The following is a 57,671-nucleotide window of genomic DNA, read 5'->3' on the forward strand; positions in this document are numbered from 1 at the left end:
GCTAATGCTTGTGTGGCTTGCTGGGCTTCGGTGAGGGTGGAATAGAAGTTTTTTATCTCATTACCTAGAAAAGTTGGCCAGTTTTGCCATTCGTCAGCATAGACTTCATCCGGGTTACTCGGTAAGCGTGGGTCTTCACGGTAGCGCTGTTTATATTGGATCCTTGTTGATATGGCTAATGCTTGTGTGGCTTGCTGGGCTTCGGTGAGGGTGGAATAAAACTTATTACTTGTGTTCAGAAATGTTGGCCAGTTTTGCCATTCGTCAGCATAGACCTCACTCGGGTTACTCGGTAAGCGTGGGTCTTCACGGTAGCGCTGTTGGTATTGGCTACTTGATGATATGGCTAATGCTTGTGTGGCTTGCTGGGCTTCGGTGAGGGTGGAATAAAACTTATTACTTGTGTTCAGAAATGTTGGCCAGTTTTGCCATTCGTTAGCATAGACGTCATTCGGGAGACTCGGTAAGCGTGAGTCCTCACGGTAGCGCTGTTGGTATTGGCTCATTGTTGATATGGCTAATGCTTGTGTGGCTTGCTGGGCCTCGGTGAGGGTGGAATAAAACTTATTACTTGTGTTCAGAAATGTTGGCCAGTTTTGCCATTCGTCAGCATAGACTTCATTCGGGTGACTCGGTAAGCGTGGGTCTTCACGGTAGCGCTGTTGGTATTGACTCCTTGTTGGTATGGCTAATGCTTGTGTGGCTTGCTGGGCTTCGGTGAGGATAGGGTAAAATTTTTTCTTCATAATCCTAGCTCTCTTGCTTTTTCTCTGATGTCTTTATTTTCAGGCCTCAAATAAACTAAACAACTGAAAGGGCTTTTATGGTGCATGGCTTTTTGTATCTCTAATTGATTGAAACCTGCTTGGTTTAATCTATAGCCATAAGAATGCCTGTGGGAATGTGGGCTAGTGCCGAGGTGTTTACCTGTATCAAGCCCGATTCGTGCTACTGCTCGGATGTGCTTTTGAATAAAGTTCTTTTTTGATTCAGGTTTGCCTACCGAGTTGCTAAAAAGATATGGATGATCCCCATCAACTCTTACAGCTAGGTATTGCTGCAATAACCAAGTGAACTCAGCTGCTTTATCGGATGGAAATAACATCACATCAAATGAGAGATTTTGATTAGTGAGTAAGGGCTGTTTCCACCCAGAATAAAGCCTGTGAGATCGCTTGTACTCATTGCGTGGTTTTTGACGAAAGCGACTGTTTAAATACTCCCTGCGAGTTGAGAACCCTTGCTCAGGACTCGCTCCGTCACTAGGGTGAAAAATAGAAACCATCGCGACCCCTCTTTTGGTGTCGATGGCAATGTCACTTGTATAAATATGAAAACATTCAGATAACCTTAATCCGCCATAGTGCATAAGCATTACAATTAGCAGACTTCCGAAATCCATTTCACCGGTTCGATTGTTGGGAAAACCATACTGTAAGAATCGTTCGAAATGTTCTTTGGGGAAGCGGTGAACTGATTCAATCGAAATAAGATGATTCATGGGGCCTTGAATGTTACGCACCATTGAGAACTGATGTTTTGATGGGCGACTAAGATGGTTTAAGAAGCAATTTGACTGACGTTTATAGTAAGCGCACCAGCGCATTCTCTCTTCTGCCTTAGTCGCTTTTCTTAATGGATTTAGCTTAGGAAGTTCATGACCATAAAGTTGGTCTAGATAGTCACAATAGAAATTGATGTGACCAAGTAGGACATTGACATCTTCCACCTTTCGCGGGGACCAATACAAATTTGAGGGGTCATTGTGTGAATCATCTATTGAGCCAAAACAGAGAACATCAACAAACGAACGCAACAGTTCAGTTGCTGATGTGAATGTGCTGATATGAGCATTCATAAACTTAAGCAGTTGCTCAACTGCGAACACATTTCGCTCATGCCAAGATTGAGACTTTTGGCGTTTAGTGTAGAGAAACCTTAAATGTGAGACCAAGACTCCTTTTTCTGTAAAAAGAGCAGGCAAATTGGCTGTAGGTGCAGCTTGATTGGCTTTATAGGTTACATATCGTTTTAGAACATAGGGCATAACTTACTTCCTAGAGTCTAATACTATAAGTTATATAGTTAGTGTAACTAACATATACTCATTAGAGTAAAAAAAATTGATCTAGGACATAAACTAACTTACTTTCAAGTATTTAGTATGCTTACTGGTGTGGTACTAATATACTTTTAATAAACGTTTATTAAGGCAAATTGATCGCCGAGTTCGCTATTTACGCAAGTTATTGCCAGAACTCAAAATCGTTTATTACGCACCGGAGCAAGAAGGCAAAGTGTTTTTTGGCGCAACGGTTGAAATTGAAAACGACGCCGGTGACATTAAAACCTTTAAAATTGTCGGCCCAGAAGAAATTTACGACGAACGTAAAGACTACATCTCCATCGACTCGCCCATGGCCCGCGCGTTACTCAAAAAACAAGTCGACGATGAAGCGGTAGTGAGCACACCTCAAGGCGATAAAACCTGGTACATCAATAAGATTAGTTACAAACTAGAACAGAAATAACTTATCCAAGGAAAACGGAATCAAAGGCGTTAGTTGCTATGGTTTTGTTCCGTCAAAAAGAAGTATTGAACAGTTAAACTTTGCTGCTAGCACTGGGCGTGGTGACTCCAACACCACAAAGATATTGTTCCCTGATAGATTCAGCTTTGAAGAGCCATATTGACTCATGAACCATCAATATTAGGAGCCATTTTGACTATAGCAAAATTGATTATGTGCGAGGTTGATGACGGTAAACAAGAGGCTTTTTCACAAAGTCAGAGTGCCTGGAGTCAACTGTCGACGTGTAACGGTTTTGTTGGACAAGCAGGTGGATGGGAAGCATCGTCAAGCACAGCCATTATTTTAGGTTTTTGGGAATCTCAGTTTCACGTGAGTGAATTCATGAGAACTATCCACGATGATATTTATTTAAGTAATAAACAACAATCCACTTATCGTCATTGTTCAGTTAATTACTTCGAACTAGTTTCAACCATATCTGACTTACAGATTAATTTTTCAGGTGCTGGAGTATTAAGAATCGCTTACTGCTCAAGAGTACTGGACATTGATAGGTTTAATCGAGATCAACAACTTATCTGGAACCCTCAACTGTCAACGCAACTCGGATGTTTAGGCGGTCACGTTTGGCGCCATGTTAAACACCATGACTGTTACTTAGTGGTAACGCATTGGGAATCACCAGAAGCTCATGAAATATACGCAAACAATGTATTGCCAAAATTACGAGAGATAGCCCGCCCATCGGAGTACATCGAACAACTATTAGGTAAGGTTGTTGTTCTCGATACAAAGTGGAACGTCACACCCAATAACGGTTGATCACCTCAGGTGACATTCCACCTAACCAGTTTAAACCAGCATGATCATATTGTAGTTTCTTCCTTAAAAAACATTATCAATTCTTGCAGTTTTGCTAACGCGCTAGTGGACATAAACGTTTTAGAAAAACCATTGTTTCAATTGACTTTTTATAAAAAATTATCCTGACCCACTAAATTTACTTGTGAGCCGTAATCCAGCTCTGCTCTTTGGTTTTTTGGCTATGGCCACTAACGTCGTGGCGCTTCACCCACACCAGACCAAGAGGAAACCAGCGGCTGTTCCCTCTTAGAACTCCCAGCCGCCCCGCAACATTTTCGCGATTTACAAAGCAACAGCTGCGAAAAGGTCGCCATGTTGATTGATCCAACTTTTAATTTCGCTTGTAGTCTGCTTCGGCCTTATTCGAAAATGCTAACGCTTCCGATGGTACATCCTGTACCGCGAAAGCTAGCCTGACGTCCTGTCAGGCTCACGCATTCTTTTATAAAGAGTCTTCAACGGCCACAAGTTCAGAGTTGAATTTATCCATTTTCAAGCAAGGTATTTGACGCATTTATGGACAAAAGTGCGTTAGATTCCTAACTCTAGTTCGTGAGTTTCGGATTAAAATTTCTATGGGTAACGTCCAAAGCACGCGCCAAATACCGGAGCTTTGTTTTTGTGAGAGCATTTTTCGGCACGAAAACGAAGTGAAGAGTATTTGGTCGCAGTGACTTTGTTTGTTAACTTTATAGTAGCTCTCGAGAAAAATTTATTACATTTTCACCAAACTGAGTAATTGCTTGCTTCTTGAGAGGGTTTAGCAGCAGCCGAACCTCAATGAGGTCATTTCCAACATCAGCAACCTCATCTTCATCTGCAGAGGTTTCGCAGATGGCAGTCATCTTGGCTTCCATTTCTGTCAGAGCCTCAAGAATAATTTTGGCTTCAGAAGCGGTTAAATCGAGTTGAATACTACTCATGCAAATTTGCCTTCTTTTTTGAACACCCGAGTGGCAATCAATGCCATTTCTTCAAGTAATCCTTTGTATTTATCAACAGGCATATTACACGCCGGTGAAATACAATAGTGATGGGGTTTATCCTGAACCATCTTTAAACCAACCGGAGGCCTAGTGTTAGGAGCGAATCGCCACACCCAGCCTGTCATTGGCGATTCGTTGATCCCAACCTTATCAAAGACGCTAATGCCTTTACCGTTTGCGATAATAACCTTAATACCGTTAATTTCGATTATATCTACGTCTCTAGCGCGTACATTGGCAAGCTTTGGACTTGTGGAATTACCTAGTCGGAAGAGCTCTTCAGGGAGGATGTAAAATTCCATTGGAAACATGATGATGTCCTTTTCATGATTAAGAGTTAACGTTTTAGTATTTATGAGTTGCGCTGTTTGCGACGCATAAATCGCTTGTTGGACTTGGCCGAAGCCACATCCAAGTTAACGGGTAACTTTTTTCTTAACGTAAGATGCTATAGGAATTCGCTTTTTAACGGTAGTGGTATTTTGTACAATTTTTTGGCTAATTGCCTGTTCTGATTACACCTTTTAAGGTGGGTTTTGTTAGCTTTCATCTTTTTCGATTGTACTTTTACCTGATGTACCTTGCTAACTCACTTTACTGCACAAGCGAGTTAGTTTTCTTGATTTTAAAATGTTCAAATTCAACTCTGAACTTGAGGCCGTTGAAGAAAATGACGTGAGCCCAGACATGGATGTCTGGCTAGCTTTGGAGGGGAAGGGACGCCCCATCTGAAGCGTTAGCATTTTCGAATAAGGCCGAAGAACACTCAGACGAAGTTAAAAGCTGGATCAGACCACGTCGCAAAATTATCGCTTTTCAGATAACTTTGATGTGGCGGCTGGGAGATCCAAGAGGGAACAGCCGTTGGTTTCCTCTTGGTCTGGTGTGGGTGAAGCGCCACGACGTTAGTGGCCGCAGGCCATAAGCAAAAACAAAACAAACACCTGGATCCCGGCTCATAAGCATTACCGGGAAGACGAATAATGAAGTTGAAGTGAACCAGAGTAACATTTATCCAACTCTGGAGTCAGCGAAGCGCCACGACATTAGTGGCAGTAGGCCATAACAAGTCTGCTTTGCTTAACATCCTTTATTGTTTACCGTTACGCTCAATGCCCATTGCTCTCGAAAGTTTTTCTGAATACGTGAATGGATAAAAAGGGTTATCGCCATCGCTATAAAACCGCCAAGACTTGCCAGGGCCATATCTTTATGTGCATCCCAAACATCTCCCTGTGTGCCTAAATACGCCATTCCTAGCTCGCCACCAAATGTCTCGGCGGCGCCCCACTCAATCAATTCATATAGCATCGATGTTGCCATAATAAGATTTAAAGGCGTTAAATAGCTCCAAAAGCCTTTCAAACCAGCAATTCGACAATACAAATCCCTAACCGGGTATGCCAATAAAAGACCGTATGCCAAATGAATCAATCTATCAAAATTATTCCTGGTCCAGCCCATATATTCATTAAGGCTAAAGTTAAAATACGACGTTAAAAATGCATCATAGGGAACATTGGAATAAGTATAATATGAACCTATTTCATGCAAGCTCATAAAGGCAAATATCAAACTATAAGAGAGTCGCGATAATGGGCATTTCTTATACGTAAAAAAAATGAAGATGGCAGATAAGACAACTAATACATTCTCAAGCGCCCAATCGGCTCGGTCATGAGGCGATATAGAAATAACTAGGAATTCAATGCCAAAGATAACTGAAAGGATTAGAAAGTATCGTTTATGTTCCATAATATTTTTAGCCATTCTGAATTAACGGTAATCTTACTAGGGAGTCAAAAGTCTGCTGTAGATCCCTCACCCATACCCTTTGGGACTCAACGCCGTGCAATCTCTCACTAACGCGAGGGCTACTGAAAAATAATAAACTCATTCTTTTAAATGCTGCATATAAAATAACGGATTTTGCTTATATTGATGGATTGATCAACCCATAAATAGGCTAATAATGAAGATAATACGTTTTATCTTCAACAATAACCCCATGAACAACATACCACCTATTTATCTAACTAGCCCTGCTATATATATCATGTTTCGATTAACGCAAAAAACACTAACGCATTTTGTGCTTCCAAGAGCGATTTACGCTTAAACAGGACTGAAAGTATTATGTTTTCCAGCATATTGGTTGATTCGGGATGCAAATAGATACAATGATCAAACAGTAAAAAAATAGACCCAGGTTGTTAAACATGGGTCTATTTACAGGGTATTTACACGTTATCTAAAGCAGTTAATTACTTCGCTAGCGCCTCGCTGACTCAGCTAAACGATCTATCTAAATTATCTACCTAATTACCTAGCTAAATTACCTAGCTAAATTGCGCAATACATAATGCAAGATGCCGCCATGTTGGTAATAACTAAACTCATTAGGGGTATCAATGCGGATTTTAGCTTCAAACGAATGTTGCTTACCCGCTTTGTCGGTCACTGATACATTAACGGTTTTCTGTTCGGCGCTTACCGCTGGAATGCTAAATTGCTCTTCACCTGTGAGGTTTAGCGATTGTGCGCTGTCATCAGGCATAAACTGCAGTGGCAAGATACCCATTCCAACCAAATTAGAACGGTGAATTCGCTCATAACTTTGCGCTATAACCGCTTTTACCCCCAACAGTGCAGGCCCTTTTGCCGCCCAGTCCCGCGAGCTGCCAGTGCCATATTCTTTACCTGCCAACACAATACAAGGCGTACCTTGTTGTTGATACTGCATAGCGGCATCAAATACAGTCATCGGCTCACCGTTAGGCATTAAACGTGTCCAACAGCCTTCGGTCCCCGGTGCCAGCAGATTTTTTAGCCTTACATTGGCAAAGGTGCCGCGCATCATTACTTCATGGTTGCCACGGCGTGAACCGTAAGAGTTAAAGTCTTTAATGGCGACTCCAGCTTGCTGTAAATAATCTCCGGCAGGGCTGTCTGGTGCAATAGATCCCGCAGGTGAAATATGGTCGGTAGTGACCGAATCACCTAACTTAAGTAAACAACGGGCATTGTCGATAGCCATAATTTTCGGTACTTCAGCACTGATCCCATCAAAGAATGGCGGCTGTTTAACATAGGTGGAATCTGGCCAGTTATATTTTTGGCTCTGCACCACTTCAAGCCCTTGCCAGTCTGCGTCGCCGCTGTATACATCGGCATAGCGGGAAACAAACATCTCGCTTTGTACCGCGCTGGCCATGACCTGTTGGATTTCCTGATTATCTGGCCAGATATCTTTTAAATAAACCGCATTACCATCAACATCTTCGCCAAGTGCTTCTGTGACCATATCGGCTTTCATATTACCGGCCAATGCATACGCCACCACCAGCGGCGGCGATGCTAAGTAATTGGCTTGTACTTCTGGATGGATGCGGCCATCAAAGTTACGGTTGCCCGATAACACCGAACACACCTTCAATCTGCCCTGTTGTATCGCTTCACTAACGGGCTGAGGCAATGGACCAGAATTACCAATACAGGTGGTACAACCGTAGCCAACCAACTGAAAACCTAGCGCATCTAAATCGACATTAAGACCCGATTTTATTAAATAATCCGTCACTACCTGTGAGCCAGGTGCAAAGCTGGTTTTCACCCAAGGTTTAACCTGTAAGCCTTTTTTACGCGCATTTCGGGCCAATAATCCGGCTGCGATTAACACCGATGGATTAGAGGTATTAGTACAACTGGTTATCGCCGCTATCACCACCGCGCCGGCTTCCAGCACAAAGTCTTTATCTCGATAACGACAAGCAACACCAGTACTACCATCGGCGACGGGTACTTGCACCGATGGACCACCCTCGCTTGCCAACTCGTCTTTACCTTCGGCGTCGATGTGGCTCACAGGGATTTGACTATCCAACCATTGGCGGAAACTGACTCCAGCTTGCTCAAGTGCAATTCTGTCTTGTGGTCTTTTGGGGCCAGCGATAGAAGGCACAATACTGCCTAAATCCAGTTGTAAGCTGGCGTGATAACAGGCTTTGTTGTCGGATGCGCTGGCCCACATGCCCATCTGTTTAAGATACGCTTTGATCAACGCGATACGCTCTGGATCACGACCGGTAAGCTTGAGGTAATCTAACGTTTGTTGGTCAATCGGGAAAATGCCACAAGTCGCACCGTATTCTGGCGCCATATTGGCAATGGTTGCCCTATCGGCCAAGGTTAATTGATCAACACCGGCACCAAAAAATTCTACAAACTTACCTACCACGCCAAATGAGCGCAGCTGTTCGGTTACCGTTAACACTAGATCAGTCGCGGTAACTCCTGGGGGCAATTTACCGACAAACTCAAATCCGACAATTTCGGGTAACAACATGGTCACGGGTTGGCCTAACATCGCGGCCTCAGCCTCAATGCCGCCCACGCCCCAACCCAATACCCCCAAACCGTTGATCATGGTGGTGTGAGAATCTGTTCCCACTAAGGTGTCGGGATACAATAGGTTATCGTCATCCTCTTTGACAAAGACCACTCTCGCCAAATATTCCAGATTGATTTGATGCACGATACCGCGACCTGGCGGTACCACTTTAAAGTTGTCGAAGGCTTGCTGACCCCAACGCAAAAACTGATATCGTTCGCGGTTTCGTTGAATCTCAATGGCAGTATTTTTTTGCAGCGCTCCTGTTTCGGCAAATACATCGACCATCACGGAGTGGTCAATCACCAGCTCCACCGGGTTCAGTGGATTAATCGCGTCGGCATTGCCGCCCAATGTCACGATAGCATCACGCATTGCGGCTAAATCGACAACTGAAGGTACGCCGGTAAAATCTTGTAGAATGACTCGAGAAGGAACAAAGGCAATTTCGGTTTCTGACCAGTTATCCAGATCCCAGCGGGCCAAGGTTTCAATATCCTTCGGCTGGACAAATTCCGAATTTTCATAACGCAGTAGATTTTCTAATAATATTTTTGCCGCAAAGGGTAAGCGGGTTAAATCGTAGTGTTCAGCTAATCGATCAAAGCTGTAATACCGGAAAGTTTTTCCATTACTTTCAAGCTGTTTCAATAATTGCATAGAATGGTTCATTACTGATCTCCCTATAAACGTTTATTGGCACTTCCTGCTAAGCTTAGTGAACACACTAACATATCCAAATCAAAAATCGAGTCGAAAACCTTATGAGTAAGATGCGTATAGAATATGACAGTATGGGAAAAGTACAGGTGCCAGATGATGTTTATTATCAGGCGCAAACTCAACGCGCACGAGATAACTTTCAGTTTTCTGAGCGGCGCTTTCCGACGCCAGCGATACTCGCCCTACTCGACATAAAATCAGCTGCTGCACAAGCTAATAGCCAACTCGGTTTATTAGATAGCGCCATGGCCAAAGCAATTCAACAAGCGATTATCGCCGCTAAGAAGCTTGATTTTTCGCAGCATTTTCCGATTAATTTGTTCCAAACAGGCTCTGGTACCAGTTCTAATATGAATGTTAATGAAGTCATTGCCAGCCTCGCCAGCGATATTTTGCAGGCAAAGGTTCACCCCAATGATCATGTCAATATGGGGCAAAGCAGTAACGATGTGGTGCCTGCCTCTATTCATATTAGTACGGTTAGGCAATTAAAGGGCTTATTGTATCCGGCCATTAAGGGCTTGAATGACAGATTAGCGTTTTTGGCCGATGAGTATTCAAATACAGTCAAAACTGGTCGCACCCATTTAATGGACGCCATGCCGATTACGCTTGGCCAAGAACTGCAATGTTGGCAACAACAGCTAAACAGTGCTCAAGCTCGAATTCAGCAAGTTGAGCTGAGCCTGCATCAATTGCCATTGGGCGGCACAGCGGTTGGCACTGGCGTTAATTGTGACCCCAATTTTGCCAAACTTGCATGTGATGATTTACAACAGCAAGATAAAATCCCTTGGCAGGCGGCGGTAATGCCTGCGTTGTATATGAGTAGCCAAGATCACACCTTAGCCATGGCTTCTGCGCTCAAAGGGTTAGCGGTTACGTTATTGAAAATCGCCAATGATTTACGTTGGATGAACTCTGGCCCTGTAGCAGGGTTACAAGAAATTAGCTTAACGGCGCTGCAACCGGGCTCATCGATAATGCCCGGTAAGGTTAACCCCGTTATCCCAGAAGCCGTAGCCATGATTGCCGCTGAAGTCATCGGCAATGAAACAACCATTACCATCGCGGCGCAATCGGGTAATTTTCAGTTGAATGTGATGTTGCCACTGATTGCCGACAAGTTACTGTCTAGCATTAATTTATTAACAAATGCCTGCCAGGCCATGACCGACAAAGTGTTTGCCGAGTTTCAACCCAATGTCGAGCATTTGACCCAGGCATTGGAGAAAAATCCGATTCTGGCTACCGCACTTAATTCAGTAGTGGGTTACGATATGGCCGCAAAAATTGCTAAACGAGCAGATAAAGAACATAAATCAGTATTAGCCATTGCACTCGAAGAAACCGATTTAGACGAAGAGAAACTCAAAGCGATACTCGACCCGTTGCATCTCGCCAAGCCTCATCAATAACGCCACCAAAAGCCAGCGCTAGGAGTGCAAAAGACTGACGCCAAACAGAGTTGGCGAGAGCAAAACCTATTTATGTGAATAGGTAAAATCTCGCTAACTTGCCTTGCTGAACTCATCTCCTACCCAAGGTTGGGCCAGTAGAATAAAACCAAACCTTAAACATCAAATCTTAAAGTGTTTAATTATTGGACAAAGATCATCGGCACTCATTGGCTTACCGTATAGCCATCCTTGTCCGTTTAATATGCCTAAATCTTTGAGTGCTTGATGCTGCATGATGTTTTCAACACCTTCAGCAACAACGTCGATATGAAGTTCATTAGCCATTTGGACAATATAAGGTATCAATGATGAACGGATGGAGCCTCCTTCCATGGCATTAATAAAGCTTCTATCGATTTTCAAAATATGACATGACAATTTTGACACTTGGTTTAAATTTGAATATCCAGTCCCAAAATCATCGATTGCAATCAAAAAACCATGTTGTTCTAGGATCTCTAAGTTGTTTGCAAACTCTTTGCCGGTCAACTGTTCATCTTCTACAATCTCAAGTACAACCTTAATGGGATGATCATTCACATACGGCAGATCAATTATCTTTAACACTTTTCCGCTAGAGACATCAGAAGGAAAAATATTAATATTGACTTTAAAACCGTTCAAATCAATACCGCTTTCACTTAAGCGCTGCAGTGATTTTTCAACAAGTTGCTCAGTAAACTCCCATGACAGGCCCAGCTCCCTTACTTTGGGAATAAATTCATCTGGAAATATTTTACCTTCGTTATCTTCAAATCGCGCCAGCACTTCACAGCCGACGATCTTGCCGGTTTGAATATTGACTATCGGTTGAAATAAGGGGAAAAACTTGTTTGATTTAACACCTCGTTTAACCCGAGAACTTATCGACATAAAGCCATTGATTTTAAATGATATAAAATAATATAAAAATAATGTCAGAAAAAATGATGACGCAATAATAATAGCAATCAACAGGCGGTTTTTTTCATAAAACTCGCCAGCGCTAAGGCTCAGTGCGACGCAGTAAGATGATTCAGGATCACATTGTTGAAATTGATAGGCATGGGTTACATTCACCCTACCAACAATACCTTTGACATATAGATTATTGCTGCCTGACACATGTTGATAATGATTTGCTCTATTGAATACAATTTCCCAATCGAATCCCATAGAACTGAATTTATTGATCTCCGCAGGCTCAATCACTACATTGAAACCGTTATGCTTGATGACGACCGCTGTATGTAACCTATCAAAAAGTTCTAACTTTTTATTTACCCACACTTTTGCACCGTTATTATTAATGTAGTCGGGCTCAGATTCCATACTCTTTGTAACAATTATCCCTAAACCTGCGGTACACAGCAATTTACCATTTTCATCTGAATAGCCTATATCTTTGATAAAGATAGACAGGAAATTCTCACGACGCATATGCAGTAACATTTCACTACTACACACTTGATCATCAAGCCCATCTAATCGCTCAAGAGTGTGTTGAATGTCTTTGCTAATAGTACTCATTAAGGCTAAATGGGTTGTTGCAGCTTGATCTTGCTCAACGACAATCTGTTTTTCTATCCATAAGAATAAAAATAGAAAAAACAAAGAGCCCAGAGACAAACTAACGATAAATGACACTAATTTATGTTTAAACGACATAATTTACCGCCCCAAATAGTAGTAATACATGAATAGTAGCCAACCACATTAACGCGATATAACGGCTATGATGACGTAAGTATAATATTTATTATAAATGATAATAATCGATAAAATTTATTAACAACTTATTATTAAAATGTTTAGCACTTATCTAGAAGCTATTTTTATGATGCATCATTATCTAGACTCATTGCCTCTTTTATTTCATCACTGCCAAATCCTTTACGGGATAAATAGGCGTACGCTTTCGACCTTTCTTTATAGTCCGCTAAGTTATAGCGTTTTTTAGCCAGTTCATTTTTGCAGCTTTGATAAAAATCGACATGTTCTGTTAGCGTTAGTTGGTACAAGGTTTCTTCAAAGTCGCTTACATCAATCAGTCGCTGCTTTAATTCCTGCAAGATAAGAGTTTTACCTTTGCCTTTATTAAACAGCTTGATTATTTCAGTGGTTAAATCGGCTTTGTCGGCTTTGAGGGCTAATTTACTGCGCAGGGTTTCACGTTGTGGATGTTGTGCTAATGCGTGATCAATTTCAGCTCGAGAGAAACCTTTTGTGGTCATCTGGGAATAGACTTTTTCTATGTTGGTGCCATAGAAATTTTCAAACCGACTCAACAATCGCGATGTGGCTAACTCAAAAAGGTCCACTGTTTGCTCGTGCATCACTTGTTCTATCGCGGTATCAATCTCTGTAGCACTCACGCCGCGCAGCTGTAACTTACGCCTTATGGCACCGATACCGATTTCGTTACTAAAAGCTAACTCGCAGTAACGTACCGCAAAGTCAAAATCGCTTTTTAAATATCCGCCCTCAATGAGTCTGGCGAGTACAGTATCAATCCATTGTTGATTGTCGGTTTTACGCTCAAGCTTGGTGCGAATTTCGTTAATGGTAAAGTCTTGCTGGCCAAGGTGCCAATAAGCACTATTAAAAACGTTATCGATGGTTTTGGCTTGACGTAGTGGTGGACGCTGCATAAAAAATAATCTTAAATTCAAAAATAACCAAAAACAGTGTAGCAGTTCATCACGTTATTGAGTACGCACCTGACGTATCTGTGAGCTTTGCCAAGTTGAATAGCAGCAGAACCCACACCACCAGAAACGCCCGAGATCACCACTCGGCCTTGGGCGATAACGTAAGCGCATATGACGTTCCATTTGCACGAGTATCTGATAGTGTTTAAAGGCCAGAGGGCAATAAACCCGATCACGGTTTCTCATTTGAAATAAGTGCTATTAGTCACAAATTTGTGCGTTTTGCGCCACCACATCATGATCAAAGGGTTAAATGTGTAAAATATTCGTTTAAATATTGTTCTAATTAAGATTTATTTAATAATTTCACGGTTTCCCTACCGTGATTCACTTCCAATGACCAGCCCCTTATTGTTATTCTCCTGCCAATGAAAATTGCCAGCTGGATCTGTTGATTCAACTACCCACTCCTTTGAGCTCGTTTGGAATCGTTTCTTGAAATTCACTCTTTGCCAATACCTTGCTAAGCCGCTTAATAGCATCGCAAGGCTTTCCAAATTGAGTAAAGCACATTTAACGTTGTGTTTCGGGTTACTGTTGCTGCAACCTGTAGCGGATTCATTATCGATGTCGATGGGACATGTCGTCGATATGAGTGAATTTATTGCCGTTGTTGACACTTTATTAGCTGAAGTTATGGGCGCTAGCTTACTGGGCCTGTTGATATTAAATCCATTGGTGATCGAGCAATTCTGGCGTTTATTCAATCTCAATTCTACTTTTTGTAATCTCCTTGCTCTTAGCTACGCGTTAAGTGCTTTATCTGCTGTTACCCCTAAATCCCCTGAATACACGGCACACGGTTGTCGCGCTCCTCCTCTACAAGCTTAAGTTTTTAATTTAAATACATTATTCGCAAAACCGATATCGCCTTAAGCGCTACGCCAAAATCACTGATAGTTGATTAGGATGAGTCCTTTGGTGTGGTTATTTGCGTTCGATGATTATTCTGCAACTGCCGATCCTATTGGCAGCGTAGTAAGCTTTTAAGGTGAGAGGAATCTTCCTTTGTTAATTCGAAATTTAAGTAAACCAATGCTGGCGGCATTAGCATTTATGCTTGCCGGTTGTGAAGGCGGCGTACTGGATCCCAAAGGTCAAATCGGCATAGATGAGAAAAACCTCATTATTGTGGCGACGCTACTGATGCTGATTGTGGTTATTCCGGTAATTTTTATGACGCTGTACTTTGCATGGAAATACCGTGATGGCCGCGATGAAGAAATTTATGCGCCTAAATGGGCACACTCAACTGCAATTGAAATTGTGGTGTGGGTTGTTCCCATTATTATCGTGATCATTTTGGGTGTTATCACTTGGAATTCGACTCATGATTTAGACCCCTATAAACCGCTTGAACATGATGCTAAACCAGTAACGGTTGAAGTAGTGTCGCTGGACTGGAAGTGGTTATTTATCTATCCAGAATATGGCATTGCGTCGGTTAACGAATTGGCCTTCCCTGCGAACGTGCCGGTTAACTTCAAAATTACCTCAGACACGGCGATGAATTCCTTTTTCATTCCGCAGTTAGGCAGCCAAATATACTCAATGGCAGGCATGGCAACCAAGCTACACCTTATTGCTAATGAGCCGGGTACCTTTGAAGGTATTTCAGCTAACTACAGTGGTGCTGGTTTTGCGGGCATGAAGTTTAACGCCATTGCCACACCTACAGCAGGCGATTTTGATGCCTGGATTGCTAAGGTAAAACAACAAGGTAACACCTTGGATGTTGAGCAATATAAGCAGCTAGCTGAAAAAAGTGAAAACAACCCTGTGCAATATTACGGGTCAGTGCAAAAAGGCATGTTTAATTACATTGTTATGCAGTACATGCATCCAGACTCGAACATGAAATCAATGGGTAGCATGGACAGTATGGAAAATATGGAAGGCATGCACGACATGGGCAACATGAAATCAATGTCTGGTATGGAAGGTATGGACCACACTCAACATATGCAGCATATGACATACATGGACGCTGAACAACATTCTGGACTTTCATCCTCTACACACTCAACCACAGAGCATTCTTCGACTGCTTCTGGGGAGGCGGAGTAATCATGTCATTTCTTGGAAAATTAACACTCGAGTCTATTCCGTATCACGAACCCATTATTATGGTGACCCTAGCGGCTGTCGCCATTATTGGTGTCATCATTGCGGCCTTAATTACTAAACATCAAAAATGGGGCGTGCTGTGGCACGACTGGTTAACCTCTGTTGACCACAAAAAACTCGGTATTATGTATATCGTATTAGCGATGGTAATGCTGGTCCGTGGTTTTTCTGACGCGATTATGATGCGAACTCAGCAAGCACTTGCCACTAACGGCGCTGCGGGCTATTTACCACCAGAACATTACGACCAAATCTTCACAGCCCACGGCGTGATCATGATTATCTTTATGGCAATGCCATTTATGATTGGTTTAATGAACTTGGTCGTGCCACTACAGATTGGTGCCCGCGATGTGGCGTTCCCATTCTTAAACAACTTAAGTTTTTGGCTAACGACCTCTGGCGCGGTGTTAATTAACATATCGCTAGGACTCGGTGAGTTTGCTAAAACCGGTTGGGTAGCTTATCCGCCATTGTCTGAGCTGGCCTACAGCCCGGGGGTGGGGGTTGATTATTATATCTGGGCCTTGCAAATATCCGGTATCGGGACAACCTTAACCGGGGTGAACTTTATCGCCACTGTGTTAAAAATGCGTGCGCCTGGCATGAAGTTAATGCAAATGCCTATTTTCACTTGGGCTTGTACTTGGGCTAACGTGTTAATCGTTGCATCGTTCCCCATTTTAACCGCTGTTTTAGGCATGTTGACCTTAGACCGTTATTTAGATTTCCACTTCTTTACCAATGACGGTGGCGGTAACGCCATGATGTACATCAACCTGTTTTGGGCTTGGGGTCATCCTGAAGTATACATTTTGGTATTACCGGCTTTCGGTATTTTCTCTGAAGTGTTTTCAACCTTTACCTCAAAGCGTTTATTTGGTTACACCTCAATGGTGTGGGCAACCGGTGCGATTTCGGTGCTTGGTTTTATTGTGTGGTTACACCATTTCTTTACCATGGGTTCAAGCGCTAACGTTAACGCCTTCTTCGGCGTAATGACCATGGTGATTGCGGTGCCGACCGGGGTAAAACTGTTTAACTGGCTATTTACTATTTATCGCGGCCGTTTACGTTTTACCGTGCCAGTATTGTGGTCTTTAGGCTTTATGGTGACCTTCACCATCGGCGGCATGACCGGGGTATTGTTAGCATTACCTGGTGCCGATTACGTACTGCATAACAGCTTGTTTTTAATCGCTCATTTCCATAACACCATTATTGGTGGTGCAGTATTTGGTTACATGGCTGGTTTTGCTTACTGGTTCCCTAAAGCGATGGGTTTCACACTCAATGAACGCTTAGGTAAGGCATCATTTTGGTGCTGGCAGATTGGGTTCTATGTGGCCTTTATGCCGTTGTACGTGCTTGGCTTTATGGGCATGACACGTCGTATTAACCACACCGACAACCCAGCGTGGAACTTCTGGCTTTACTTTGCCGTAGTCGGCGCATTTATCATTCTTGTGGGTATTATTTTACAGTTTGTCCAATTGTATGTGAGCTTCCGTGACCGTGAGCAAAACCTGGATACCACAGGCGATCCATGGAATGGCCACACGCTTGAATGGTCAACATCTTCACCCCCACAGTTTTATAACTTTGCTCAGTTAGATCCTGTAACTGACATTGATGCGTTCACCGACATGAAAGAAAAAGGCACTGCCTATCAACGTCGTGAAACATACCAGCCGATCCACATGCCTAAAAATACTGCCAGCGGTATTGCTATGGCCGCGTGTATTACGGCCATGGGCTTTGCTGCTATTTGGCATATTTGGTGGTTAGCCATTGTCGGTTTTGCCGGTACGTTTGTGTTGTTTTTACTGCGCGCTTACGACAATGACGTTGACTATTACGTGCAGCCAGATGAAGTCGCACGTATTGAAAATGCACACTTAGATAACGTAGCAAGGGGCCGATAATGAGTATTGCTATTCAAGCAGATTTACACGTGGCTCACGCTGCAGATCACCATGATGATCATCATGACACTAGCGGTAACACCTTGTTCGGTTTTTGGATTTATCTAATGACCGACTGTATTTTGTTCGCCTCTGTGTTTGCGACTTATGCGGTGTTGTTTATGAACACCGACGGTGGTGTGTCGGGTAAAGATATTTTCGAATTAGATTTCGTGCTTATCGAAACCGCCGCCTTGTTGGTCAGTAGTATTACTTATGGCTTTGCCATGATTTGCGCAAGACACCAAAAGAAAGCTGCAACTTTAGGCTGGTTATTAATCACCTTTGCGTTGGGTTGTGTGTTTATCGCGATGGAAGTGTACGAATTTCATCACTTAATTGAACATGGCAATGGCCCAGATCGCAGCGCCTTTTTATCCGCATTTTTTGCCTTAGTTGGCATGCATGGGTTGCATGTTACCGCGGGCTTAATTTGGATGCTGATAATGATGGTTGAAGTGCTTAAAACAGGCTTAACGAATCGCAGCATCACTCGTTTGAGTTGCTTAAGTTTGTTCTGGCATTTCTTAGACATCGTGTGGGTGTGTGTGTTTACCGTAGTTTATTTGTTAGGAGTCTTGTGATGAGCAATGCATATGCAAGCCACGGCGAAGGCGATTTTTCTGCCAGCGTTAAATCATATTTAGTCGGCTTTGTGTTATCGGTTGTCTTAACCGGTATTCCATTTTGGTCGGTGATGACGCACCAGTTTGACCACATGACAACACTATGGGTTGTGGTGATAACGGCGTTAGTGCAAATCGTGGTGCACTTGAAATACTTCCTCCATTTAGATTTTTCTAAAGAAGGCAGGATCAATACATTCTCGTTCTTATTCACGGCCTTGATTATTGTCATGGTGGTGGGTTTGTCTGTGTGGATTATCTACGCAGCCAATGAATTGATGATGTAACGAGATCAATGTAACCACAGTATGTCACTCAACAGCCATCATGAATAATCAAGGTCAATTTATGTCAGCACAATTAACCTCACGCTTACGAGGATATGTTCAGGTCACCAAACCTGGCATCATCATGGGCAATTTAATTTCTGTCGCGGGCGGCTTTTTACTCGCGGCTCAAGGCAATGTTGATATGACCTTGATGTTTGCCACCATGATAGGTTTATCTTTGGTGGTAGCGTCGGGTTGCGCAATCAATAACTGCATTGATCGCGACATCGACGCCAAGATGAAGCGTACTCGAAATCGAGTTACCGTTACCGGTGAAATATCAGTACAAGCGGTATTGAGCTTTGGTATTGGTTTGGGTGTTGTAGGCTTTACCATGCTGGCTATATTCACTAATAGCTTAGCGGTATTATTTGCCGCCATTGGCTATGTAGTTTATGTCGGTGTGTACAGCCTATACATGAAACGCAACTCGGTTTACGGCACCTTAGTAGGCAGTTTTTCGGGTGCTGTGCCACCGGTTGTGGGTTATTGCGCGGTTACCGGGCAAATGGACATGGGCGCGGTAATTTTGCTGCTGATGTTTAGCCTATGGCAAATGCCCCACTCTTATGCGATTGCGATTTTTCGGTTTGACGATTATGCCGCGGCCAATATTCCTGTATTGCCCGTAGCCCAAGGCATGACCAAAGCTAAACTACATATCGTATTGTACATAGCGATATTTGCTGTCGTTAGTGCGCTGTTGCCACTGGCCGGTTACACAGGTATTGCTTTTATGGCGGTCACCTTTGCCACCAGCTTATGGTGGTTAGCCATGGCGTTAAAAGGCTATCGTCGCGACATCAATTTGCAGTCTTGGGCTAGACAGGTATTTGGATTTTCAATTATCACTATCACAGCATTAAGCGTGACCATGGCATTGGATTTTCAAGTAGTAGCCCAAACACCGTTACTCACATTGGTGCCATAGGCGATTAAGCTCAATAAAAGGCTACGTCCAATAAAAAGACTAAGCCCAATAAATAGCTAAGTTTAATAAAGGCTTCAAGCCCGCGGCATTATGCTGCGGGCTTTTTTATTTGATAAATCCGCATTAAAGACTAATGTTTAAGACTGATTAAAATTACCGCATGCAGTTCTATTATTCGTTTTTAACCGCATCATCAAACATAAAGGGATCTTATGTTTACCGTATTTAAGGGAATTAAGCCCCATATTCAGTCACAAAACCCTGTTATCCTCATATCGCTAGTGCTGGCTTGCAGTGTATTGCAGGCAAATCCACTGCATGCCGCTACGCAACCGAGTACCAATAACAACATCTTCGGTGGTTGGGTAATCAACTCCCCTGAACGTATTACCTTATTGCAGTTAAATCGTAATCGCAGCTACTTACACCTAGAACTTAACTTAACCACGCCACAAGATAGCGTGGCAGAATGGGGCCGTTTGGATTTGCAATCAACAGACGCGCACTTTATCCCTAGCTACAGTAATAATGCCCAACAAGGATTAGTCGCATATCAATTCGAGCATCCGCAATTAAACATGATGCTGACATCACAGTCGTTACAACTCGCATTAGCCATCGATACTAATGCCGACAGCATTGCTGATGAACAACATCACTATAACCTCACGACTAACCAATCGGTCTATGGTGTATGGCATCAATTGTCTACCCCAGCGCTGAGTAGCTTAGTACTGCTCGACAATGGCTATTACGCCATGGTGAACATTAACCTACACCAAGACCCACAAGCCAATGAGCACGTCACTCACTTACAATGGGGACGGTTTGAATTACACCAAAATCAGCTAACCTTTGAGCCCGTTTTTAATAGCCATCCCCAACACACAACTAACTTACCCAGTACTATTCCCAGCATGGTTTATCAGCCTAGCAAACAGCAATTGACGTTATCATTTAACGTAAATAAAGGTAATTTGACTGACCATTTGTTGCTATTTAAGCGATAAACAAACATTTACAGCTATTTAGTTACAATTTCTGCCACAATCAGCTATTCAAATTCAAGCGATTACACTTCATACTGAGTCATTGCTAGTATCAATTTAGTGTTAAAAGGATATGTCATGGGCCAAGAAACCTCTAAGATTCTCGTTGTCGATGATGACATGAGATTACGTTCATTATTAGAACGTTACTTAATTGAGCAAGGCTTCCAAGTTCGTAGCGCTGCCAATGCAGAACAAATGGATAGATTACTTGAACGTGAAAATTTCCATTTATTAGTACTCGATCTGATGCTACCAGGCGAAGATGGTTTGTCTATTTGCCGCCGTTTGCGCCAGCAAGAAAATCCAATCCCTATCGTGATGCTGACCGCCAAAGGCGATGAAGTTGATCGTATCATTGGCCTAGAGCTTGGCGCTGATGACTATTTACCTAAACCGTTTAATCCACGTGAGTTATTAGCACGTATTAAAGCGGTAATGCGTCGCCAAATTGCTGAAGTACCTGGTGCGCCTGCGCAACAAGAAGAAATGATTGAGTTTGGTGAGTTTTCGCTAAATTTAGCCACTCGTGAAATGTTCCATGGCGATGAAAGCATTGCACTTACCAGTGGTGAGTTTGCTGTGCTTAAAGTGCTGGTAAACCATCCTCGTGAGCCATTATCGCGCGACAAATTGATGAACCTTGCCCGTGGCCGTGACTATTCAGCCCTTGAGCGTTCAATCGATGTTCAGGTATCGCGCTTGCGTCGTTTAATTGAAAAAGACGCCGCTAACCCTCGTTATATCCAAACAGTTTGGGGTTTAGGTTATGTGTTTGTGCCCGACGGCACCACGCGTAAGTAATCCATGAAACTGAAGTTAAAATGGTGGCAACGCTTCTTACCTAGAAGCGCTTTTAGTCAAACCGTATTGCTGATCGGCAGCTTACTGCTGATCAATCAATTAGTGTCATATTGGTCTGTCGCCGTTTACTTTATCAAGCCCAGTTATGAGCAAATAAACCAATTAATTGCCCGCCAAATCAATATATTATTTGTTGATGGGGTCGATGTTGGCCGTGAACATCTCACCATGGTGGATGCCTTAAACGCCAAAGTGCGTGACGATGGCATGACCGTTTATAACCAAAAACAAGCACAAGAAGCCGGACTCGGCCAAGCCACTTATTACAGTTTCTTGTCAGAACAAATGTCAGTTTACCTTGGCGGTGAAGCCGAAGTGCGTTTTTCGCAAGGTGAAAAGCTCGATGTGTGGATAAAACCGCCGCAAGCCCCCACATTGTGGATAAAAGTCCCTTTGACGGGCATTAACGAGTCAGACTTATCACCATTAACCTTGTATTTGCTGGTTATTGGCGGGCTCAGTGTCGCCGGTGGCTGGTTATTTGCCCGTAGGCAAAACAGGCCTTTAAAACGCTTACAAAAAGCCGCGGTGGCCGTTTCTCAAGGCGACTTTCCGCCAACACTGCCGTTAAGTGGCTCGACTGAAATTGTTGAAGTAACCCATGCGTTTAACCAAATGGCTCATAGCATGAAACAGCTTGAGCAAGACCGTGCTTTATTAATGGCGGGGATTTCACACGATTTACGCACACCATTGACCCGCATTCGATTAGCATCTGAAATGATGGTAGAAGACGACCAATATTTAAAAGAAGGTATTGTCACCGACATTGAAGACATGGATGCGATTATTAACCAATTTATTGCTTATATTCGTAACGACCGTGAAGGTGTACGCGAGCCCGACCAAATCAATCGTTTGATCCAAGAAATTAGCCAACAAGAATCACACCGTGAAGAAACCATCGAGCTGTCGCTAGCAGACTGCCCCGATGTTCCCATGAACAGCGTCGCCATTAAACGTGTACTGAGCAACTTGGTCGAAAATGCGTTCCGCTATGGCAATGGCTGGATAAAAATCAGTTCTTATCATCAAGGTAACGCGGTGTGTTTTAGTGTTGAAGATAACGGCCCTGGTATTAATGAAGCCGAAGTTGAGCATCTATTTCAACCCTTTACCCAAGGTGATACCGCACGCGGTAGTATTGGTTCTGGCTTAGGGCTAGCTATTATTAAACGTATTATTGACCGCCATCATGGCAAGGTGAAGTTGTCTAACCGCCCTCAAGGCGGCTTAAAAGCACAAGTGTGGCTGCCGTTAATCGATAAAAATCTCTACAACTAACAACGGACACATTTCACCACACGTTATTAACTCATAGATAAAGTGCAATCACGAAAAACTGTAACATTAGTGCCATAAAATGCACATATTGGCATTTATGTGAAGTCACTTACCTATGAAGATATCGACCCTATCCCTTAGTGCATCCGCCTTATTATTACTGCTTGCGGCATTACTCGCCGCTACCGTGTTATGGAGTAATCAACAACGGCAAACCAGTGAAAAATTAAACCTAGACTTACAACATATTCAACATACCTTTCAGTATGATGTTCGCCGGAACATTGATAGTTACTTACAAACAGGCCAAAGCAATTATCTCGAACAAGCCCGCAGCGATATTACCCGTATAACCGACAATATTACCCAGCTAAGTTCCGCTCACCCACAGCTTGATAGTGCTTCATTAACCAGCTTAATGACTCAATTAATTAGCGACTTAGACACTAAATACCGTGCCGCAGGAAAACTGGCCGGTAACCCACGCCAACTACTGGCTTTTGCTGAATCAGAAATGATCGATTACAGCCGCAGCCTACATCGTTATGCCCAATCAGCACCGAATGACTCAAATACTGTGGAGCAATATCTTGCGCTTAGTCTTGAGTTACCTAACCTAGTTTATCAACTATCACAGCAGACTCAGGCCTTACTGATTGATCAAGATGCAGGAGCAAATAATAGCCTTAACTTTTCGATAAACTCTCTCAACACATGGCATGATGATTTGGAGAAGCTATCTTTGCTGGGTATTTATCGCACCGAAGAAGTGGATGAATTCGCCTTAGGCGATGACGAACCGGAACGTATTGAAACCGGTGAAGCCCCTCGCGCAGAATTGCTGAGTTTGACTCAACGCTATAGCAAAGAAGTGAGTAATACCAAGCAAATGCTCAGCGACAATCAACTAGTACAAACTGCGCTAATTAACGCCACCAGCCAAGTAGAACAGCAATTAGTGAGACTGGCCAATACACAAGCCGTAACCGATGAACAACTTAAAATCCGTTTGCAGTGGTTGCTATACACCATGGTGATATTGATAGCATTGTTTTCTATTGGTTATTTAGTGTTACAACAACGACGAGTCGTTAGCCCGCTTAAACGTTTAAACCGTGCTTTTTCAATGTTAAGCGAATCGAATCAACGAGAACCATTACCCGTGACCAGCCAATGCGAAACAGGCCAAATTGCGGCACACTTTAATCGCCTATTACAGCGATTTGAACAAGATGACGAACAACAAAAAAGTAATATGGCACAGGTGTCTAACTCATTGAGTGAATTAGTCGCTAAAATTGGTTCCTTATCAACTAGCACGCAACAAACGCAAGATGTGGTACAACAAACTCAATCACAAACCGCTGATTTAATTACTCTTGCCAATGAAGTAAACCGGTCGTCTAGCTTGGTAACTGCCAGTGCAGAGCAAACCATGCATGATATGCAAGCAAGCCAACAAGAAGCCCAGGCGGTGTTAGATGCGACCGATCACACTGTCACCAAGGTCAATCAATGTAACCACTCACTAACCCAACTCAGTACATCGGTTAATGACGCAGCTAAAATTGTGGATGTTATTGGTAATATTGCCGACCAAACCAACTTATTGGCATTAAATGCCGCCATTGAAGCCGCTCGTGCAGGTGAACAAGGTCGTGGTTTTGCTGTGGTAGCCGATGAAGTACGCAGTTTATCGCAACGGACTCAACAATCATTAAAAGACATAATGGCTATTTTCGAGCAACTAACCCGCTCGAACACAGCACTTAGCCACAGCGTTAACGACATCAGCGAAGCATCTGCACAGCAAAAAGGTCGAGCCCAGAGTTTGTTAGATGTTGCGTTGCAAGTACAGCAGCAAGCTCAAGAGATGGCGAGCAGTGCGAGCCAAGGGAGTGAACATGCTAAGCAACAGGTGGGGCATCTTGATGAGTTTGTCATCGCGATGGATAGCCTAATGCTGCATGCTAAAGATGCGTTTGAACAAAGTGAAACGATTGCGCTTGAGGTCAGTAACAGTGTCGATAACATTGAACAACACTTAGGCATCCGCGGATAATCAATACTAACAAGCTTTACTGATAACTGTTTTTTTCATAAAAATGGGCGCCTTATTGGCGCCCATTTTGCTGTACTGTTAAGTCTCTAATTCTGAGACATAATATAGATTACAGTGCAGCCATTACCGCTTCAGCAGTGCTGACTTCAAATGACTTACCTTCCTCAACATTCAGTAAAGTCACTACGCCATTGTCGATCACCATCGCATAACGTTGTGAACGAACGCCGCCAAAACCAGCGGTATCCATTTCTAAGCCTAACGCTTTTGCGAAGCTTGCATCACCGTCGGCTAGCATCATTAATTCAGAAGCATTTTGGGCTTCGCCCCACGCTTTCATTACGAATGCATCGTTAACAGATACACAAGCGATAAGGTCAACACCTTTAGCTTTAAACTCGTCGGCTAATACTACAAAACCTGGTAAGTGAGCTTCTGAACAGGTTGGTGTAAATGCACCTGGCACTGCAAACAATACTACTTTTTTACCGGCAAAAAGCTCAGTAACATCGTGATTAACCATGCCGTCTTTTGTCAGTTGGCTTAAGGTAGCTTTTGGTAAAGATTGTCCTGTAGCGATCATAATATATCCTTGATTATTGAGGGCTATTAACCCTTGTTAACACGAGAGATTATCTTGGGGCAAACACCCTGCGACAACCCAAATACAAAATAGATAATACTGATTCACACAATATAGAGATCAATAACCCTAGCAGCAACCCAATGGCAATCGCCTCTGGTTTCAATAAAATTACATGGCTATAAGCCTGCCAGACCTCAGCTTGAATGTCTTTTTGTGGGGCTAATGCTATTTGCTGATAAGGACTATAACTGTGTTGATTAAAACGGCCCAACGCTTCGGTGAGTGATGTATAACGTTGGTATATTGACTCAATACTTTCACCACCAGCACTAAAAACCGGATCGTTATTTTGTTGATAGTGGCGGATAAGTTTACTGATGTCTCCAGCAAAAAAACGGTCCGCATCACGCTGAAATTCTGCCAAACTGAGCTTAGCTTCAAGCTGATGAGCTTCAAGTCGTTGGCCGTATTGTTCGACAAACGCAGGGACTTGAATACCAATCAAGACACCACAAATAAACAACACTAAGCGAAAGTAATCCATTAAACGTCGTATCATGATGTCATCGAAAAATCAGTAGTAAATGAATCGTCAGAATATCACCAATTACGCAAGTAAGCATCTTGAATAAACAGATGTTAACTTACGTAATTGTGTGGCTTTTTTGAAAGTTTATGTGCCTAGCGACAAGCATCAAGGTAAGAGTGATACCTGCTTAGCATTGCTGCTATTTAGGATTACTCAACTAGTAATACCCCTTTGTACATCTGCATTTGGCAATGAAACGGATACTCTCCTTTGGCTAGCGCTGGCAGCGAAATAACCACAGATTTGTCCAGAGGCAGCTCTTCGCTAATGTCTAAGTCAGGAAATAACAAACTGGCAGAGCAACCGGCTTTGTCCTGTCGTAAAAAGGTTAATTGTGTCGCTGTATTGGCCGGCACAGTTATCCTTGCCGGAGAGTAAACGCCGTCTTTTACCACAATAGCGTTTGTTGCTTGATGAGTGGTGGCTTTGGGTTTATATAACCAAAACCACCAAACGATAAGGGCAATCAATGCCACACAAAATAAGTTAATTAATAGCATCATTCACTCCTAGTGTTGTTGAGGGGTAAAAAAGCGTAAACGGTTGGCATTGGTCACCACGGTTAATGATGAAAATGCCATTGCAGCACCGGCAACTACTGGGTTAAGCAATACGCCAAATACCGGAAATAACACCCCTGCAGCGAGCGGAATACCCGCCATATTGTAAATAAACGCACCAACCAGATTTTGCCTAATGTTGCCTAACGTCGCTTTACTCACCGCGATGGCATCTGCCAAACCGTGTAGCGATCCTCGCATTAGCGTTATATCGGCACTTTCAATCGCCACGTCTGTTCCGGTGCCTATGGCAAAGCCGACATTAGCCAGAGCCAACGCTGGAGCATCATTAATGCCATCGCCGGTCATACCCACAACCTCACCTAAGGCTTGTAATTCGGCCACTTTATTGGCTTTATCTTGTGGTAATACATCGGCAAAAAAGTCATCAACACCCACTTTGGCAGCCACTGCTGCGGCTGTCGCATGGTTATCACCAGTAAGCATAATGACCTTAATGCCACTGTTTTTAAGCCTTGCGATGGCGGCAACAGAGTCAGCTTTAATCGGGTCAGCCACTGCAATTACCGCAGCTAGTTCACCGTCGATGGCAAAATACATTGGCGTTTTGGCTTCTGCTGCTAATGCTTGTGCTTGTTGTTGATAATCGCTTAAGGCAATGCCTTTTTCGCGCATTAGTTTTTCATTACCAAATAACAACTGTGTTGATTGATATTGGGCTTGAACCCCAAAACCGGCTATTGCAGTAAACTGTTCAACATTGAATAACGCTAATCCCTTATCCGCAGCGGCTTGAACTACGGCCTGTGCAAGTGGATGCTCAGAATGTTGCTCAATACTTGCCGCCAGTTGCAATACGTTTTCTTGTTCGCGACCATTGACCACTATGATATCGGTGATTTTTGGCGCGCCTTCGGTAATCGTGCCGGTTTTATCTAAAATCATGGTGGTAATCGTCGATGCCGTTTGCAGGGCTTCACCATTACGAATAAGCACGCCAGATTCAGCGGCTTTACCCACGCCCACCATCACCGACATGGGTGTTGCTAACCCTAACGCACACGGACAAGCGATAATTAAAATTGTCATCGCCGACACGATGGCGTATCCCATTGACGGTTCTGGACCAAAATTGAGCCATACCATGGCGCTAATAATGGCAATAATCATCATAGCGGGAACAAAATAGCCCGAAATCACATCTGCCATACGGCCAATGGGCGGTTTGGAATTTTGTGCCCGCTTAACCATAGTAATAATATGCGCCAAGGCGGTATCTTTACCGACTCGGGTAGCGGTGAAGGTAAGTGAACCTAGCTTATTTAATGTGCCCGCGACTACGTCATCGTTAATGCCTTTTTCAACCGGAATAGGTTCACCAGTCAGCATCGACTCATCAATAAAGCTGCTGCCTTCAACGACCACACCATCAACAGGAATTTTTTCACCTGGACGAACACTGACTTTATCGTTTAATTGCACCAGAGCAATATCGATATCGACCGCTTTACCATTGCGGATCACTCTAGCCGTTTTAGCTTGTAAGCCAATAAGACGTTTAATGGCTGCCGAGGTTTTACCGCGCGCTTTAACCTCTAACGCAAGCCCAAGGTTGATTAAACCAATGATCATCGCGGTTGCTTCAAAATAAACATGGCGCGCCATTTGTGGCAATAAATCTGGCGCAAGCACCACGACCATAGAATAAATCCAGGCGGTTCCGGTACCTAAGGCGATTAAGGTATCCATATTGGCGCTATGATTAATAAATGACTTCCAAGCGCCAGAATAAAAATGCTTACCCGAGACAAACATTATCCCTAAGGTGAGCACACCAATTGCGCCCCAAACCAGCTGTTGCATTGGGCTGGTAACGGTCATTTCACCAATCAATAAACCATAGATCATCAGTGGAATACCCACTGCTAATGCAACGACTGTGTGTTTGATTAAGCTTTTATAGTAGGCAGCATCGGCCTGTTCTTTCTCATCAATGGCATCTGCACCACCTTGATCGTTAATCACAATTGCGTGGTAACCGGCTTGTTCAACAGCATCAAGTAAACGAGCAACGTCAACCTCTCCGGTGACCATCACACTGCGATCAGCAAAGTTCATTTCAGCCTGCTCTACTTGCGCGACTGTTTTAAGGGCTTTCTCAATTTTGCCAACACAGCTGGCACAACCTGCACCCTCTATCAATAATTGTGTTGTTGTTTGGGTATTCATCACAAAGACTCCTTATCACTAACCTGACAAGGGGTTTCATGGTTTGGATCAAATCCCTCAATCAAGTGACAAATCATGGCACCTGTAGGCGCCAATGCTGGCAGATTTTCCCACTCACTTACGGCTTGAGTCAGCTTATTACGTAGCTTTAACGTTTCATTAAACAGTATTTCAGTTTCGGCCAACTTTTGGCTAATAAGCTGCTTCACCATGGTACAAGCGCTTTCACCGTGATCAGTTTTGGAAAAAATCACTTTAATTTCATCCACCGAAAAACCTAAGTTTCTGGCACTCATAATAAATCGCATCCGCGACACTTCTTTGTCACGATAGTATTTATAACCATTGCTAGGCGATTTTGTTGGTGCGAGCAGGCCGATTCGGGTGTAAAAACGAATTGTGTCTGTGGTAACACCCAATAACGTCGCGAGTTCACTGACTTGCATAATCACTCCTTGGGGTAACAACTTTATTGAAAAATAAGATCTACATAAATAAATCTACTGAGCATATGCAACGACTGTAAACCTATGTCTTACACCCATGTCAAGCAGCTAGCAACCCTGAAAATAAAAAACGCCAATATGATCACTCATGTTGGCGTGGATACTTGCTATACAAATCATCTAAAACTGAGTGCGAACTCCGTGGCCACTTAAGCCATTGGCTCGTTCGCTAATGGATCATTTTCTGATAGATTATTGATCCCAATCAGGGCTAAAATCTGGCGCAGCTACACGATGATTTCGATCTAATTTATCGATCGCCGCCATGTCTTCAGACGGAAGCGATAACGCTAATGAGGCCATATTAGCTTGCACATTTACCAGCTTAGTTGACGATGGAATGGTCACATAACCTTTTTGACGCATCCACACTAATACCGTTTGAGCGGGTGTCATTTGATGCTTTTTCGCAATCGCGACAATAGTGTCATCAGTTAATACCGCACCATAGGCAAACGGCATATAACCTGTAACCATAATATTGTGCTGCTGACAGAATTCGACCAGTCGATTATTTTGCAAATATGGATGTACTTCAACCTGATTGGTAAATATTGCGTCTGCACCTAAAATCTCAATCGCTTGTGTCACCTGGACAATAGTGAAATTAGACACGCCAATGTGCTTCGCCAAACCAGCATCTTGCACCTCTTTTAATGCCAGCAAATACTCTCGCATGGGTACGGAATCATCACGTAAGGGCCAATGTATCAGTAACAAATCCACATAGTCGGTTTGCAATAAAGCCAAGCTGTCATGCACGCTTTGAATCAGTTGGTCGTGGGCAAAGCGATCTGTCCACACCTTAGTGGTGAGGAAAATATCAGCTCTTGCGATACCCGATGCGTTAATTGCATCACCAACTTGTTTCTCATTGGCGTAAATCTGAGCGGTATCAATGTGGCGAGAACCCTGCTTTAGCGCCATTAACACTGAATCAAATGCCAGTTGATCTTTAAGTCTGAAGGTACCTGTGCCTAACAATGGAATAGTGGTCATATTGTCTTCCTAAAAACGGTATCTGAACCAACACTGTGCGCCAACTAACAACAGAAATAAACCGTCAACCAAGCAAATCTGTTTTGCTCAAACTGCAAATATCTACACACGATTAAATTGAGCCCTTAGTTATAAGGTTAATCTTGGTTGAATAAACTCAATAAATGCAGAAATACGTCGCGCAACAATAGACGATTTGTAATACACCGCATTCACTTGTTCACGTTCTATGTGAGTAAACTTCTCCGACTGAAGTATGGGCACTAACCGACCCGCCGCGAGATCATCATTAATCATAAAACCTGAAAGACACGCAATGCCATTACCTGCCAGTGCTAGTTGACGCAAGGTTTCTCCATTGCTGGTGCTGATGGTAGGGGTAATAACATCGCAACCTTTTAGCGGCCAGTGATTCAATATTTTAGGTTCGGTAAACCCAAGTAACTCGTGGCAAGCCAAATCAGACACTTTTTGTGGCACACCTCTACGCGCTAAATACTCAGCGGAGGCAACAATATGTAAGGCACTTTTACCTAATGGTCGAGCATGCAAGGTTGAGTCTGCCAGCTTACCGATTCTAATGGCCACATCGGTACGCTTTTCAAGTAAATCGACATAGCCCTCGTTCGAGGTCAATGCTAATTCAATGTCTGGATAAGCGGCTCGAAAATCTTTCATCAAAGGCACTAATTGATGAAACACAAACGGACTTGCCGCGTCCACACGCAAACGTCCTTGTGGTAGTTCACCACGACGTACGAGTTCATCTTCTGCGCGTTGTAATTGTTGTAATCCACCCCGAACAGATTCGACAAATTGGCGGCCTTCATCGGTTAACTCAACACGCCGAGTGGTACGATTGAGAATGGTGACCCCGAGCTGTTGCTCTATTTTACTTACCGCACGTGACACTCGTGCAACCTGAATATTGAGTGCGTCGGCCGCTGCAGAAAACCCGCCGCAGTCGACCACCATCAGCAATATATCTAAATCATCTGAACGCGTAAGCATGCATACCTCATCTTGTGCTGTGTCGATCTAAAGAGTCGCTCTAACATCATTGTTTATTGCATTTATAGCAAAAGTCATTTGCTAAACATACTGTTTTTAACAACATATATCTAATCAATAATGACGCCCATCAACTGACTGACACATTTATCGCGACGGTAAATCCTAGCGACAACCTAAGAGGAACACATTATGCCGTTAGCTTTACTCGCATTGACGCTTAGCGCCTTTGCTATTGGAACCACCGAATTTGCCATTGTGGGATTAATCCCCACAATGGCACAAGATCTGAACGTATCATTACCATCGGCTGGCTTATTGGTCAGTATTTACGCATTAGGTGTCGCCATTGGCGCACCTGTACTCACCGCATTAACCGGTAAATGGAATCGCAAACACGTATTGCTGGCGGTAATGAGTTTATTTGTTGCGGGTAATCTATTGGCTTGGCAAGCGCCCGGTTACGAAACCTTAATCGCTGCACGCATTATCACTGGGTTAGCCCACGGAGTATTTTTCTCTATTGGCTCAACCATTGCCACTGGGTTAGTACCCAAAGAAAAAGCTGCCAGTGCGATTGCCATTATGTTTACGGGGTTAACCGTCGCCTTAGTGACAGGCGTCCCTTTGGGGACCTACATTGGCCAGACCTTTGGCTGGCAAGCCACTTTTTTAACTGTCGCAATTCTTGGATTTGTAGCCTTGATTGGCAGTAGCTTGTTGGTTCCTAATAATTTACCTCAGCCACCCGCGGCAAAATTATCATCGCAATTAAAAGTACTCACTCAACCACGGTTATTACTGGTCTATGCTATTACCGCATTAGGTTATGGCGGCACATTTACGGCCTTTACTTTTTTAGCCCCCATTTTAGAGCAAGTGTCTGGTTTTGAATCTCAATCTATTGGCTTAATCATGTTGGTGTACGGGGTATCGGTCGCTATTGGTAATATTTGGGGCGGAAAAATGGCCGATAAAATGGGCCCAATTAAAGCGTTAAGTATTATTTTCAGCGGTCTTGCGACCATATTAGTGATATTTAACTTTACTGCGGTTAACCCTATTGCCGCTGTGATCACCATTTTGGTCTGGGGCGCGTTTGCATTTGGTAATGTACCAGGGCTACAAGTTTACGTAGTTTCACTTGCACAGAAGTACACACCCGACGCCGTTGATGTGGCTTCAGGATTAAATATTGCCGCTTTTAATGTCGGTATTGCACTTGGGTCTTGGGGTGGCGGGCTGATTGTGGCTAACGCTGGCCTAATGCATACACCTTGGGTTGGTGCGGTGATTGTGGTTATTGCCCTAGCATTAACACGTTTCAGTGGCTCACTAGACAAGAAAACTAACGCTAGCAAGAATGCTCAAGTGAGTATTCAAGCGAGTAGTTAAAAGAATAGTTAAGCAACGACATCAACGCTGATATTCAATATCACGATGGGATCGATAAGCACCAATGTGAGCTCGTATCTGCGATCTCACATTGGTCGCTATCATTGTGCTCACATTCAGATGTTATAAACCCCAGTCGGCTTTAGGTAAATGGTCCACAAACCAGTCAAATGCACGGCCTTGATGATCTTTATGCCAAGCAATGTACAAACTTTGATTTGGTCTTGGAATTGAACAGGATTTTTCAATCAATTCGCCACTATCAAAATAACATTGCACCATGTGCCTAGGTAAAAAACCAATCCCCAAACCTTGTCGCTGTGCCGCTATTTTAGTTTCCATGGTGTTGACCCTAATCACCTGCTTACTGTTGAACATACCGCTGCTTCGAGTGGGTAAAAGTTGTGATGTATCAGCAACCACAACCGAAGCATAATCTGTTAATTTGTCGGCTTCTAATATACCATCAACAAACGCCAATGGATGATGTGGCGCAACCGCAAACACAAATTCAATCTCGCCTATTTTATGGGTTTGAAATACACCTCTAGGTAATTCGCCAGATGCACCAATCACAATATCGGCGCGGCGGCTATGTAATGCATCCCAACCACCACCGACGGCTTCAACATCCACACTAATGTCGACCGAATGATCTAACTGATTAAATTGTTCAATTAATTGAAACAATACCCCCTGAGGGATAACCGTGTCGCGTGATAACCGTATTTCGGTTTCCCAGCCAGATTCTAATTGCTGCACTGAATCAACCAACCGATTGGTGGCTAACAAAATCTGCCGTCCTTGCTCTAATACAATTTTACCTGCGGGTGTCAGCTGTGCTTTTTGCTTTGTACGGTCAAATAACGCCGTGCCCATATCATCTTCAAGTTTTTTGATGGTGTAAGTCAGTGCTGATGGCACTCGATATAACGATGCTGCTGCAGCAGCAAAACTGCCCTTACGTTCAATTGCATCTAAGGCGCGTAATGCGTCGATAGTGATCGGATTTTGCATCATTCCTCCGTATTCAAATAATTTGAACCTTTACGTCAGTTTATTCCGATTTTTTATTCAATCAAGTCTCAATATACTTCTTATCAACCAGTAAGAAAGGCTCACTACAAAACAAACAATGTTTAAATTTATTGAGGATACATACCATGAAAGCACTCGTTAATCGCATCACAAATTCTACTGCAGGTTTCAGCACATTGGCATTACGCTTACCTGTTGGGATTATTTTTATGGCTCACGGCGGCCAAAAACTATTTGGTTGGTTTGGCGGTTATGGCCTTGAAGGTACAGGACAATGGATGGCATCAATTGGCATCGAACCTGGCGTGTTAATGGCTTTCTTAGCCGGTAGCGCTGAATTGGTTGGCGGACTGTTCATTCTACTAGGCTTACTGACTCGTCCTACCGCAGTTTTATTAGCATTCACCATGATTATCGCCATTGCTAGTGTACATATCAGCAACGGTTTATTTATGGCAAATAACGGCTATGAATTTGCGTTAGCACTATTGGCCGCCAGCGTGTCACTTGCACTGTCAGGTTCAGGCAAAGTCGCAATCGATAACGCCATTACCGCGAAATTATCTTAAATGAACCAAACGTCTGTTTAGTTTTTTTAATTGCGCCTTAGGAGATAGTTATGATTACCTTACGTCATGCAAGCGAGCGTGGAATAGCCAACTTTGGTTGGTTAGACAGCAAACACAGTTTTTCATTTGGCAGCTACTATGATCCACAACACATGGGCTTTTCAGCACTGCGAGTCATCAATGATGACAGTGTATCTCCTAGTGCCGGATTTGCCACTCACGGCCACCGTGACATGGAAATTATCAGCTACGTACTTGAAGGCTCTATCGCCCATAAAGACAGTGAAGGCAATGTTGAAGTATTGCCTGCTGGTGAGTTTCAATTAATGTCTGCTGGCAGTGGAATTACTCACAGTGAGTACAACGCATCAGCTACAGAACCACTGAAATTTTTACAAATTTGGATCCAGCCAAATACCTTAGGCAATACACCTGGATACCAACAAAAAAACTTTGGTCAAGCAGTGGGGTTAACCACGATTGCTACGCCAACGGGTGAAAACGGTACCTTGCAAATCAAGCAAAATGCGACATTGTCACAACTGATTTTGGCGCCTAAATCTGAAATAACCTATCAGATAGCAACTGACCGTAAAATGTATGTTCATCAGGTGGCTGGCGAGCTCAATATTGAAGATCAGCAGTTAACCATAGGTGATGGCGCTAAACTCACCGACATGACCACGGTGACCTTGATTAACCCAACGGACACTCAAGCAACTGCATTGATTTTTGATTTACCCTAGATGCGCTTAGTTGATGATTAAGCCTGTGATAGTTTCCTTCACAGGCTTAATCGATTCAGCTTTATTACAATTCGCTATCCATTCGCGGGTGTAATATTTTTAACCATTGCTGGCTGCGACCGAGGTGATACACCTAACTTATTGGCGGTCCATAAACACACTGCCGTTACCAGCATCATGCCAATTTGTATCCCGATGACCCCATGATAACCACTTTGCCATAACGCTATTATTTGCTCAGAAAATAACAGCCAATCTGCAACAATCGTGATGACTAATATGCCACTGGTGAGTAACAGCAACTGGCTGAGATGACGCTTAATATCGGTCACTTTTATACTGCACAACATAACGAGCAATAGTGACGTTACAAAACACCCCACTAACCATTCACTTCGCCCTGATAAGGTTGCAGGTAATAGTCGCTCACACAAAAATCCAACTGCTGTCGCGACAATAATGCCACCACAGCCACCAATCGTCATCGCGGTTACGATAGCAATACTGCGCTGTGAAGATTGGCGCTGAGCACTGCGCTTATTTATCCATAACATATTGCCGGTAACAATCATGGCGCTGATGGCCATCGCCAAAATAAAGTACAAAATACGGATATCTAAGCCAGCAAAATTACTAAAATGCAATGTCACTAATACATCTCTACCCTGGCGAAATACATTGTAATTATCGGCATTAACCTTATCCATCACAGTGCCATCCTGCACCCGGTAGGTCACTTCATCTCGTTGAGCAAAATTAACCGTGTCGGTTCCACGCACTTGTACCAGAGCATTATCGGCGCCGTAATGATGGAAAATAATATTACGTAACTCAAAGTTCGATTGCTGTTTAGTTTGTTCAATTAAGGTAAACGCATTGCTCATATCCAGTGACGTTTCACTTCGCGGTTCGCTGGTACGGTTAAAACCGGCATCGTTAAACAATGCTTGTCGATCGCCCTGATAAATAAACACCACAAAAGCCAGTTGGAACACTATGGCCAAGTTAAGAATCAAGCCGCTTAGCGCATACATCAAGGTAAAGGGAATTGTCATTACTCCGACTACAGTATGAAGATCGAGTAATTTATCCCGGCGCTGTTTATCAACCCGATACAAAAAGAAATGTTTCAGTAATTTACGCGCATGGATAAAAATACCTGACACGAGTGCAAACAAAAAAATCAGCGTCACGACCCCAATAAAATAACTGCCACCGGGTAAATCAAGGTTGTAATGCAAGCGGTAAATAAATTGCGATAAGTAAAAGTCATCTTTGCCCGCAACGGTTTCGCCGCTTTTAGGGTCAACCAATATCGCCATCGACTGGCGGTCCGATTGCGGAGCATCTCCAAACACATCGAAGTAAAAAATATAATAAGGTACTAGCTCAGTCGGCATATTTATTCGAAATCGGCCTGCTTGATCTACTGGGTATTCAGCCAACTTTTGCTCTACCAGTTTCGCTAAAGGAATATCTGCTTGGGTATTATCGACTGGATGATGAGGCGTAATGGCCCACTGGGCAATTTCATCGTGAAACAAGGTCACCGCGCCAGCCCAAAATACCAAAAACAGTAAAGGTGAAATAATTAACCCAAGCCAACTGTGGGCTTCGATGAGATTTTTAACGACTTTGTGCTGTACGGGAGAGTCTGGTTTCATTGAGGTATTCATGACTTAGGTTTGAGAAAAAAATAACAACGTATTGATAAGGCTACTGGCCACAAGCCATTTTGCGCATACGACACTCGCCGCTTTTGCGCTGTTGCGGCTATAACAAAATGTCATCACCCCAACCCACACACAAAAACCCAGCATTAGCCCAACAAATAGTTTTACATCTACTGCAGCCGGTAATGTTCGAAAAACAATGAGCATTAAACTGATCGCCAGTAATAATCCCCACAAAAATGCAGCAACAGATTTAGGCCACATGGTTATTTAACCCCAACAAGTAAGATACTGACAAACAGCGCAAAGCCTAACGAACTCACCCAGATACTACGACCTTTATAGTGCGAGGCCACCAGCACCAGTAATATCCACATGGTCATCATGCAAATCAGCACCACCAAACTGGCGACTAATACACTGTAAGTGTGACTAAACCCCCATACTGCAAATACCACCGATAAACCGCATAAGCTCCAAGCCAGTAATTTAGGAAAAGGCAAACTAATAAGCTGTTGCTTGTCAGATGCCAAATAGGCAAACAAACAACCAAGCCATAAAGAAGATACACTGACGAGTTCCATCTAATTCGATCTCCAGCCATTTAACGCAAATGATAATGATTTGCATTAATTATCCAGAATATCTTTGCTAAATACAAGTTGATTGTGCTCAAGCACTAAGGAATAACCGTCAGAATGAGATCTAAAAGTGCTGTAGTGATATATTGTGGCTTAATCATGATTGTGGAAACTATCGCAATGAACAATCATATTGAGGGGACATAATCGCCGAGGTACATAATCACCATATTGAGTACTTGCTCAGCGATAAAATCATCTGGTCACAGATGAGTAAATAGTTAATAAACACCGACATAGGTCTTAATGGCCAATAATCGTTTTTTCGGCAGTACTTCCTCACTTTATGAATCTGGCATTGCTGCTCATTTTAATCATAGATAACTAAGATTACCGCAACATAGCAGCAACCTTGAAAACTGTGAATTAACAGTGAATTAACGAAATCAATTTATTTAACAATCCACATGTTACTCGTCAGCGCAGTACTGTATTATTTTATTCTAATACAATAACAGATCAGTCAATATCAATGCTGGACAAAGGGCTATACCTTGCATAGGATTAATATTTGACCAATCACAATAATAATACGCAGTCGAACAGGGAATGTTTAGATGAGATATTCCCTTCTCTATATCATTTTTTATTTAAAATAAGGCAATGTAATATGCTAAAGCGCATCGTTTACGGCGTATGTGGCGCAGCTATTGTTGGACTCGGTATATTCAGTATATATGCTTGGCACCCTGCAATTGATCCCGTCGTACCAACTCAAACTGATTATTCTCCACAAGTTATCGAACAGGGTAAAATCCTTGCCGCAGCAGGTTATTGCAGTACTTGTCATACACCACCTGGTGGCACAGCCTATGCTGGTAACTATGAAATGCATACTGACTTTGGCACCATTTATTCAAGTAACATCACTCCCGATCTTGAAACCGGTATTGGTGGCTGGTCACAAGCCGCTTTCGCTCGCGCCATGCGCACAGGTGTGAGCCGCGATGGACACCATTTATTACCTGCATTCCCTTTTGAACACTTTAATAAAATGACCGATGATGACATTAACGCTATTTACGCTTACATCATGACGTCTGTTCCAGCAGTTAACCAAGTTAAAAAAGATAACGGTATTCCGTTTCCGCTCAACATCCGCTGGTTTCAGGCGGGTTGGAAACTGTTGTTTGCTGATACCCAAGCTTTTGAGGTCAACAGCAAGCAATCTGCCGAATGGAATCGCGGTGCTTACTTAGCGGAAGGTATTGCTCACTGTGGTGCATGCCATACTCCACGTAATGCGTTGGGCGGCGAAAAGTACGACCAAATGTACCAAGGTGCGGCCATTGATGGCTGGATAGCACCATCATTAACATCAACAAGCACTTCACCTATCCCGTGGCGCGCACAAGACTTCTATGAATACCTAACTACGGGTAACTCGCCTTACCATGGAAGTGCGGCAGGCCCAATGGCGCCAGTTATGCACAAAGGCTTATCAGCCCTTCCAGACAGTGACATAGAAGCCATTAGTGGTTACTTTGCTGAAATTGCCCGTACCAACAACACCGACGATCCTGACTCAAGTAGCACGTTACAAGCAGCTATCGCGGCACAACATCAACAACCGGATCAGCGTATTGATGAAGGTGCACGCTTATATGCTACAGCTTGCCAAGCATGCCACTACAACAGCGACCAGTTAGTTAAAGGTCGTCCATTAATTACTATCGGCTCGGCAACACATCTTAATGATCCAACTAACCTAATTAACGTAATACTGGATGGCGTGCGCAGCGATCAAGGCATTAGCGGTGTGGTAATGCCAGGGTTCCGTGATGCTCTTAGCGATGAAGACATTACTGCTATTGCGGCTTATTTACGTCAAGCTGCTGGGGAAAACACCTGGCCGAAATTACAACAACAAGTGGGCGAGATCCGCAATCAACCCCGATTTGAGCACTAATTCACTGGAGAAGTGACAATGGCAAAATTTATTTTAAACGGCAAACCGATGACTGCCGATGTAGAGAGTGATACTCCTCTACTGTGGGTTATTCGTGATGAACTGGACATGACCGGCACAAAATTTGGCTGTGGTATTGGTACATGTGGTGCCTGTACCGTCCATGTTGGCGGACGTGCCACACGTTCATGCATAACCCCTATATCGTCAGTTGAAGGAGCCGAAATCACTACGATTGAAGGACTTTCTGAAAAGGGCGATCACCCATTGCAAATATCTTGGCAAAAGCTGCAGGTACCACAGTGTGGTTACTGCCAGTCGGGTCAAATTATGCAAGCTGCAGCGCTACTAAAAGACATTCCTGAACCTTCAGACAAAGACATTGACGCTGTGATGGGCGGAAACTTATGTCGTTGTATGACCTACGTTCGTATTCGTGGTGCCATTCATGAAGCTGCAAACGCAATTAAGGAGAACAACGATGAGCAGAATGCCTAAACGTGGATCGGCTGGTATAACCCGCCGTGGTTTTTTAATTGCGATGACCGCTGTAGGTGTCAGCTTTGGTTTTCCTCGCCATTTGATGGCGGCAATGGATCCTGCTAGCCCAGACGGTAAAGTACTCCCAAGCGAAGGCGATATTTACGAACCGTCTTTATGGTACTCAATCGATACCGCAGGCAAAATTAAAGTCAACATTATGCGCTCAGAAATGGGCCAACATGTCGGCACTGCTATTGCGCGTATTCTTGCTGATGAACTGGAAGCGTCATGGGATGATATTGAAATTATCCATGTCGACAGTGACCCGCGTTGGGGTTACATGGTTACCGGCGGCAGTTGGTCTATTTCACAAAGCTGGCCAGTTTACCGTCAAGCGGGTGCTGCTGGCCGTACAGCGTTAATTGAAGCTGCGGCTAAAAAATGGGGTATTGCAGCAAAAGACTGTAAAGCCAGTAACGGTAAAATTATCTCAAGTAAAGGCGAGCTGTCTTATGGTGAGTTAGTCACCATGGGCTTAACACGTCAGTTTACTGAAGAAGAACTTAAAACCCTGCCATTGAAGCCGAATGCCGATCTTAAACTGGTTGGCCAGCAGGTGACGTCTCTTGATATTGCCAACAAGACTAACGGTAAAACCATATTCGGTATCGACGCGAAAGTTGATGGCATGGTGTACGCCAACCCTATTTTGCCTCCTACACGTTATGGCTCCAAAGTGGTTAAGTTTGACGACTCTGCTGCAAAAGCCGTTAAGGGTTATCAACAAACTATCGTACTAGATGATGCCAGTGGCAGTGTGCCAGGTTGGTTAATGGTTATCGCCAGCAGCTTTAATGCGGCCCAAAAAGCCTCGAAGCTCGTGAAAGTAACATGGGACGCAGGTAAAACGGCCAACGTGTCTGAAGCAGACATTATTGCTCATGGTAAGCAATTACTTGGCGACCAAACCAAAGGCAGTATTTTAGACACAGGCAATACTGACACTGGTCCAGTATTTGCGAGTGCAAAAAGTACCATTGCAGAAGAATACATCACCAGCACGGTACTGCATGCGCAAATGGAACCGCTTAATGCACTGGTATTTAAAAACCAAGACGGCATATGGGAAGTGCATTCAGGTTGTCAGTGGCAATCGCTTACCCTTCCCGTATTGGCCACGGCATTAGGTGAAGAAGAAGCTAACATTGTGATTCGTAGCTACATGTTAGGCGGTGGCTTTGGCCGCAGACTTAACGGCGATTACACCATTCCAGCTGCGTTGACCTCTAAAGCATTAGGCGGTAAACCGGTTAAAATGGTGATGATACGTCCACAAGACATGTTATTTGATAGCGCGCGTTCTGCATCAGTTCAACAACTCAAAATGGCGTTTGATGACAAAAAAGCGGTTACCGCAATGGAACATCACGCCACAGCAGGTTGGCCAACTCAAGTATTAGCACCAGGGTTTATGCCAAAAGGCACTAATGGCGAACCATTTGATCCGTTTTCGATTGCCGGAGCAGACCATTGGTACACTGTTGGCGCTCAAAAAGTGCGTGCTGTATCGAATGATCTTGCGATTGCGACATTCAGACCGGGTTGGTTACGTTCAGTTGGACCTGGCTGGACAGGTTGGGCAGTAGAAAGCTTTATGGATGAAGCCGCACATCACGCGGGTAAAGATCCATTGCAGTTCCGCCTCGACATGCTAATTGCCGAAGGCCGAAATGCCGGAAGTACACCCGTTGCCGAAGGTGGCGCTGCTCGCCAAGCCGCAGTATTGAAAAAAGCTGCTGAGATGATTGGCTGGGGCACTCCGCAAGCCAAAGACACAGCGCTTGGCATTGCATCAACCTTTGGTCAAGAACGTGACATGCCAACATGGGTATCGTGTGCAGTACAAGTTCATGTCGACAAAAGCAACGGTATTGTCAATGTGCAAAAGCTTTATATTGCCATCGATGCCGGTATTATTGTTGACCCGAATGGTGCTGAAGCTCAGTGTCAGGGCGCGGCATTGTGGGGATTATCGATGGCCTTGTATGAAGGTACTGAACTGCTTAATGGTCAGTATAAAGACTCAAACTTCGATACCTATACCCCGCTGCGCTTAGGCCAAACTCCAGAAGTTAAAATCGAGTTTATCCCGAGCAAAATGCCACCATCTGGCTTAGGTGAACCGGCAGTAACCCCTGTTGCTCCAGCGATTGCCAATGCAATCTACAATGCAGTCGGTGTGCGTTTACGTAAAATTCCGATGAAACCTAGCGACGTGAAAAACGCGTTAACTAAAGCGTAATTTATCTGCTTTAACAGCCCAGTCTTAGCGATAATGACTGGGCTTTTTTATACCCACAGCACCTCATTATAACCATTGCTTGAACTGATGAATCAATCACTTAATTTATACCAACACGAAAAGAAGTTATCTACGGAAATCAGCATTACCAGAATATTGCGGACCACCACAGAGGGTGCTATCGGTAAAAAGTCAGGCGGTTGATTGTGCCAAATGCGGCAACAGAAACCAAGTACAGCAAACACAACCTCTGTAACTTGATTTCATGCTGATTTAACACAATCTTTAAACCATAGACCTCATAAAATCGAGGTTAATGTCCTTCTGTAAACAAGTAATTTAACCAGCCCTGCATTCTTAATAATACCTTTCTCATTACCGCAACATGGCTAAAATGATCGGTATAAATAGCCACTTGCCCTGCGACACCTGCTGGCAATGATTGTCTTATTGCGTCATCTTCTAGCTCAATCAACACCAATACTCGACCGCGTTGAAACAACTTATTCGATGACTGTAAATTTCCGCTAAATTGAATTTCACCTTCTGCCATAGCAGGGAGTATTTTGGCAACTTTACCTTTAAATACCTGTCCAGGCATGGCATCTATTATCACTTCAGCTTCATCACCTTCTTTAAGGCGTAATAATGAGTTTTGCCAAAAAGCGCCAGCAAAATATCTCGTCTCATCTGGAATAAACGTCAGTGCTGGGCGCAAAGGTAAAGGCACAGCCATAGCGCCTTTTCGTAGCGCTAATTGAGTCACTACACCATCCGCAGGCGCTCTGACGACTGTTTGCTGTAAGTCATATTCAGCCTTAGCGAGCTCAGCTTGTAGACCTGCTACTTTGGTATTGACGCCATCAATATTCGACTCATATGCCAAACGAGTCCGCAGCCCCTCAGCTAAAGCGCCATCAAGTTGCGCTGATGAAGCTATGTATAATTGGCGACGATTATCGAGTTCAAGCTCAGTAAACGGTGAATTACGCCCCGCTTTTTTACGACCATCTTCATAGCGACGATAGACTGATTCAGTACGATCTTTATCTGCTGTTGCTTGTTCAACTTTAGCTGCGGCTATTTGAAAAGCGGCTTCAAGTTGTGGTACTTGCAGTTCTGCTTCTTTTAGCGCCGCTTGTTTTTGCTTAACCATTGAAAGGTAAGGTGTAGGATCAATTTTAAATAACACCTCACCTTCTTTTACTGGTGTGTTCGGCTTAACATTGACTTCGATAACCAATCCTTTAACTGCGGGCACAATCGGAATAGTGACAAAATACTCGCGAGCAAACCTTGAATAGGGATGGTTATAATTCATTAAAATTAATAAAGTACCAATTAATACCATTCCGCCAAGAATAGCTGTCGGTACCGTCCATTTGGTTAACGGAATTTTAAATACTTTAAAAACTGCGATACAAAATGCGGTATAAGTCAGTATCAGTAGTAAGTCCATGCTTATGCCTCTTGTGAGTGTTCATCAGAAACGGGAGGAGTCGTGACAGCAGAACGTTGCTCTAATAGCGACAAACGATCCGTTAACGCTGTGACATGATTCATTAGCTCTTTAACTTCACCCTCGAGTATCAATTCTCGCTTTCTCGAATCACTAAATCCCCAGCCTCTATCTTCTCGATATAACGTGGCCCAAATCCATAAAAATGGCCAAATGGCATGCAATGTAAATAAGCTTACCCAACCAGCAATGTGCAATGCATCTTGCTGTGGATGATTACGTTTTTTCGCAATCTCGTAAGGAATATCATGAATCGCAATAATGCCGTAAAAAATAAATATCACGACAAAAAATATAATCCCTAGCGCAAAATAATCTAAAAACATATCTGCTCCCAATTTCAATTTATTATCATCAAAGTGTCTTTGCTTAAATAAACAATTAACCCATTTTTAGTATAGAACTGATTAGCAAAAACACATTGAAACGGTTCAAATAACGAAGAGACTGACCTGATTTTTTACACGAATCATTGCTATAAAAATGGTAATTTGGATGTTATCTATGCACAAAAAAAGCCCGCGTTATTTGCTAACGCGGGCTTTTAGCTCATGTAAGTAACAATAACTAAAGCCTAGTCTCCGGCCATTTTTTGCAAAAACTCAAGTCGCTGCATTTCTTGCTCATCAGGTTGCCATGGCTCATCAGATAGCGACTCAACAGCAAAATCGCCTAACTCGTAGGCAGGTTCCTCACTGTGGCCGTACTGAGTTAATTCACCGGGTACTGCTGGGCGGCGCTCCAATACAAATGTACTCAGAACATAAGGGCCTTTATATTGCGCTAACACCCCTTTATAGGCTTTAAGATCCAGTACCACAGAGCCTTCAGTTAGCTTGTCGAAACCCGTTAGCAAGGCAATCGGCTGCTTATCTGCTGTATATAGATTGGCCCGTAAGCGATAATAACCCGCTTGCTCAACATCCAATTTAACCGGTATCAACATATCACTACCTTCAGCGCGGATATCCCCCACTCCGGTTATGGTTGCCGTAGGATGACTATATTCTATGCCTGTTTTTAACGTTTGCTTTTTGCCCTTAGCGCGAAAGGTAACACTGACCTCCATTGGACCATTCCAATCCTCTTCAGCATTCAGTTGTATCGCCCATTTGCCATCGGCACCTAGCATGGTTTCGCTAATTAACGGCTCCGATCCACTTGTAAGCTCGCTGTGTAATGCAGCACTCGCCCCAGTAACAAGCAAGCCATTAACTTCAAGATTAATGACCACTGGTTCAGGAAAACTGAAACGATACTTAGGCAACACAATGCTAGCACTGGCTCCATCTTGGAGTTGCACCGGCTGAGGAATATAAGCATTTGGGTTAAGTAAGTGCGTATCATCAACCGATAAAGGCATTGAGTAAGACGGTAACTCAAGCTCACTAGCATAAGCCTCTGCCATAAGCTGAAAACTGTCGCTGATCGGTTGTGGAAGCTTTTCAACCACGTTCATCGTATTAGCTGGCATGGGTTTTACCACTTTCGGCTTGGTTGGCGCAGTATCATCTTGCTCGATAACAGCGGCACTCTGAGGTGGCTCAAGTGCCGACTCAGAAGTGTCAACCCAAAACCCGACTGCCGTAGCGAGTAGGGCTATTGTTATAATGATTTTTTTATATTTCATATACGCTTAGTTAGCCGCTTGATACACAAGTGCTGACATACTGGTTTTATTCGAATGATTAACCACTCTATAACGTGAACTAAATATCCACCAGCCACGTTTTTCATCATAGGTGTTGAATTGCAAGTTATCGCCATTGAGATAATTGGCACTACTATTGGCAGAAGTTACTTCATCTTTAGCGCTATTTAAAATAGTGTCGCCATGGCTATAGCCTTCACTCATCAACATTGGGTAGTGATAAGGCATAAATCCGCTAGGGCCATTAGTAGAGGTGAGCTTGCCATCAAATGCTACACTGCGCGAACAACTGTTGTAACTGCCGACGGCCGCGGCACCACAACTAGAATGACTGGCAACAACACCATCATCTTCGCCGGGTAAAAATGCCCCTGTCACACCGAGAAAGTCAGACCCTGCCCCAGCAAAACGTAAACGTGGTACTCGACTTTCAGGAAACGCTGCCAATTGGCGTGCAGTATTTACGCGTAAATCATTCAATACCCCAATATTGAATGACGACGGCAGTTCTCCTAACCATAACGACACAGCTAGTTTTAATGTTGCATCTATCAAACCTGAACCACTAGCGACATTAACCGCCAAATCAGCCAATTCAACCCCACCACCCGCGCCAGAAAAGTCAAATGTGGCGACAATATTAAGCGGCTTTAAACCTGCGTTTTGCAACCATAGCGCTTGGTTATCAATAATATAACGCATCACTAAATCGCCAGTAGAATGGGTCACAAATACACAACCGCTGGCACATGTCCCCTCTCGCGACATCTGTTGCAATTTAGGCCATACATACTGACTGGTTATTTTATTGGCAATGCGCTCTTGCGATGGCCAATCAATGCGTGCATCAGCACGATCACGCCAATATTGCGCCCAGTACTCTGAGCCATTGTCGCTTACCTGCGTACCTGTCGGTTTACTCTGTAAATTATCCGGTTGAAAGCCATGCACTAACACTACTGGGTAGCTACCAACGGCTGCTTGGGCTGCGCCAGTTAATAAGCCTGCCAACAGTAAAAGTATCGATTTTGTCATTGGGTTGTCCTCTTATTTTATCTGCTGCAGCGCTAACAGCACTGTTAACAGAACTTTATTATTTTGTTATTAATATTGGATTTTTTGTTACAACTCCAACATCAACATAGAGCAGAATCAAAACAATGCAACCACAATAATTGACCTATTTATTGTCAAAATAGACCGAGTGTTTGAATTAACAAATAACAATTTAAACAGGCTAGCATTCCAGTATTTAGTGGTAGGCAATAACAACTTAAATGGGACGTTATAGTATTTGACACAGATGTTTTAAGTAATTACTCAAACTTGTAAAAAAAATTTAATCCAATGTTGGTGTGGCGATCTTATGAGTAATATCGATGAGTAATATCGATGAGTAATATCGATAGCTAGAGTGGTGACAGCCTGATGTGCATTGATCTTAAATTGAATACATAAGAGCGATACAAACGACCGCAAGCTAAATAAATGACTGCTCTATAGTGTGCTCTAGTTATAGTTTATGGTTTCTGGTGGCGAAAACAAACAAGCCCCGCCGATAAATATCAACAGGGCTTGATTACTAATATCTATCTCGATACTATCGAAATAGATACTTATCGTTATGCTCTTAAGGCTATGCTTTTTTAGCCGCGATGGCTGCTTGCACTTGATTGATAGCGGTACCACCTAATACATCACGTTTCTCTAAACACGCTTCAATCGTAAGGTTTGGATACACATCATCGCTAATCACATTGGCAAATTTTTGTAGCTCAGCCACGCTTAAGTCTTCAATCGGCTTTTGCTCACCAATGGCAAATACCACCACCTCGCCCACTACATGATGTGCTTCACGGAACGGCATGCCTTTAGCGACAAGATAATCTGCAAGTTCAGTTGCGTTAGCATAACCTTGCTGAGCTGCTACCAAGGCTTGTGGACGATTCACTTTTAAGCCCGACAATACTAATGCTGCCATGTCTAAGCAAATAGCCCAACTGTCGACTACGTCGAACAAGCCTTCTTTGTCTTCTTGCATGTCTTTGTTGTACGCCAATGGCAAGGCTTTCATAGTAGTTAAAATACCCATTAAGCTGCCATATACACGGCCGGTTTTACCACGAATAAGCTCTAAAGCATCAGGGTTTTTCTTTTGCGGCATCAGTGATGAACCTGAGGTGACTTCATCGGCTAGAGAGATAAAGTTAGCTTCACCAGAGTTGAAGAAAATTAAGTCTTCGGCCATACGGCTTAAATGCATCATGCTGATTGACGCTGCGCTGCATAATTCAACCACATGGTCGCGATCCGACACACTGTCTAAGCTGTTTAAGGTTGGGCGAGCAAAGTTTAATGCCGCCGCTAACGCGTGGCGATCAATTGGGTAAGCTGTACCTGCTAGTGCGCCTGAACCTAACGGGCATGAGTCGGCACGGCTTAATACATCTTGCAGGCGGCTAATGTCACGCTCGTACATTTCTACATAGGCTAACGCCCAGTGACCAAATGTAACCGGCTGAGCACGCTGTAAATGGGTGTAACCTGGCATCACTGCGTCAACTTCACGCTCGGCTAATGCAATCAACTCCGCATGTAATGTACCTAGGCGCGCAAGTAATGCAGCGCCTTCTTTTTTACACCACAATTTTAAATCTGTGGCGACTTGGTCGTTACGTGAACGACCCGTGTGGAGTTTTTTACCTAAATCGCCCACTTTGGCAATCAGCTTTTGTTCAACAAAACTGTGAATATCTTCTGCGCCATTACTGATAATCGCTTGAGGATCGTTACCTACTTCCACCAGCAATTCGTTTAATGCTGCTTTTAGATTGGTACATTCTTTGGCAGTAATAATACCGACGCTAGCAATGGCGTCTGCCCATGCGATAGAGCCGACAACGTCTTGTTCAAATAAGCGGTAATCCACTGGCAGTGAGTCATTAAATAACTTGAAAAGTGCACTGGTTTCGCCCTGAAATCTTCCGCCCCATAACGCCATGTCGGTATCCTCTGTTTTGAAATTATCGTTCAATAATGTAGATAACCTGAACTCAGGATAAGAGATGAGAAGAAAATGTTAAAGCTCAAAATCTTAATCATTGCTCTCTATCAAACTTGTCATTTGCTTTACTAACAAGACGAATTGACGCGTCAATAGCTAGCCTATTGCAAGTCGATTCAACTTAGTTAGCAGGGCAAAGGGCTGTTTGAGAGTCGTTTGTTATCCCGAGTTCAGGTTGTATAATATTCTGTTTCTTGTAATGACTCTCTGTTTGCCAAAAGTCATTATAAGAAAGGCGCTTTGCAGCGCCTTTATATCGTTGGCGTAAAATCTATTTAGTGTTTAGCGCACGAATACGGCTCGCTAAAGAGTACAAACGGATAAAGCCTTCAGCATGTTTTTGATCGTATACGTCATCTTCACCAAACGTTGCGAAAGATTCTGAATACAAGCTGTTTGGCGAACGCTTCTTAACGGCTGTCGCTTGGCCTTTATACAGCTTAATCACTACATCACCGTTAACTGACTCAGCTAATGATTCAGATGCAGCGATAAGTGATTTACATAAAGGGGTAAACCAACGACCGTCATACACTAGGTGCGACATTTGGCCAGCAATTTGCTCACGCCAAGTACGGCTAGTTTTGTCTAACACTAATTCTTCAATGGCACGAAGACCAGCAAACATTACAGTACCGCCTGGTGTTTCGTAACAACCACGAGACTTCATGCCCACTAAACGGTTTTCAGTAATGTCGATACGACCTACACCGTGTTTGCCAGCAATATCGTTTAACTTCATTAATGCAGCATATGGTGATAATGCTTCGTCATTGACATGGGTAACACGACCATGCTTAACCGCTAACGATACATATTCAGGCTCATTTGGTGCATCTTCTGGCGCTACAGTTAATGTCCACACGCCTTTTGATGGCTCGTTCCATGGATCTTCTAACTCGCCACCTTCGTGCGAAATGTGCCATGCGTTTGCATCACGGCTGTAAATTTTGGTTGCTGATGCGCTAGTTTTGATATCACGCTCAGCAAGGTAAGCTAATAAGTCTTCACGGCTACGCATTTCCCATTCACGCCAAGGCGCGATCACTTTTAGATCTGGTGCTAAAGCAGCAAAACAACCTTCAAAACGAACTTGGTCGTTACCTTTACCCGTACAACCATGACATACCGCGTCAGCACCCACTTTACGGGCAACTTCGACTTGCGCTTTGGCAATAATAGGACGCGCCATTGACGTACCTAACAAATAAGTGCCTTCATAAATCGCACCCGTTGCGATAGTTGGATAGATGTAGTCTTTAACAAATTCTTCTTTTAGGTCAACGATATGACATTCGCTAGCGCCTGAAGCTAAGGCTTTTTCCGTTAAACCAACTAATTCTTCTTCGCCTTGGCCAACATCGGCACAGAATGCGATGATTTCACAATCGTCATAAGTTTCTTTTAACCACGGGATAATAGCAGAGGTGTCTAAACCACCTGAATATGCCAATACCACTTTTTTAACGCCGGTTTTTTTCACTGCATTAGACATGTTTATTTCCTAAATCAATTACGTATACGGTCAATGTTAATAACGCCAACGGCATTATTGTCTTAATCTTCTGAATAACTTTAATAAGGTGACTAACTTAATAAGGTCACTAATACTGCATTTTGTGCATGCATTCGGTTTTCTGCTTGATGTAAAATCAATGAACCTTCGCCATCCATCACTTCATCTGTCACTTCCACACCACGATGTGCTGGTAAGCAATGCATAAAGAATTTTGCGCCAGCTTGAGCCATTAGTTCGCTATTAACTTGGTACGGTGCAAAACGGGCTTTAATATCAGCAAGCGGTGTTTCATCACCCATAGAAATCCAAGTGTCGGTGTAAATAGCATCATGGCCTTCAATGGCATTAATGTCAGCGCTTAGGGTTAACTTGCCGCCATTTTGCTTTGCTAACGCTTGTGCTTCAGTCACGATTAGCGCATCAGGGAATGCCCCTTCAGGACAAATCACTGTCATGGTCATGCCTAAAATCGCTGCACCATAAATCAATGAATGAGTGACGTTATTACCATCACCAACATAAGCCAGTTTTGCTTGGCTTACATCATCAAACTGCTCAGCTAATGTTAAAAAGTCAGCTAAAGCTTGGCATGGGTGATACAAGTCAGATAAAGCATTAATGACCGGTACGCTGCCATGTTGAGCTAATTGCTCGATGGTGGTGTGCGAGTATGTTCTTGCCACAATAGCATCGGCCCAGCATGAAATATTTGTCGCAAAATCAGCTACTGTTTCACGCTGACCTAACGCGCCATTTTGTTGGTCTAAGTATAAGCAGTGACCACCTAATTTATTAATGCCAATGTCAAAGCTGACTCGGGTGCGCAGTGAAGGCTTTTCAAACAACATCACAACGCTTTTACCATCTAAAGCACGACGGTACTCAGCGGGGTTATTCTTAATTTTTTTAGCCAGATCAATGATGGCTAAAAGCTGAGATTGAGTTAACTCTTTTATCGACAATAGGTGCTGCATATACTACTACTCCATTAAGGTTGTATTTGAGTCCCGACGGACCCACCTTTGACTAAGGTTTTTAACTGTTCGGCATCGCGCCATGAAGCAACTTGCACGGGTTTACCCATCCATTGAGCAACTTCCAATGCGGCTTCTACTTTGACTTTCATCCCTTTTTCAATCACCCCTTGGGCAACAAGATGTTCGATTTCGCTTTTGTTTAAACTATGAATTAATTGACCTTTACCATCTAATACACCCGATACGTCTGACAATAACACTAACGTACCGTTAACTAATTTGGCTAAGGCTGTTGCGGCTTGATCTGCGTTGACGTTTAACATTTCGCCTTGGCTAGAAATGGCAATCGAGCTACAAATTGGCATCCAACCTTGGCTTAAAATAAAGTTTAAGTAGGTGGCGTCTTTTGGCTCAACTTCGCCCACGAGTCCTAAACGTTCATCTTTGATTTTTGCAGTAACAACATTGCCGTCGCCTAAGCTCATGCCTACACTAACAATGCCTGCTTTTGCAGCTGCTGCTTGTAAAATTTTGTTTGAGGTACCTGCTAGCGCGCCAACAATAATAGGAATTTGATCTTCTGGCGTAACACGTAACCCGTCTAATTTAACTGTTTCTTTGCCGTTAGCGGTTAATTGCTCATCAACCAAACAACCACCACCATGGACTAATATGACTTGTTGACCCGCTGCAAGCATTTCGGCTGCTGCTGCCATTAAACGCGCCATGCCCATTTCGCATTGAAGTAACGCACCACCGACTTTTAAGACTAATACTGATTTTGTAGCCATTATTTTTATTCCTTCACTAATGCGAGTTAATTACACACCGAAATGGATTTTAATGCACTGTAGCCCTTGGCTAGCAGCACCTTTCATTAAATTGTCTATCGCACTGGCGACCACTAAATAACCGCTGTTGGCATCATACTTCCAACCTAAATGACAATTGGGGGTGTTAACCACATCATCAACTTTAGGGAATTGATTGTGCTTTACCGTCACAATTGGCGCGTTGTCGTACACGCTATATGCTTTAGCGACATCGGCTTCTGTGGTACCTGGTTTTAGTTGCACGGTAATCGTTGCCAAAATACCACGCTTAAAGTTGCCTAAATGCGGCGTAAAAATGACTTCTTGACCTAAATGTGTCGCTATCTCAGGCTGATGCCTGTGGCCCAATACACCGTATGGTGTAAGGCTAACTTCGCAGAAACTGGTATGTAACTGTGCTTTACGGCCTGCACCTGTTACACCACTAACGGCATTAATGACTGGGTACATTTCAGTTAAGAATGGTTTAAGCGGTTTTAGTGCAGTAAGTGATGCCGTAGGATAACAACCTGGTACGGCAATCATTCTTGTTTGTTTAATTTGTTCGCTATTCCACTCTGCTAAACCGTACACCGCCTGAGCCAATACATCAGGGTGAGTATGTTCAAAACCGTACCATTTAGGATACTGCGCCACATCGGCAAAACGGTATGCACCACTTAAGTCAAATACCGCTAAACCTTGCTGGTAAAACCATGCAGCAAGCTCTAGGCTGACTGAATGCTCAGTCGCTAAAACCACGGCATCGGCTTCGGCAACAATTGTCTTTTTAGCGTCATCAGATAACGGCGAAAGCGTATAAGCCATGTGGCTGTATGTAGGATAAAGGTCGGCTAATTTACGGCCTTTATCTAAACTGTTTTCCGACACATACAACCCTTGAACGCTGAAGTTGCAGTCTGCGTTAATTAACGAGGTAATTTGTGCACCGGTATAACCACTGGCGCCAATAATTGCGATGCTTTTCATAAGTTTGTTTTCTTTTTAAATAATGAGAGAAAGTGTCAGCATAGCCTATTTAGACGGGGGCCGCCTAATTTTGAACTATCGTCGCAGGAAGTTCGCGTTGATTATTGATATAGTGGTTTTAGCAGTTAGAAAGCACATGTTTATTTTCATTTCTATCGTTCTATTTATGGTGTCGGTTAATGCTGTTTGCTAGACTATCACACAATATTAATTATGCAATATATGTGAATAAGTATTTTACATTTTATTTTTTAGGATAACCCATGAGCACACTACCAGATCTAAAAAGTTGTTTTACACAGCTGATTGCAGCACCATCAGTCAGTGCACTCGAAGCAGAACACGATATGAGTAATCATGCAGTTATCAACTTGTTGCAGAATTGGTTCAGTGAACTGGGTTTTGAATGCGAAACCCCCACGGTCGAAGACTCGCGTAATAAACAGAACCTGATTGCCAGAATAGGCAGCGGCAGTGGTGGGCTTTTACTTGCGGGCCATACAGATACAGTGCCCTTTGATGAAGGCCGTTGGAGCCAAAGTCCATTTGAGATGGTTGAAAAAGACAATCGTTGGTACGGCTTAGGCACTTGCGACATGAAGGGATTTTTTGCGTTGGTACTCGAAGCATTAAAAGACATGCCGTTGGATCAGTTCAAACGTCCGCTGACTATTTTTGCTAGTGCAGATGAAGAAACCACCATGAGCGGCGCTAAAGCATTTGCCGATTCAAAAGTTGTTGCGCCTGATTACGCGGTTATTGGTGAACCCACCAGCTTAAAGCCTGTCTATATGCATAAGGGACATTTAGCCCAAGGGATCCGCGTAATTGGCCGTAGTGGCCATTCGTCTGATCCTGCTCGCGGCTTAAATGCTATTGAAGTGATGCATAAAGTCATTAGCCAATTAATGAAGCTAAAGCAGCACTTAAGCGAGAACTATCGCGAAGATGCGTTTACTGTACCCTACCCAACCATGAACTTTGGCCATATTCATGGCGGTGATGCCGCGAACCGTATTTGTGGTTGCTGCGATTTGCATTTAGATATTCGTCCTTTACCCGGAATGGAGTTAGCGGATCTGGAATTAATGGTATTGAACTACTTATCTGACATCAGTAAAGAGTATCCTGGCAGTATAAGTGTCAGTACTTTGTACCCAGGCGCAGAATCGTTTGCAGGAAAAGCAGATAATCCATGGACCAAACTCGTTGCAGAATTGTCTGGCAACGAAGCAGAAGTGGTCAACTATTCGACTGAAGCACCTTATATCAACAAACTAGGTTGCCAAACCTTAGTACTTGGCCCAGGTAGCATTAATCAAGCCCACCAGCCAGATGAATTTATTGACCTAGAATACTTAACGCCAACGGTAGAATTGATCAAAAAAATGATTTTTCATGCCTGCATTAAGTAAACATTAATAATCAGTGACATTTTTACGCAAAATGTAACTTTTTTACGAAATAAAATTACAAAATACAGTGCCTGCGTATTGACCGATTTTGATACGCTGGGTATTGTGATGTAAGAGTTATTGGCAGAATCGTTCTTTTTTTCGGGAGTAAGTATGACAGAGCAAACGGCAGATATGTATGCGTCACTTCGATCAAATGTGGGGCATTTAGGCCAGATATTAGGCGAAACAATGCAAAACCATTTAGGTGATGCATTTTTAGAAAAAGTAGAACAAATTCGAATTTTAGCAAAAAAATCTCGCCAGGGTGACGAAGCCTCTCGCGAGCAAATGTTGGCATTATTAACCGCTTTACCAGACGAAGAACTGGTTCCTTTCGCCAAAGCCTTCAACCAATTTTTAAACTTAGCCAATATCGCAGAACAATTTCACACCATTAGCCGTAATTGCGACGAACTCGTGTGTGTGCCCGATCCAGTAGAGCAACTACTTGGACGCATGCTTGATACTGATTTAGACAAAAAAGATGTGATTAAGAGCTTAAAAAACTTAGACATCGATTTAGTATTAACCGCGCATCCAACCGAGATTTCACGCCGCACGCTAATTCAAAAATATGCGGCAGTGGTTGATTGCTTAACGGAACAAGAAAACAGCCAACTGACTGAACGCGAACGCCAACAAAGCACTCTGCGTCTGCGTCAGCTTATTGCGCAAATTTGGCACACCAACGAAATTCGTAACGAACGCCCAACTCCTGTAGATGAAGCGCGTTGGGGTTTAAGCACTATCGAAACGTCTTTGTGGCAAGCTATTCCTGACTTTCTGCGTCAATTGAATGATCAAGTTGAGCAAAAGACCGGCCAGCAATTACCTATTGATGTCTCTCCGGTGAGATTTTCAAGCTGGATGGGCGGAGACCGCGACGGAAATCCGTTTGTAACGTCTCTCGTCACCCAAGAAGTACTCGATCGCAATCGTCATGCAGCAGCAAGATTGTACTTAAAAGATATTGTGAGCTTGCTTGGCGAATTGTCGATGGAACAAGCGAATGCTGAATTATCAGCGTTAACAGATAACAGTAAAGAACCGTACCGCGATGTGTTACGCAAATTACGCTGCCAATTACATGGCACCATCGATTACCTTAACGCACGTCTTGAAGGTAAAAAACCTGACGTTGATACCAGCGAGCTAATTTGGCATAAATCAGATTTGCTTGAACCGCTTGAACTGCTTTATAAGAGTTTGACCGATTGTGGTATGAAGCTTATTGCTAATGGCCTGTTACTCGACATCTTACGTCGTTTAGCGTGTTTTGGTATTCACATGTTACGCCTAGATATTCGCCAAGATGCTACCCGCCATAGTGACGTGATTGCTGAACTGACTCGTTATTTGGGTATGGGTGATTACAACCATTGGGACGAAAATGAAAAACAAGCGTTTTTACTGCGCGAGTTAACCAGTAAACGTCCACTGATCCCAACAAATTGGAAACCGACGGATGATGTCGCTGAAGTTGTCAGAACCTGCAACTTAGTCGCCCAGCAGCCTGTTAATGCACTGGGCTCTTATGTGATATCAATGGCCAGCAAGCCATCTGACGTATTAACCGTATTATTACTGCTAAAAGAAGCCGGTTGCACTAATCCAATGCGCGTAGTGCCATTATTCGAAACCCTCGCTGACTTAGAGGGTGCCGCTGACTGTATGACTTCGCTACTGAATATTGATTGGTATCGTGGTTACACTAAAGGCATGCAAGAAGTGATGATTGGTTATTCTGACTCAGCTAAAGATGCCGGCGTAATGGCAGCTGCCTGGGCGCAGTATCGTGCACAAGAGCAGTTAGTTGCTGTGTGTAAAAAAGCTGACGTTAAATTAATGTTGTTCCATGGTCGTGGCGGTTCTATCGGTCGTGGGGGCGGACCTGCTCATAAAGCTATTTTATCGCAACCACCAGGTTCGGTAGATGGTCGCATCCGTGTGACAGAACAAGGCGAAATGATCCGCTTTAAGTTTGGCTTACCAAAATTAGCGGTACAAAGTTTAGCGCTATATACCTCAGCGGTATTAGAAGCGACATTGTTACCACCACCGGAGCCTAAAAAATCATGGCGTGATTGCATGCAGCGTATTGCTGAAGAGTCAGTACTGCATTATCGCGGAATCGTACGTGAAGAACCTGACTTTGTTGAGTATTTTAGATCCGCTACTCCTGAAGTTGAGCTCGGTAAATTGCCATTAGGCAGTCGCCCTGCTAAACGTAAAGTTGATGGTGGTATTGAAAGCTTACGCGCTATTCCGTGGATTTTTGCTTGGTCACAAAACCGCTTAATGTTACCTGCTTGGCTTGGTGCGGGTGAAGCACTACAAGATGCGGCAGATCGCGGCGAGTTGGAATTATTGCGTGAAATGGAAGAGCAATGGCCTTTCTTTGAAACCCGTATTTCAATGCTCGAAATGGTCTACACCAAAGCAGAACCTAACTTAGCCAAGTACTACGAGCTATGTTTAGTGAAGCCAGAGTTACATCATTTAGGTGAGAAGTTACGTCAACGTCTGCAATTGGGTATTGAAGCAGTATTATCATTAACCCAAGCGACAGAGTTAATGTCACATACGCCTTGGAGCCGTGAGTCTGTTAAACTGCGCAACCCTTACATAGATCCACTTAACTTCTTACAAACCGAGCTATTAGCCCGTACACGTAGAGAAGTTGAACCGTCTGCAGATGTTCAGCTAGCACTTATGCTGACCATTGCCGGCGTTGCAGCAGGAATGAGAAACACTGGATGATAACCTTGGTTAAAACCCTTGGACTTGGATTGTTATTGTTACTGACTGGCTGTGCCAGTCAGTACAGCATCACCGAGTCTGAAATTGAGCAGTACCTTAATAAAGACATGAATTTTGAGGTAAAACAGGGCAACAAGTTAATTGGTGTATCGCTTAAGCTAAATGATATGCAGGTCGTGTTGGGCGCTAAGCCAAATACAATGGCAGTGACAGCAGCAACAATGATCACAGTTAACAACCCACTTTTACCGATCCATGCAAAACTGAAAACGACTTTTGAGGCAGTGCCTTGGTATGACAGTAATACCAAGAGTGTCTATCTTCGACAGTTAACCTTAGCGAAAGTTGAGTCTGAACCCGCTGATATTGAACGCTACATCAGCCAGGCAACACCACAACTAATGGGATTTTTACGTAATTATCTTGAAAACCAGCCAGTGTATACCTTAGACACTCGCGACAGTAATCAAGCGCTAATGGCTAAAATGACCAAAGAAATTGCCGTACAACGGGGCAAACTGGTGGTTAAGTTTTAAAGTTATTTTCGTAGTAACAGAAAGCACCTTCCGAGGTGCTTTTTTGTTGCAGCTTTTAAACACTAAAAATTCTGTGCTGGTTCTATCACCAAAATACTATTTTGCTGTGGGTTTTCAGATTGCTCATACAAATCCCAAACTAACTTATAATCAAGTTCCAATTCAGTAACATAAAATCCATCAACCGGATAAGTTTTCACGACTCTAGCCCCTTTAATCAAGCCTGAAACCATTATTTGAGTATCGCTATTACTCATTGCCCAGTCATGCACAGCTGTGTTTGATTTTAACTGCAAACCATACACC

The 57,671-nt window shown here is 43.4% G+C and carries 50 protein-coding genes and 1 pseudogene (1 of these 51 running past the window's edge); 22 read left to right on the plus strand and 29 right to left on the minus strand.

Annotated features, from left to right (window positions below):
• Together EGC86_RS19705 and gmtY are read right to left on the minus strand one after the other, a co-directional pair.
• Nucleotides 1–746: integrase repeat-containing protein (locus EGC86_RS19705; protein ID WP_281047868.1), on the minus strand; the 746-nt coding region annotated here is incomplete at its 3' end.
• The gene (gmtY, locus tag EGC86_RS19710) at nt 743–2,047 is read right to left on the minus strand and encodes a gamma-mobile-trio recombinase GmtY (protein ID WP_123778765.1); all 1,305 of its coding nucleotides are present in this window, start codon (nt 2,045–2,047) and stop codon (nt 743–745) included. The genes gmtY and EGC86_RS19705, both read right to left, overlap by 4 nt.
• A 139-nt stretch (nt 2,048–2,186) precedes the next feature.
• On the opposite strand from gmtY, the pseudogene EGC86_RS19715 reads away from it, so the two are divergent.
• Nucleotides 2,187–2,531 (plus strand): annotated as a pseudogene (locus EGC86_RS19715) (GreA/GreB family elongation factor); the annotation flags it as partial.
• A gap of 192 nt (nt 2,532–2,723) precedes the next feature.
• Nucleotides 2,724–3,356 carry a DUF4937 domain-containing protein gene (locus EGC86_RS19720; RefSeq protein WP_049763502.1) on the plus strand — a complete coding sequence of 211 codons (633 nt, stop codon included), beginning with the start codon at nt 2,724–2,726 and terminating at the stop codon, nt 3,354–3,356.
• A gap of 731 nt (nt 3,357–4,087) precedes the next feature.
• Here EGC86_RS19720 and EGC86_RS19725 read toward each other — a convergent pair.
• From EGC86_RS19725 to acnA, 4 genes are all read right to left on the minus strand, one after another.
• A complete protein-coding gene (locus EGC86_RS19725; RefSeq protein WP_123778767.1) occupies nt 4,088–4,321 on the minus strand; it encodes a hypothetical protein in 234 nt (77 codons plus the stop codon).
• Nucleotides 4,318–4,695 carry a Tse2 family ADP-ribosyltransferase toxin gene (locus EGC86_RS19730; protein ID WP_123778768.1) on the minus strand — a complete coding sequence of 126 codons (378 nt, stop codon included), beginning with the start codon at nt 4,693–4,695 and terminating at the stop codon, nt 4,318–4,320. The genes EGC86_RS19725 and EGC86_RS19730 overlap by 4 nt, the downstream gene beginning before the upstream one ends.
• A gap of 769 nt (nt 4,696–5,464) precedes the next feature.
• Nucleotides 5,465–6,139 (minus strand): DUF2238 domain-containing protein, encoded by a 675-nt coding sequence (locus EGC86_RS19735; protein WP_245423188.1) that lies wholly within the window; start codon nt 6,137–6,139, stop codon nt 5,465–5,467.
• A gap of 580 nt (nt 6,140–6,719) precedes the next feature.
• On the minus strand, nt 6,720–9,446 hold the full coding sequence (acnA, locus tag EGC86_RS19740) for an aconitate hydratase AcnA (protein WP_123778769.1): 2,727 nt from the start codon (nt 9,444–9,446) through the stop codon (nt 6,720–6,722).
• Between the two features lie 92 nt (nt 9,447–9,538).
• Between acnA and EGC86_RS19745 the strand changes: the two genes are divergently transcribed.
• A complete protein-coding gene (locus tag EGC86_RS19745; RefSeq protein WP_123778770.1) occupies nt 9,539–10,915 on the plus strand; it encodes a class II fumarate hydratase in 1,377 nt (458 codons plus the stop codon).
• 162 nt (nt 10,916–11,077) lie between these two features.
• On the opposite strand, the gene EGC86_RS19750 is transcribed toward EGC86_RS19745, so the two are convergent.
• Both EGC86_RS19750 and EGC86_RS19755 read right to left on the minus strand, forming a co-directional pair.
• Nucleotides 11,078–12,583 carry an EAL domain-containing protein gene (locus EGC86_RS19750; protein ID WP_165872468.1) on the minus strand — a complete coding sequence of 502 codons (1,506 nt, stop codon included), beginning with the start codon at nt 12,581–12,583 and terminating at the stop codon, nt 11,078–11,080.
• Between the two features lie 188 nt (nt 12,584–12,771).
• Entirely contained in the window at nt 12,772–13,587 is an 816-nt protein-coding gene (locus EGC86_RS19755) for a RecX family transcriptional regulator (protein WP_123778772.1), read from the minus strand.
• A 495-nt stretch (nt 13,588–14,082) separates the two neighbouring features.
• On the opposite strand from EGC86_RS19755, the gene EGC86_RS19765 reads away from it, so the two are divergent.
• From EGC86_RS19765 to EGC86_RS19810, 10 genes are all read left to right on the plus strand, one after another.
• Nucleotides 14,083–14,478 (plus strand): hypothetical protein, encoded by a 396-nt coding sequence (locus EGC86_RS19765; protein ID WP_123778774.1) that lies wholly within the window; start codon nt 14,083–14,085, stop codon nt 14,476–14,478.
• Between the two features lie 177 nt (nt 14,479–14,655).
• A complete protein-coding gene (cyoA, locus tag EGC86_RS19770) occupies nt 14,656–15,714 on the plus strand; it encodes a ubiquinol oxidase subunit II (RefSeq protein WP_123778775.1) in 1,059 nt (352 codons plus the stop codon).
• 2 nt (nt 15,715–15,716) lie between these two features.
• Nucleotides 15,717–17,699, plus strand: coding sequence for a cytochrome o ubiquinol oxidase subunit I (gene cyoB, locus EGC86_RS19775; RefSeq protein WP_123778776.1), 1,983 nt, complete (start codon nt 15,717–15,719; stop codon nt 17,697–17,699).
• On the plus strand, nt 17,699–18,322 hold the full coding sequence (cyoC, locus tag EGC86_RS19780) for a cytochrome o ubiquinol oxidase subunit III (RefSeq protein WP_123778777.1): 624 nt from the start codon (nt 17,699–17,701) through the stop codon (nt 18,320–18,322). Before cyoB ends, cyoC begins: the two co-directional genes overlap by 1 nt.
• Nucleotides 18,322–18,651, plus strand: a complete 330-nt coding sequence (gene cyoD / locus EGC86_RS19785) for a cytochrome o ubiquinol oxidase subunit IV (protein WP_123778778.1) — start codon at nt 18,322–18,324, stop codon at nt 18,649–18,651. Before cyoC ends, cyoD begins: the two co-directional genes overlap by 1 nt.
• A 40-nt stretch (nt 18,652–18,691) precedes the next feature.
• Nucleotides 18,692–19,624 carry a heme o synthase gene (gene cyoE, locus EGC86_RS19790; protein WP_123778779.1) on the plus strand — a complete coding sequence of 311 codons (933 nt, stop codon included), beginning with the start codon at nt 18,692–18,694 and terminating at the stop codon, nt 19,622–19,624.
• Nucleotides 19,625–19,836: 212 nt separating this feature from the next.
• On the plus strand, nt 19,837–20,634 hold the full coding sequence (locus EGC86_RS19795; protein WP_123778780.1) for a hypothetical protein: 798 nt from the start codon (nt 19,837–19,839) through the stop codon (nt 20,632–20,634).
• Between the two features lie 117 nt (nt 20,635–20,751).
• Nucleotides 20,752–21,477: an osmolarity response regulator transcription factor OmpR gene (gene ompR / locus EGC86_RS19800; protein ID WP_011635708.1), complete on the plus strand. Its 726-nt coding sequence runs from the start codon at nt 20,752–20,754 to the stop codon at nt 21,475–21,477.
• Nucleotides 21,478–21,486: 9 nt separating this feature from the next.
• A complete protein-coding gene (gene envZ / locus EGC86_RS19805; protein ID WP_123778808.1) occupies nt 21,487–22,821 on the plus strand; it encodes a two-component system sensor histidine kinase EnvZ in 1,335 nt (444 codons plus the stop codon).
• A 115-nt stretch (nt 22,822–22,936) separates the two neighbouring features.
• Nucleotides 22,937–24,883: a methyl-accepting chemotaxis protein gene (locus EGC86_RS19810; protein WP_123778781.1), complete on the plus strand. Its 1,947-nt coding sequence runs from the start codon at nt 22,937–22,939 to the stop codon at nt 24,881–24,883.
• 109 nt (nt 24,884–24,992) lie between these two features.
• Here EGC86_RS19810 and EGC86_RS19815 read toward each other — a convergent pair whose 3' ends face one another.
• The 7 genes from EGC86_RS19815 to EGC86_RS19845 all read right to left on the minus strand — a co-directional run bounded on the left by EGC86_RS19815 (nt 24,993) and on the right by EGC86_RS19845 (nt 31,324).
• Nucleotides 24,993–25,466 (minus strand): peroxiredoxin, encoded by a 474-nt coding sequence (locus EGC86_RS19815; protein WP_011635705.1) that lies wholly within the window; start codon nt 25,464–25,466, stop codon nt 24,993–24,995.
• Nucleotides 25,467–25,515: 49 nt separating this feature from the next.
• Nucleotides 25,516–26,028, minus strand: coding sequence for a DUF2937 family protein (locus EGC86_RS19820; RefSeq protein WP_011635704.1), 513 nt, complete (start codon nt 26,026–26,028; stop codon nt 25,516–25,518).
• A 179-nt stretch (nt 26,029–26,207) separates the two neighbouring features.
• Nucleotides 26,208–26,558 (minus strand): cupredoxin domain-containing protein, encoded by a 351-nt coding sequence (locus EGC86_RS19825; protein ID WP_011635703.1) that lies wholly within the window; start codon nt 26,556–26,558, stop codon nt 26,208–26,210.
• A gap of 9 nt (nt 26,559–26,567) precedes the next feature.
• Nucleotides 26,568–28,808, minus strand: a complete 2,241-nt coding sequence (locus EGC86_RS19830; protein ID WP_123778782.1) for a heavy metal translocating P-type ATPase — start codon at nt 28,806–28,808, stop codon at nt 26,568–26,570.
• Nucleotides 28,808–29,254, minus strand: a complete 447-nt coding sequence (locus tag EGC86_RS19835; RefSeq protein ID WP_101084838.1) for a MerR family transcriptional regulator — start codon at nt 29,252–29,254, stop codon at nt 28,808–28,810. The genes EGC86_RS19830 and EGC86_RS19835 overlap by 1 nt, the downstream gene beginning before the upstream one ends.
• A 252-nt stretch (nt 29,255–29,506) precedes the next feature.
• Nucleotides 29,507–30,313, minus strand: a complete 807-nt coding sequence (dkgB, locus tag EGC86_RS19840) for a 2,5-didehydrogluconate reductase DkgB (protein WP_123778783.1) — start codon at nt 30,311–30,313, stop codon at nt 29,507–29,509.
• A 129-nt stretch (nt 30,314–30,442) separates the two neighbouring features.
• Nucleotides 30,443–31,324, minus strand: coding sequence for a LysR family transcriptional regulator (locus EGC86_RS19845; RefSeq protein WP_123778784.1), 882 nt, complete (start codon nt 31,322–31,324; stop codon nt 30,443–30,445).
• A 192-nt stretch (nt 31,325–31,516) separates the two neighbouring features.
• Between EGC86_RS19845 and EGC86_RS19850 the strand changes: the two genes are divergently transcribed.
• Nucleotides 31,517–32,719, plus strand: a complete 1,203-nt coding sequence (locus EGC86_RS19850) for an MFS transporter (protein WP_123778785.1) — start codon at nt 31,517–31,519, stop codon at nt 32,717–32,719.
• A 123-nt stretch (nt 32,720–32,842) separates the two neighbouring features.
• Here the strand turns inward: EGC86_RS19850 and EGC86_RS19855 are convergent, their stop codons facing one another.
• Nucleotides 32,843–33,736, minus strand: a complete 894-nt coding sequence (locus EGC86_RS19855) for a LysR family transcriptional regulator (RefSeq protein ID WP_123778786.1) — start codon at nt 33,734–33,736, stop codon at nt 32,843–32,845.
• A gap of 146 nt (nt 33,737–33,882) precedes the next feature.
• Here EGC86_RS19855 and EGC86_RS19860 point away from each other — a divergent pair, with 146 nt between their 5' ends.
• Together EGC86_RS19860 and EGC86_RS19865 are read left to right on the plus strand one after the other, a co-directional pair.
• Nucleotides 33,883–34,326, plus strand: coding sequence for a DoxX family protein (locus EGC86_RS19860; protein ID WP_123778787.1), 444 nt, complete (start codon nt 33,883–33,885; stop codon nt 34,324–34,326).
• A gap of 50 nt (nt 34,327–34,376) precedes the next feature.
• Complete coding sequence (locus EGC86_RS19865) at nt 34,377–35,072, plus strand: pirin family protein (protein ID WP_123778788.1); 696 nt, start codon at nt 34,377–34,379, stop codon at nt 35,070–35,072.
• A 74-nt stretch (nt 35,073–35,146) separates the two neighbouring features.
• Here EGC86_RS19865 and EGC86_RS19870 read toward each other — a convergent pair whose 3' ends face one another.
• The 3 genes from EGC86_RS19870 to EGC86_RS19880 are packed head-to-tail and all read right to left on the minus strand — an operon-like array spanning nt 35,147 to nt 37,329.
• Nucleotides 35,147–36,736, minus strand: a complete 1,590-nt coding sequence (locus tag EGC86_RS19870; protein WP_165872469.1) for a PepSY-associated TM helix domain-containing protein — start codon at nt 36,734–36,736, stop codon at nt 35,147–35,149.
• A gap of 15 nt (nt 36,737–36,751) precedes the next feature.
• Nucleotides 36,752–37,009 carry a hypothetical protein gene (locus EGC86_RS19875; RefSeq protein ID WP_059745922.1) on the minus strand — a complete coding sequence of 86 codons (258 nt, stop codon included), beginning with the start codon at nt 37,007–37,009 and terminating at the stop codon, nt 36,752–36,754.
• 2 nt (nt 37,010–37,011) lie between these two features.
• Nucleotides 37,012–37,329 carry a hypothetical protein gene (locus EGC86_RS19880; protein ID WP_011635692.1) on the minus strand — a complete coding sequence of 106 codons (318 nt, stop codon included), beginning with the start codon at nt 37,327–37,329 and terminating at the stop codon, nt 37,012–37,014.
• Nucleotides 37,330–37,996: 667 nt separating this feature from the next.
• On the opposite strand from EGC86_RS19880, the gene EGC86_RS19885 reads away from it, so the two are divergent.
• From EGC86_RS19885 to EGC86_RS19895, 3 genes are read left to right on the plus strand one after another with little or no spacing between them, the layout of a single operon-like run.
• Nucleotides 37,997–39,295, plus strand: a complete 1,299-nt coding sequence (locus tag EGC86_RS19885) for a cytochrome c (protein WP_123778790.1) — start codon at nt 37,997–37,999, stop codon at nt 39,293–39,295.
• A gap of 18 nt (nt 39,296–39,313) precedes the next feature.
• Nucleotides 39,314–39,793, plus strand: coding sequence for a (2Fe-2S)-binding protein (locus tag EGC86_RS19890; protein ID WP_011635690.1), 480 nt, complete (start codon nt 39,314–39,316; stop codon nt 39,791–39,793).
• Entirely contained in the window at nt 39,777–42,080 is a 2,304-nt protein-coding gene (locus EGC86_RS19895) for a xanthine dehydrogenase family protein molybdopterin-binding subunit (RefSeq protein WP_123778791.1), read from the plus strand. Before EGC86_RS19890 ends, EGC86_RS19895 begins: the two co-directional genes overlap by 17 nt.
• A gap of 313 nt (nt 42,081–42,393) precedes the next feature.
• Here EGC86_RS19895 and EGC86_RS19900 read toward each other — a convergent pair whose 3' ends face one another.
• The 9 genes from EGC86_RS19900 to argC form a co-directional block, all read right to left on the minus strand.
• A complete protein-coding gene (locus tag EGC86_RS19900) occupies nt 42,394–43,539 on the minus strand; it encodes an HlyD family secretion protein (protein WP_123778792.1) in 1,146 nt (381 codons plus the stop codon).
• A 2-nt stretch (nt 43,540–43,541) separates the two neighbouring features.
• Entirely contained in the window at nt 43,542–43,925 is a 384-nt protein-coding gene (locus EGC86_RS19905) for a DUF3302 domain-containing protein (RefSeq protein WP_123778793.1), read from the minus strand.
• A gap of 248 nt (nt 43,926–44,173) precedes the next feature.
• Nucleotides 44,174–45,229 carry a hypothetical protein gene (locus EGC86_RS19910; protein WP_123778794.1) on the minus strand — a complete coding sequence of 352 codons (1,056 nt, stop codon included), beginning with the start codon at nt 45,227–45,229 and terminating at the stop codon, nt 44,174–44,176.
• Nucleotides 45,230–45,235: 6 nt separating this feature from the next.
• Nucleotides 45,236–46,285: a hypothetical protein gene (locus tag EGC86_RS19915; RefSeq protein WP_123778795.1), complete on the minus strand. Its 1,050-nt coding sequence runs from the start codon at nt 46,283–46,285 to the stop codon at nt 45,236–45,238.
• 601 nt (nt 46,286–46,886) lie between these two features.
• Nucleotides 46,887–48,251, minus strand: coding sequence for an argininosuccinate lyase (gene argH, locus EGC86_RS19920; RefSeq protein ID WP_123778809.1), 1,365 nt, complete (start codon nt 48,249–48,251; stop codon nt 46,887–46,889).
• A 334-nt stretch (nt 48,252–48,585) separates the two neighbouring features.
• On the minus strand, nt 48,586–49,809 hold the full coding sequence (locus EGC86_RS19925; RefSeq protein ID WP_123778796.1) for an argininosuccinate synthase: 1,224 nt from the start codon (nt 49,807–49,809) through the stop codon (nt 48,586–48,588).
• Nucleotides 49,810–49,901: 92 nt separating this feature from the next.
• Nucleotides 49,902–50,807, minus strand: a complete 906-nt coding sequence (locus EGC86_RS19930) for an ornithine carbamoyltransferase (protein WP_011635683.1) — start codon at nt 50,805–50,807, stop codon at nt 49,902–49,904.
• A gap of 14 nt (nt 50,808–50,821) precedes the next feature.
• Nucleotides 50,822–51,601 carry an acetylglutamate kinase gene (gene argB, locus EGC86_RS19935; RefSeq protein WP_059745932.1) on the minus strand — a complete coding sequence of 260 codons (780 nt, stop codon included), beginning with the start codon at nt 51,599–51,601 and terminating at the stop codon, nt 50,822–50,824.
• 30 nt (nt 51,602–51,631) lie between these two features.
• Nucleotides 51,632–52,612 (minus strand): N-acetyl-gamma-glutamyl-phosphate reductase, encoded by a 981-nt coding sequence (gene argC / locus EGC86_RS19940; protein WP_123778797.1) that lies wholly within the window; start codon nt 52,610–52,612, stop codon nt 51,632–51,634.
• A gap of 263 nt (nt 52,613–52,875) precedes the next feature.
• Between argC and argE the strand changes: the two genes are divergently transcribed.
• From argE to EGC86_RS19955, 3 genes are all read left to right on the plus strand, one after another.
• Nucleotides 52,876–54,027 carry an acetylornithine deacetylase gene (gene argE, locus EGC86_RS19945; RefSeq protein WP_123778798.1) on the plus strand — a complete coding sequence of 384 codons (1,152 nt, stop codon included), beginning with the start codon at nt 52,876–52,878 and terminating at the stop codon, nt 54,025–54,027.
• A gap of 153 nt (nt 54,028–54,180) precedes the next feature.
• Nucleotides 54,181–56,829, plus strand: a complete 2,649-nt coding sequence (ppc, locus tag EGC86_RS19950; protein ID WP_123778799.1) for a phosphoenolpyruvate carboxylase — start codon at nt 54,181–54,183, stop codon at nt 56,827–56,829.
• A complete protein-coding gene (locus EGC86_RS19955) occupies nt 56,826–57,365 on the plus strand; it encodes a YceB family lipoprotein (protein ID WP_123778800.1) in 540 nt (179 codons plus the stop codon). Before ppc ends, EGC86_RS19955 begins: the two co-directional genes overlap by 4 nt.
• Nucleotides 57,366–57,427: 62 nt before the next feature.
• Here EGC86_RS19955 and EGC86_RS19960 read toward each other — a convergent pair whose 3' ends face one another.
• A protein-coding gene (locus tag EGC86_RS19960) for an LPP20 family lipoprotein (RefSeq protein WP_123778801.1) crosses the window boundary here: on the minus strand, nt 57,428–57,671 show its 3' portion. The gene runs 212 nt beyond the window's last position; 244 of the gene's 456 nt are visible here — the last part of the coding sequence; the start codon falls outside the window, past its right edge — the gene reads right to left on this strand; it ends in the stop codon at nt 57,428–57,430.

Origin of the sequence: Shewanella frigidimarina, assembly GCF_003797125.1 — a bacterium.
Lineage (GTDB): Bacteria > Pseudomonadota > Gammaproteobacteria > Enterobacterales > Shewanellaceae > Shewanella > Shewanella frigidimarina.

What these genes read in the sequence shown, in the direction of transcription:
- gmtY (WP_123778765.1), bottom strand. Translation starts at nt 2,047, where the DNA reads ATGCCCTATGTTCTAAAACGATATGTAACCTATAAAGCCAATCAAGCT.
- EGC86_RS19725 (WP_123778767.1), bottom strand. Translation starts at nt 4,321, where the DNA reads ATGAGTAGTATTCAACTCGATTTAACCGCTTCTGAAGCCAAAATTATT.
- EGC86_RS19730 (WP_123778768.1), bottom strand. Translation starts at nt 4,695, where the DNA reads ATGTTTCCAATGGAATTTTACATCCTCCCTGAAGAGCTCTTCCGACTA.
- EGC86_RS19735 (WP_245423188.1), bottom strand. Translation starts at nt 6,139, where the DNA reads ATGGAACATAAACGATACTTTCTAATCCTTTCAGTTATCTTTGGCATT.
- acnA (WP_123778769.1), bottom strand. Translation starts at nt 9,446, where the DNA reads ATGAACCATTCTATGCAATTATTGAAACAGCTTGAAAGTAATGGAAAA.
- EGC86_RS19745 (WP_123778770.1), top strand. Translation starts at nt 9,539, where the DNA reads ATGAGTAAGATGCGTATAGAATATGACAGTATGGGAAAAGTACAGGTG.
- EGC86_RS19755 (WP_123778772.1), bottom strand. Translation starts at nt 13,587, where the DNA reads ATGCAGCGTCCACCACTACGTCAAGCCAAAACCATCGATAACGTTTTT.
- cyoB (WP_123778776.1), top strand. Translation starts at nt 15,717, where the DNA reads ATGTCATTTCTTGGAAAATTAACACTCGAGTCTATTCCGTATCACGAA.
- cyoC (WP_123778777.1), top strand. Translation starts at nt 17,699, where the DNA reads ATGAGTATTGCTATTCAAGCAGATTTACACGTGGCTCACGCTGCAGAT.
- cyoD (WP_123778778.1), top strand. Translation starts at nt 18,322, where the DNA reads ATGAGCAATGCATATGCAAGCCACGGCGAAGGCGATTTTTCTGCCAGC.
- cyoE (WP_123778779.1), top strand. Translation starts at nt 18,692, where the DNA reads ATGAATAATCAAGGTCAATTTATGTCAGCACAATTAACCTCACGCTTA.
- EGC86_RS19795 (WP_123778780.1), top strand. Translation starts at nt 19,837, where the DNA reads ATGTTTACCGTATTTAAGGGAATTAAGCCCCATATTCAGTCACAAAAC.
- ompR (WP_011635708.1), top strand. Translation starts at nt 20,752, where the DNA reads ATGGGCCAAGAAACCTCTAAGATTCTCGTTGTCGATGATGACATGAGA.
- EGC86_RS19810 (WP_123778781.1), top strand. Translation starts at nt 22,937, where the DNA reads ATGAAGATATCGACCCTATCCCTTAGTGCATCCGCCTTATTATTACTG.
- EGC86_RS19815 (WP_011635705.1), bottom strand. Translation starts at nt 25,466, where the DNA reads ATGATCGCTACAGGACAATCTTTACCAAAAGCTACCTTAAGCCAACTG.
- EGC86_RS19820 (WP_011635704.1), bottom strand. Translation starts at nt 26,028, where the DNA reads ATGATACGACGTTTAATGGATTACTTTCGCTTAGTGTTGTTTATTTGT.
- EGC86_RS19825 (WP_011635703.1), bottom strand. Translation starts at nt 26,558, where the DNA reads ATGCTATTAATTAACTTATTTTGTGTGGCATTGATTGCCCTTATCGTT.
- EGC86_RS19830 (WP_123778782.1), bottom strand. Translation starts at nt 28,808, where the DNA reads ATGAATACCCAAACAACAACACAATTATTGATAGAGGGTGCAGGTTGT.
- EGC86_RS19835 (WP_101084838.1), bottom strand. Translation starts at nt 29,254, where the DNA reads ATGCAAGTCAGTGAACTCGCGACGTTATTGGGTGTTACCACAGACACA.
- dkgB (WP_123778783.1), bottom strand. Translation starts at nt 30,313, where the DNA reads ATGACCACTATTCCATTGTTAGGCACAGGTACCTTCAGACTTAAAGAT.
- EGC86_RS19845 (WP_123778784.1), bottom strand. Translation starts at nt 31,324, where the DNA reads ATGCTTACGCGTTCAGATGATTTAGATATATTGCTGATGGTGGTCGAC.
- EGC86_RS19850 (WP_123778785.1), top strand. Translation starts at nt 31,517, where the DNA reads ATGCCGTTAGCTTTACTCGCATTGACGCTTAGCGCCTTTGCTATTGGA.
- EGC86_RS19855 (WP_123778786.1), bottom strand. Translation starts at nt 33,736, where the DNA reads ATGCAAAATCCGATCACTATCGACGCATTACGCGCCTTAGATGCAATT.
- EGC86_RS19860 (WP_123778787.1), top strand. Translation starts at nt 33,883, where the DNA reads ATGAAAGCACTCGTTAATCGCATCACAAATTCTACTGCAGGTTTCAGC.
- EGC86_RS19865 (WP_123778788.1), top strand. Translation starts at nt 34,377, where the DNA reads ATGATTACCTTACGTCATGCAAGCGAGCGTGGAATAGCCAACTTTGGT.
- EGC86_RS19870 (WP_165872469.1), bottom strand. Translation starts at nt 36,736, where the DNA reads ATGAAACCAGACTCTCCCGTACAGCACAAAGTCGTTAAAAATCTCATC.
- EGC86_RS19875 (WP_059745922.1), bottom strand. Translation starts at nt 37,009, where the DNA reads ATGTGGCCTAAATCTGTTGCTGCATTTTTGTGGGGATTATTACTGGCG.
- EGC86_RS19880 (WP_011635692.1), bottom strand. Translation starts at nt 37,329, where the DNA reads ATGGAACTCGTCAGTGTATCTTCTTTATGGCTTGGTTGTTTGTTTGCC.
- EGC86_RS19885 (WP_123778790.1), top strand. Translation starts at nt 37,997, where the DNA reads ATGCTAAAGCGCATCGTTTACGGCGTATGTGGCGCAGCTATTGTTGGA.
- EGC86_RS19890 (WP_011635690.1), top strand. Translation starts at nt 39,314, where the DNA reads ATGGCAAAATTTATTTTAAACGGCAAACCGATGACTGCCGATGTAGAG.
- EGC86_RS19895 (WP_123778791.1), top strand. Translation starts at nt 39,777, where the DNA reads ATGAGCAGAATGCCTAAACGTGGATCGGCTGGTATAACCCGCCGTGGT.
- EGC86_RS19900 (WP_123778792.1), bottom strand. Translation starts at nt 43,539, where the DNA reads ATGGACTTACTACTGATACTGACTTATACCGCATTTTGTATCGCAGTT.
- EGC86_RS19905 (WP_123778793.1), bottom strand. Translation starts at nt 43,925, where the DNA reads ATGTTTTTAGATTATTTTGCGCTAGGGATTATATTTTTTGTCGTGATA.
- EGC86_RS19910 (WP_123778794.1), bottom strand. Translation starts at nt 45,229, where the DNA reads ATGAAATATAAAAAAATCATTATAACAATAGCCCTACTCGCTACGGCA.
- EGC86_RS19915 (WP_123778795.1), bottom strand. Translation starts at nt 46,285, where the DNA reads ATGACAAAATCGATACTTTTACTGTTGGCAGGCTTATTAACTGGCGCA.
- argH (WP_123778809.1), bottom strand. Translation starts at nt 48,251, where the DNA reads ATGGCGTTATGGGGCGGAAGATTTCAGGGCGAAACCAGTGCACTTTTC.
- EGC86_RS19925 (WP_123778796.1), bottom strand. Translation starts at nt 49,809, where the DNA reads ATGTCTAATGCAGTGAAAAAAACCGGCGTTAAAAAAGTGGTATTGGCA.
- EGC86_RS19930 (WP_011635683.1), bottom strand. Translation starts at nt 50,807, where the DNA reads ATGCAGCACCTATTGTCGATAAAAGAGTTAACTCAATCTCAGCTTTTA.
- argB (WP_059745932.1), bottom strand. Translation starts at nt 51,601, where the DNA reads ATGGCTACAAAATCAGTATTAGTCTTAAAAGTCGGTGGTGCGTTACTT.
- argC (WP_123778797.1), bottom strand. Translation starts at nt 52,612, where the DNA reads ATGAAAAGCATCGCAATTATTGGCGCCAGTGGTTATACCGGTGCACAA.
- argE (WP_123778798.1), top strand. Translation starts at nt 52,876, where the DNA reads ATGAGCACACTACCAGATCTAAAAAGTTGTTTTACACAGCTGATTGCA.
- ppc (WP_123778799.1), top strand. Translation starts at nt 54,181, where the DNA reads ATGACAGAGCAAACGGCAGATATGTATGCGTCACTTCGATCAAATGTG.
- EGC86_RS19955 (WP_123778800.1), top strand. Translation starts at nt 56,826, where the DNA reads ATGATAACCTTGGTTAAAACCCTTGGACTTGGATTGTTATTGTTACTG.